At 49.5% G+C, this 57,671-nt stretch carries 56 protein-coding genes (1 of these 56 running past the window's edge); 33 read left to right on the top strand and 23 right to left on the bottom strand.

Annotated elements, in window-relative coordinates:
• From leuS to CWB98_RS22680, 17 genes are all read left to right on the top strand, one after another.
• Positions 1 to 1,056, top strand: partial view of a leucine--tRNA ligase gene (gene leuS, locus CWB98_RS22760; protein WP_138546880.1) — the end only. 1,533 nt of this gene lie to the left of the window's left edge; the window shows 1,056 of its 2,589 coding nt (coding positions 1,534–2,589); its start codon lies beyond the left edge, outside the window; the stop codon is at positions 1,054 to 1,056.
• Positions 1,057 to 1,088: 32 nt separating this feature from the next.
• Positions 1,089 to 1,589, top strand: coding sequence for an LPS assembly lipoprotein LptE (lptE, locus tag CWB98_RS22755; RefSeq protein WP_138546892.1), 501 nt, complete (start codon positions 1,089 to 1,091; stop codon positions 1,587 to 1,589).
• Positions 1,589 to 2,626: a DNA polymerase III subunit delta gene (gene holA / locus CWB98_RS22750; protein WP_138546879.1), complete on the top strand. Its 1,038-nt coding sequence runs from the start codon at positions 1,589 to 1,591 to the stop codon at positions 2,624 to 2,626. The genes lptE and holA overlap by 1 nt, the downstream gene beginning before the upstream one ends.
• Positions 2,623 to 3,267 (top strand): nicotinate-nucleotide adenylyltransferase, encoded by a 645-nt coding sequence (nadD, locus tag CWB98_RS22745; protein WP_138546878.1) that lies wholly within the window; start codon positions 2,623 to 2,625, stop codon positions 3,265 to 3,267. Before holA ends, nadD begins: the two co-directional genes overlap by 4 nt.
• A gap of 87 nt (positions 3,268 to 3,354) precedes the next feature.
• Positions 3,355 to 3,672, top strand: coding sequence for a ribosome silencing factor (gene rsfS / locus CWB98_RS22740; protein WP_046004194.1), 318 nt, complete (start codon positions 3,355 to 3,357; stop codon positions 3,670 to 3,672).
• 1 nt (position 3,673) lies between these two features.
• Entirely contained in the window at positions 3,674 to 4,144 is a 471-nt protein-coding gene (gene rlmH / locus CWB98_RS22735; RefSeq protein ID WP_046004195.1) for a 23S rRNA (pseudouridine(1915)-N(3))-methyltransferase RlmH, read from the top strand.
• 8 nt (positions 4,145 to 4,152) lie between these two features.
• The gene (gene mrdA, locus CWB98_RS22730) at positions 4,153 to 6,024 is read left to right on the top strand and encodes a penicillin-binding protein 2 (RefSeq protein ID WP_138546877.1); all 1,872 of its coding nucleotides are present in this window, start codon (positions 4,153 to 4,155) and stop codon (positions 6,022 to 6,024) included.
• Entirely contained in the window at positions 6,021 to 7,127 is a 1,107-nt protein-coding gene (gene rodA / locus CWB98_RS22725; RefSeq protein ID WP_054014213.1) for a rod shape-determining protein RodA, read from the top strand. Before mrdA ends, rodA begins: the two co-directional genes overlap by 4 nt.
• Positions 7,127 to 7,888: a septal ring lytic transglycosylase RlpA family protein gene (locus CWB98_RS22720; RefSeq protein WP_432765899.1), complete on the top strand. Its 762-nt coding sequence runs from the start codon at positions 7,127 to 7,129 to the stop codon at positions 7,886 to 7,888. Before rodA ends, CWB98_RS22720 begins: the two co-directional genes overlap by 1 nt.
• A gap of 54 nt (positions 7,889 to 7,942) precedes the next feature.
• On the top strand, positions 7,943 to 9,106 hold the full coding sequence (locus tag CWB98_RS22715) for a serine hydrolase (protein WP_138546875.1): 1,164 nt from the start codon (positions 7,943 to 7,945) through the stop codon (positions 9,104 to 9,106).
• 140 nt (positions 9,107 to 9,246) lie between these two features.
• A complete protein-coding gene (gene ybeD, locus CWB98_RS22710; RefSeq protein WP_040644649.1) occupies positions 9,247 to 9,525 on the top strand; it encodes a DUF493 family protein YbeD in 279 nt (92 codons plus the stop codon).
• Positions 9,526 to 9,539: 14 nt separating this feature from the next.
• A complete protein-coding gene (lipB, locus tag CWB98_RS22705) occupies positions 9,540 to 10,193 on the top strand; it encodes a lipoyl(octanoyl) transferase LipB (protein WP_138546874.1) in 654 nt (217 codons plus the stop codon).
• Positions 10,190 to 11,155 (top strand): lipoyl synthase, encoded by a 966-nt coding sequence (gene lipA / locus CWB98_RS22700; RefSeq protein ID WP_046004199.1) that lies wholly within the window; start codon positions 10,190 to 10,192, stop codon positions 11,153 to 11,155. The genes lipB and lipA overlap by 4 nt, the downstream gene beginning before the upstream one ends.
• A 339-nt stretch (positions 11,156 to 11,494) precedes the next feature.
• Positions 11,495 to 12,343: a hypothetical protein gene (locus CWB98_RS22695; RefSeq protein ID WP_138546873.1), complete on the top strand. Its 849-nt coding sequence runs from the start codon at positions 11,495 to 11,497 to the stop codon at positions 12,341 to 12,343.
• Between the two features lie 62 nt (positions 12,344 to 12,405).
• Positions 12,406 to 12,753: a hypothetical protein gene (locus CWB98_RS22690; protein ID WP_138546872.1), complete on the top strand. Its 348-nt coding sequence runs from the start codon at positions 12,406 to 12,408 to the stop codon at positions 12,751 to 12,753.
• Positions 12,754 to 13,069: 316 nt separating this feature from the next.
• Positions 13,070 to 16,189: a LodA/GoxA family CTQ-dependent oxidase gene (locus CWB98_RS22685; RefSeq protein ID WP_138546871.1), complete on the top strand. Its 3,120-nt coding sequence runs from the start codon at positions 13,070 to 13,072 to the stop codon at positions 16,187 to 16,189.
• A gap of 11 nt (positions 16,190 to 16,200) precedes the next feature.
• Positions 16,201 to 17,346 carry a tryptophan 7-halogenase gene (locus CWB98_RS22680; RefSeq protein ID WP_138546870.1) on the top strand — a complete coding sequence of 382 codons (1,146 nt, stop codon included), beginning with the start codon at positions 16,201 to 16,203 and terminating at the stop codon, positions 17,344 to 17,346.
• Between the two features lie 67 nt (positions 17,347 to 17,413).
• On the opposite strand, the gene CWB98_RS22675 is transcribed toward CWB98_RS22680, so the two are convergent.
• Both CWB98_RS22675 and CWB98_RS22670 read right to left on the bottom strand, forming a co-directional pair.
• Entirely contained in the window at positions 17,414 to 18,196 is a 783-nt protein-coding gene (locus CWB98_RS22675; RefSeq protein WP_138546869.1) for a hypothetical protein, read from the bottom strand.
• A gap of 432 nt (positions 18,197 to 18,628) precedes the next feature.
• Positions 18,629 to 18,853: a hypothetical protein gene (locus CWB98_RS22670; protein ID WP_138546868.1), complete on the bottom strand. Its 225-nt coding sequence runs from the start codon at positions 18,851 to 18,853 to the stop codon at positions 18,629 to 18,631.
• A 56-nt stretch (positions 18,854 to 18,909) separates the two neighbouring features.
• Between CWB98_RS22670 and CWB98_RS22665 the strand changes: the two genes are divergently transcribed.
• Together CWB98_RS22665 and CWB98_RS22660 are read left to right on the top strand one after the other, a co-directional pair.
• On the top strand, positions 18,910 to 20,085 hold the full coding sequence (locus CWB98_RS22665; protein ID WP_138546867.1) for a type III PLP-dependent enzyme: 1,176 nt from the start codon (positions 18,910 to 18,912) through the stop codon (positions 20,083 to 20,085).
• A 429-nt stretch (positions 20,086 to 20,514) separates the two neighbouring features.
• The gene (locus CWB98_RS22660; protein WP_138546866.1) at positions 20,515 to 21,654 is read left to right on the top strand and encodes a S8 family serine peptidase; all 1,140 of its coding nucleotides are present in this window, start codon (positions 20,515 to 20,517) and stop codon (positions 21,652 to 21,654) included.
• 74 nt (positions 21,655 to 21,728) lie between these two features.
• Here CWB98_RS22660 and CWB98_RS22655 read toward each other — a convergent pair whose 3' ends face one another.
• Positions 21,729 to 22,079, bottom strand: coding sequence for a helix-turn-helix domain-containing protein (locus CWB98_RS22655; RefSeq protein WP_249364748.1), 351 nt, complete (start codon positions 22,077 to 22,079; stop codon positions 21,729 to 21,731).
• A 278-nt stretch (positions 22,080 to 22,357) separates the two neighbouring features.
• On the opposite strand from CWB98_RS22655, the gene CWB98_RS22650 reads away from it, so the two are divergent.
• A complete protein-coding gene (locus tag CWB98_RS22650; protein ID WP_138546865.1) occupies positions 22,358 to 23,062 on the top strand; it encodes an XRE family transcriptional regulator in 705 nt (234 codons plus the stop codon).
• 66 nt (positions 23,063 to 23,128) lie between these two features.
• On the opposite strand, the gene CWB98_RS24675 is transcribed toward CWB98_RS22650, so the two are convergent.
• From CWB98_RS24675 to CWB98_RS22635, 4 genes are all read right to left on the bottom strand, one after another.
• Positions 23,129 to 23,785, bottom strand: coding sequence for a calcium-binding protein (locus tag CWB98_RS24675; RefSeq protein ID WP_138546864.1), 657 nt, complete (start codon positions 23,783 to 23,785; stop codon positions 23,129 to 23,131).
• A gap of 168 nt (positions 23,786 to 23,953) precedes the next feature.
• The gene (locus tag CWB98_RS22640) at positions 23,954 to 24,847 is read right to left on the bottom strand and encodes a CHAD domain-containing protein (protein WP_171045728.1); all 894 of its coding nucleotides are present in this window, start codon (positions 24,845 to 24,847) and stop codon (positions 23,954 to 23,956) included.
• Positions 24,848 to 25,012: 165 nt separating this feature from the next.
• Entirely contained in the window at positions 25,013 to 25,174 is a 162-nt protein-coding gene (locus tag CWB98_RS24055; protein WP_171045412.1) for a hypothetical protein, read from the bottom strand.
• A gap of 99 nt (positions 25,175 to 25,273) precedes the next feature.
• On the bottom strand, positions 25,274 to 25,741 hold the full coding sequence (locus tag CWB98_RS22635) for a VOC family protein (protein WP_138546862.1): 468 nt from the start codon (positions 25,739 to 25,741) through the stop codon (positions 25,274 to 25,276).
• A 233-nt stretch (positions 25,742 to 25,974) separates the two neighbouring features.
• On the opposite strand from CWB98_RS22635, the gene CWB98_RS22630 reads away from it, so the two are divergent.
• Complete coding sequence (locus CWB98_RS22630; RefSeq protein WP_138546890.1) at positions 25,975 to 26,730, top strand: Nif3-like dinuclear metal center hexameric protein; 756 nt, start codon at positions 25,975 to 25,977, stop codon at positions 26,728 to 26,730.
• A gap of 7 nt (positions 26,731 to 26,737) precedes the next feature.
• Positions 26,738 to 27,556 carry a methyltransferase domain-containing protein gene (locus tag CWB98_RS22625; RefSeq protein ID WP_138546861.1) on the top strand — a complete coding sequence of 273 codons (819 nt, stop codon included), beginning with the start codon at positions 26,738 to 26,740 and terminating at the stop codon, positions 27,554 to 27,556.
• Between the two features lie 207 nt (positions 27,557 to 27,763).
• On the opposite strand, the gene CWB98_RS22620 is transcribed toward CWB98_RS22625, so the two are convergent.
• The 3 genes from CWB98_RS22620 to CWB98_RS22610 form a co-directional block, all read right to left on the bottom strand.
• Positions 27,764 to 28,672 (bottom strand): winged helix-turn-helix domain-containing protein, encoded by a 909-nt coding sequence (locus CWB98_RS22620; RefSeq protein WP_138546860.1) that lies wholly within the window; start codon positions 28,670 to 28,672, stop codon positions 27,764 to 27,766.
• A gap of 162 nt (positions 28,673 to 28,834) precedes the next feature.
• Positions 28,835 to 29,524 carry a DUF4336 domain-containing protein gene (locus CWB98_RS22615; protein WP_138546859.1) on the bottom strand — a complete coding sequence of 230 codons (690 nt, stop codon included), beginning with the start codon at positions 29,522 to 29,524 and terminating at the stop codon, positions 28,835 to 28,837.
• 141 nt (positions 29,525 to 29,665) lie between these two features.
• Positions 29,666 to 30,247, bottom strand: coding sequence for a TetR/AcrR family transcriptional regulator (locus CWB98_RS22610; RefSeq protein ID WP_138546889.1), 582 nt, complete (start codon positions 30,245 to 30,247; stop codon positions 29,666 to 29,668).
• A gap of 127 nt (positions 30,248 to 30,374) precedes the next feature.
• Between CWB98_RS22610 and CWB98_RS22605 the strand changes: the two genes are divergently transcribed.
• Complete coding sequence (locus CWB98_RS22605) at positions 30,375 to 31,418, top strand: alkene reductase (protein WP_138546858.1); 1,044 nt, start codon at positions 30,375 to 30,377, stop codon at positions 31,416 to 31,418.
• 55 nt (positions 31,419 to 31,473) lie between these two features.
• Here CWB98_RS22605 and CWB98_RS22600 read toward each other — a convergent pair whose 3' ends face one another.
• The gene (locus CWB98_RS22600) at positions 31,474 to 31,869 is read right to left on the bottom strand and encodes a rhodanese-like domain-containing protein (protein ID WP_138546857.1); all 396 of its coding nucleotides are present in this window, start codon (positions 31,867 to 31,869) and stop codon (positions 31,474 to 31,476) included.
• A gap of 598 nt (positions 31,870 to 32,467) precedes the next feature.
• Here CWB98_RS22600 and CWB98_RS22595 point away from each other — a divergent pair.
• The 3 genes from CWB98_RS22595 (at position 32,468) to phaC (ending at position 35,550) form a co-directional block, all read left to right on the top strand.
• Positions 32,468 to 33,217 (top strand): SDR family oxidoreductase, encoded by a 750-nt coding sequence (locus tag CWB98_RS22595; protein ID WP_138546856.1) that lies wholly within the window; start codon positions 32,468 to 32,470, stop codon positions 33,215 to 33,217.
• A gap of 90 nt (positions 33,218 to 33,307) precedes the next feature.
• Entirely contained in the window at positions 33,308 to 33,655 is a 348-nt protein-coding gene (locus tag CWB98_RS22590; protein WP_046006440.1) for a phasin family protein, read from the top strand.
• A 125-nt stretch (positions 33,656 to 33,780) separates the two neighbouring features.
• Positions 33,781 to 35,550, top strand: coding sequence for a class I poly(R)-hydroxyalkanoic acid synthase (gene phaC, locus CWB98_RS22585; RefSeq protein ID WP_138546855.1), 1,770 nt, complete (start codon positions 33,781 to 33,783; stop codon positions 35,548 to 35,550).
• 76 nt (positions 35,551 to 35,626) lie between these two features.
• Here the strand turns inward: phaC and CWB98_RS22580 are convergent, their stop codons facing one another.
• On the bottom strand, positions 35,627 to 36,493 hold the full coding sequence (locus CWB98_RS22580; protein ID WP_138546854.1) for a M1 family metallopeptidase: 867 nt from the start codon (positions 36,491 to 36,493) through the stop codon (positions 35,627 to 35,629).
• Positions 36,494 to 36,620: 127 nt separating this feature from the next.
• On the opposite strand from CWB98_RS22580, the gene CWB98_RS22575 reads away from it, so the two are divergent.
• The 4 genes from CWB98_RS22575 to CWB98_RS22560 all read left to right on the top strand — a co-directional run bounded on the left by CWB98_RS22575 (position 36,621) and on the right by CWB98_RS22560 (position 43,675).
• Complete coding sequence (locus tag CWB98_RS22575; protein ID WP_138546853.1) at positions 36,621 to 37,943, top strand: hypothetical protein; 1,323 nt, start codon at positions 36,621 to 36,623, stop codon at positions 37,941 to 37,943.
• 160 nt (positions 37,944 to 38,103) lie between these two features.
• Positions 38,104 to 40,017 carry a biosynthetic arginine decarboxylase gene (speA, locus tag CWB98_RS22570; RefSeq protein ID WP_138546852.1) on the top strand — a complete coding sequence of 638 codons (1,914 nt, stop codon included), beginning with the start codon at positions 38,104 to 38,106 and terminating at the stop codon, positions 40,015 to 40,017.
• Entirely contained in the window at positions 40,018 to 40,938 is a 921-nt protein-coding gene (gene speB / locus CWB98_RS22565; RefSeq protein WP_125716149.1) for an agmatinase, read from the top strand.
• 340 nt (positions 40,939 to 41,278) lie between these two features.
• Entirely contained in the window at positions 41,279 to 43,675 is a 2,397-nt protein-coding gene (locus CWB98_RS22560) for a hypothetical protein (RefSeq protein ID WP_138546851.1), read from the top strand.
• A 388-nt stretch (positions 43,676 to 44,063) separates the two neighbouring features.
• Here CWB98_RS22560 and CWB98_RS22555 read toward each other — a convergent pair whose 3' ends face one another.
• The 3 genes from CWB98_RS22555 to cysS form a co-directional block, all read right to left on the bottom strand.
• Positions 44,064 to 44,837 (bottom strand): hypothetical protein, encoded by a 774-nt coding sequence (locus tag CWB98_RS22555; RefSeq protein WP_138546850.1) that lies wholly within the window; start codon positions 44,835 to 44,837, stop codon positions 44,064 to 44,066.
• A gap of 20 nt (positions 44,838 to 44,857) precedes the next feature.
• Entirely contained in the window at positions 44,858 to 45,292 is a 435-nt protein-coding gene (locus CWB98_RS22550) for a flagellar protein FlhE (RefSeq protein ID WP_138546849.1), read from the bottom strand.
• Positions 45,293 to 45,961: 669 nt separating this feature from the next.
• Positions 45,962 to 47,341 (bottom strand): cysteine--tRNA ligase, encoded by a 1,380-nt coding sequence (cysS, locus tag CWB98_RS22545; protein ID WP_138546848.1) that lies wholly within the window; start codon positions 47,339 to 47,341, stop codon positions 45,962 to 45,964.
• A 206-nt stretch (positions 47,342 to 47,547) separates the two neighbouring features.
• Here cysS and CWB98_RS22540 point away from each other — a divergent pair, with 206 nt between their 5' ends.
• Together CWB98_RS22540 and CWB98_RS22535 are read left to right on the top strand one after the other, a co-directional pair.
• On the top strand, positions 47,548 to 48,042 hold the full coding sequence (locus CWB98_RS22540) for a peptidylprolyl isomerase (protein WP_054016531.1): 495 nt from the start codon (positions 47,548 to 47,550) through the stop codon (positions 48,040 to 48,042).
• 98 nt (positions 48,043 to 48,140) lie between these two features.
• Positions 48,141 to 48,863, top strand: coding sequence for a UDP-2,3-diacylglucosamine diphosphatase (locus tag CWB98_RS22535; protein ID WP_138546847.1), 723 nt, complete (start codon positions 48,141 to 48,143; stop codon positions 48,861 to 48,863).
• Between the two features lie 10 nt (positions 48,864 to 48,873).
• On the opposite strand, the gene miaE is transcribed toward CWB98_RS22535, so the two are convergent.
• Complete coding sequence (gene miaE, locus CWB98_RS22530; protein ID WP_138546846.1) at positions 48,874 to 49,665, bottom strand: tRNA isopentenyl-2-thiomethyl-A-37 hydroxylase MiaE; 792 nt, start codon at positions 49,663 to 49,665, stop codon at positions 48,874 to 48,876.
• Between the two features lie 342 nt (positions 49,666 to 50,007).
• On the opposite strand from miaE, the gene CWB98_RS22525 reads away from it, so the two are divergent.
• Positions 50,008 to 50,607 (top strand): Yip1 family protein, encoded by a 600-nt coding sequence (locus tag CWB98_RS22525; RefSeq protein ID WP_054016528.1) that lies wholly within the window; start codon positions 50,008 to 50,010, stop codon positions 50,605 to 50,607.
• A 120-nt stretch (positions 50,608 to 50,727) separates the two neighbouring features.
• Here the strand turns inward: CWB98_RS22525 and purF are convergent, their stop codons facing one another.
• From purF to CWB98_RS22490, 7 genes are all read right to left on the bottom strand, one after another.
• The gene (purF, locus tag CWB98_RS22520) at positions 50,728 to 52,254 is read right to left on the bottom strand and encodes an amidophosphoribosyltransferase (protein ID WP_054016527.1); all 1,527 of its coding nucleotides are present in this window, start codon (positions 52,252 to 52,254) and stop codon (positions 50,728 to 50,730) included.
• A gap of 18 nt (positions 52,255 to 52,272) precedes the next feature.
• Positions 52,273 to 52,767 carry a CvpA family protein gene (locus CWB98_RS22515; protein WP_054016526.1) on the bottom strand — a complete coding sequence of 165 codons (495 nt, stop codon included), beginning with the start codon at positions 52,765 to 52,767 and terminating at the stop codon, positions 52,273 to 52,275.
• 61 nt (positions 52,768 to 52,828) lie between these two features.
• Positions 52,829 to 53,521, bottom strand: a complete 693-nt coding sequence (locus CWB98_RS22510) for an SPOR domain-containing protein (RefSeq protein ID WP_138546845.1) — start codon at positions 53,519 to 53,521, stop codon at positions 52,829 to 52,831.
• A gap of 12 nt (positions 53,522 to 53,533) precedes the next feature.
• Positions 53,534 to 54,796: a bifunctional tetrahydrofolate synthase/dihydrofolate synthase gene (folC, locus tag CWB98_RS22505; RefSeq protein ID WP_138546844.1), complete on the bottom strand. Its 1,263-nt coding sequence runs from the start codon at positions 54,794 to 54,796 to the stop codon at positions 53,534 to 53,536.
• Between the two features lie 22 nt (positions 54,797 to 54,818).
• Positions 54,819 to 55,694 carry an acetyl-CoA carboxylase, carboxyltransferase subunit beta gene (gene accD, locus CWB98_RS22500; protein ID WP_054016523.1) on the bottom strand — a complete coding sequence of 292 codons (876 nt, stop codon included), beginning with the start codon at positions 55,692 to 55,694 and terminating at the stop codon, positions 54,819 to 54,821.
• A gap of 165 nt (positions 55,695 to 55,859) precedes the next feature.
• Positions 55,860 to 56,657, bottom strand: a complete 798-nt coding sequence (gene truA, locus CWB98_RS22495; RefSeq protein WP_138546843.1) for a tRNA pseudouridine(38-40) synthase TruA — start codon at positions 56,655 to 56,657, stop codon at positions 55,860 to 55,862.
• 87 nt (positions 56,658 to 56,744) lie between these two features.
• Positions 56,745 to 57,512 (bottom strand): FimV/HubP family polar landmark protein, encoded by a 768-nt coding sequence (locus tag CWB98_RS22490; RefSeq protein ID WP_249364749.1) that lies wholly within the window; start codon positions 57,510 to 57,512, stop codon positions 56,745 to 56,747.
• Positions 57,513 to 57,671: the final 159 nt, after the last annotated feature.

Here is a 57,671-nt window from a genome sequence, read left to right as displayed (position 1 = left end):
GAAGGCATGTTAGAGCCGGGCGCAGCAAACTACTGGCTACCGGTTAACCAGTACATTGGTGGTATTGAGCACGCCATCCTGCACCTGTTGTATGCGCGTTTCTTCCACAAACTGCTGCGCGATTTTGGCCTGGTTAATTCCAGCGAGCCATTCGAGCGCCTGCTGTGTCAGGGCATGGTACTGGCAGAGACTTACTACCGCAAAGATGAAAAAGGCGGTGATATCTGGATCTCACCTACCGACGTAGAAACCGAGACCGACGACAAAGGTCGCATCACTAAGGCGTGGCACAAAGACGACGGTGAGCCGGTGTTCTCTGCGGGCATGAGCAAGATGTCTAAGTCAAAGAACAACGGTATCGACCCACAAGTTGTTATTAAGCAATACGGTGCTGACACCGTGCGCTTGTTTATGATGTTTACTGCGCCACCAGAGCAGACGCTGGAATGGTCTGACTCAGGCGTTGAAGGCGCGCACCGTTTCTTACGTCGGGTCTGGAAATTTGCTGTCGATGTAAAAGCCGCCGGTACTGCCGAGCTGGATCTGAACGCACTGAGCAGCGCACAGAAGACATTGCGCCGTGAGATCCACAAGACCATCGCGAAAGTAACCGATGATGTTGAGCGTCGTCAGACCTTCAACACCGCCATTGCGGCTATCATGGAGCTGTCGAACAAGCTGGCCAAAGCACCGCTGAAAGACACGCAGGACATCGCACTGGCCAACGAAGCGCTGGAAGCCATGATCATCATGCTGGCGCCAATCACCCCGCACCTGTCTCATGAGCTGTGGGAGCAACTTGGCAAGCAAGGCGATATCTTAGATGCACGCTGGCCACAGGTTGACGCGGGCGCTTTGGTTGAAGACGAGAAACTGATCGTGGTTCAGGTCAATGGTAAGCTGCGCACGAAACTAACCGTAGCAGCCGATGCAACCCAGGAGCAGATTGAAGCACTGGCGTTTGCCGACGAGAACGTACTTAAGTTTACCGACGGTAAAACCATACGTAAGAAAATCTACGTACCAGGTAAACTGTTCAATGTGGTAGCCAACTAATGGCTACCCTGCTGAATACACCTTTATTCAGTATGACAAGACGCTGGCATGTTATTATGCTGGCGTTGTTTGCCTGTGTGGCGCTGTCAGGCTGTGGGTTTCAGTTAAAGAAGGCCTCTTATTTACCTGAAGATCTGAGGAGCTTGTACCTAAGCGGCAATGATTCCAAGTCGGCTTTGTACAACAGCCTGAAACAAGAACTCAGACGTGCTCAGGTCAAATTACTGCCGTCACCAAAACTGAGCAATGGTCAGGATGCGGTTGAACTTCACCTATACCGGGACTCGCTCGAACGTCAGACTCTCAGCCTGTTTAAAAATGGACAGGTGGCACAATATGAGCTGGCTTATAGCGTCCGTTACCGCCTCACTCGTCCGGGCCTGGAGCCTGTCGAGCAGGAGTTCGAGCTATACCGCAATTATCAGGATGATCCGGACAATGCGCTGGGCAAGTCTCAGGAGCGGGAGATTATTCTCAGTGAACTGCGCCAGCTGGCCAGCCGTCGTATTATTCGCGAATTGTCTCAACTCTAATGCGTTGTTATGCAAATCAATTAGCAGGCCAGCTAAAACAGGGCCTGCACCCGTTTTATCTGATCTTTGGTGAAGAGCCTTTTCAGGAAGCCCAGTGCGTCACCTCAGTGCGTCAGGTTGCCAAAAATCAGGGATTCGATGAAGTCATCAAATTCAGTCTGTTACCCGGATTTGACTGGCAAGAGCTGGTGAATCAATACAACAGCATGTCACTGTTCAGTGCGAAAACACTCATCGAATTTGATCTCAACCAGCAAAAGCCGACGACACAGGGTGTCAACATTCTTAAAGAGTTGGCTGCACACCCAAATCCAGACGTGATTTTAATTCTCAAAGGCGCTAAAGCCGCACAGGAGATTCAGCGCAGTGCCTGGTTTAAGGCGCTGGATAAGCAAGGCCTGTTTGTTCCCTGCTATGCACTAACAGGTTATCACTTGCAGCGCTGGCTGGATGATGAGTGTAAACGGCTCAAGCTGAATTTACATAATGATGCCAAACGTAGCCTGTTGCAGGCAACCGAGGGGAACTTACTGGCAACGCATCAGGAGCTGGAAAAGCTATCGCTGCTGTATAAGAACGCCCCCATCGATCAGGAAAAGCTACTCAGCGGCCTGCTTAATCAGGCGAAATTCGACATCTTTGACCTCAATGATGGATTACTGCGCGGTAACCCTCGCACGCTGATCAAGGTACTGAACAAACTAGCACACGATAACGTAGAGCCGGCAAGTATTGCCTGGACACTACACAATCAAGCCCAGTTGCTGTTAAACCTTAAACACCTGATTCAGGCAGGTACGCCAACGCCCGATGCGTTTAAAAAGTACAATGTCTGGAAAAATCAACAGCAAAACACCCAACAGGCACTCGACAGACTCAATACCGCTCAGCTGGAGCAGCTGCTTATACTGCTGGCTGAATTCGACTCTGCCTACAAGCGTAATATTTTAGTTGCGCCCTATCAGGCACTGGCGCACATCGCACTGAGTTTTTGTCAGTCGTTGCCGTTCTCTTTGCCCTATCAGGAGCAGCTATGATAGCGCTGTTCGGTGGCACTTTCGATCCGGTCCATCTGGGCCACATCAATATGGCCACAGAGTGTGCCAATACACTGGGCTTATCTGAGTTACGTTTTCTGCCCAACGCTCTGCCTGTGCATAAACAAGGCCCGGCGGTCAGTACAGACGACAGACTGGCTATGTTGCAGCTGGCCACAGCCAGCGACCCAAGATTTACCATAGATCGCCGAGAACTCGAACGTGACACGCCTTCATACTCTTTGCTCACTCTGCAGGAGGTAAAAGCCGAGCATCCGCAGTGCACAATCATGTTTTTAATGGGAATGGACTCTTTCAATAGCCTGGACAAATGGTATCGCTGGCAGGAAATTATCACGCTGTGTCATATCGTGGTGTACCAAAGACCGGGGGATGCCTTTGCGCCGTCGGAAGCATTACAGGATTATCTGACACACGCGCGTTGTACAGAGCCCGCCCAACTTGCCACTGAACCCGGCGGTCTGTGCTATTTTTTACCGGGCCAGCCATTTGAGGCTGCGTCCAGTACCATCAGAAACGCGATAAAGCGCCGCCAAGTGGTTGAACCTTGGCTGAATAAGACAGTCCTAGACTATATTCAGGCACACCAATTGTACCTAAGCAGTAGCGACAACCCGTAACCCAACGCGCGGTGGATACACAGACTTGAGTTTCCCCCTGCTAACCGTGTTACAATTGCCGCTTATTTGTAGCAAAGAGACAGAGATTTGGATTCAAAACAACTACTAGATTTTGCATTAGACAAAGTCGATGATATGAAAGCCCGCGATATTGTTCACCTTGATGTAAGAAATACCTCTTCCGTCACCGATTATATGGTTATCTGCTCTGGTAATTCCAAGCGTCATGTGCAATCCATTGCCGATCATGTCGCCAAAGAAGCCCGTCATGCAGGTGAAACACCATTAGGGCATGAAGGTCAGGATACGGGTGAATGGGTGTTGGTAGATTTGGGTGATGTGGTGGTGCATGTCATGCAGGATCAGACCCGCGATTTCTACGACCTAGAAAAACTCTGGGGTTAATGTGAAGATCCAGCTCATTGCAGTCGGCACCAAAATGCCTGGCTGGGTTGAAACCGGCTTCCAGGAATATCAGCGGCGTTTCCCTAAAGATATGCCGCTGGAGCTGATTGAGATCTCCGCCGGCAAGCGGGGCAAAAACGCCGATATCAAACGCATTTTGCAGCAAGAAGGGGAAAAAACCCTGGCCGCTATTCCTAAAGGCAATCGCATTGTCACGCTGGAAGTCACGGGCAAACCCTGGGACACCCACCAGCTGGCCAGTAATATGGAAAAGTGGCAACTGGATGGCCGTGATGTCAGCTTGCTGATAGGCGGACCTGAAGGCCTGGCACCGGAATGTATCGCCGCTTCTGAGCAAAAATGGTCATTGTCTAATCTGACACTCCCCCACCCGCTGGTGCGCATTGTGGTGGCAGAAAGCCTGTATCGTGGCTGGAGTTTAAATAACAACCATCCTTATCACAGGGAATAGTCACCATTATGCTCAATCACAGGCCGACGATCCGCGACCACAGCGCAGAAGCAAACCTGTTTGCGCGTCGCGCCTTTATTGGCTTTGTCTTCGTGGTGACCCTGATAGGTATTTTGTTGCACAATGTCTACAAGTTACAAGTCACTGAGCACGAGACCTATCAGACCCGCTCTAACGATAACCGGATTAAAGTCATTCCGGTCGCCCCTAACCGCGGGTTAATCTATGACCGCAATGGCATTATCCTGGCCGAAAACCGTCCGGTTTATAACCTGGAAGTGATCCCTGAGGACGTAGATGACCTGGAAACCGCACTGACCCAGGTGCGCACCCTCATCGACATCAGCGACCAGCAGGTCGAAGAGTTTCGCAAAGACATTCGTCACAATCGTCGCTTTAAAAGCCAGATCCTCAAAGGCCGGTTGAACGAACAAGAGGTGGCCACCTTTTCGGTCAACCAGCATAAATTCCCGGGCTTCAGTATTGAGGCACGGCTGGCTCGTTATTACCCCTATGGCGATACCCTTACCCATGCGCTGGGTTATGTTGCCAAGCTTAATAAAAAAGAGCTCGCCGAGCTGGAGTCTGAGGGTAATGCCAGCAACTATCGCGCAACCCGGGATATCGGCAAACTTGGCATAGAAAAGTTTTATGAGTCACGCCTGCACGGCGTGGTCGGCTCACAGCGCGTTGAGGTCAACAACCGTGGCCGGATCATTCGCACCCTGAGCGTTGAGCCACCGCAGCCCGGTGAAGATCTGGTCCTGACCATGGATATTGGCTTACAGCAAATAGCCCAAAAAGAGCTCGAAGGTGTCCGTGGTGCCATTGTGGTGCTCGACCCCAAAGACGGCGGGGTGCTGGCCATGTACTCCAACCCCAGCTACGACCCAAATCTGTTTGTCCACGGGATCAGCAGCAAGGACTACCGTGAATTACTCAACCCCGACAGGCCGCTGATCAACCGCGTCACCCAGGGCCGCTATGCGCCGGCCTCCACGGTTAAGCCCCATCTGGCTATTCTGGCACTGGAAGAAGAGCTGGTCACAGAGCAAACCAAACTTTGGGACCCGGGATTTTTTCAGATCCCCAACGTCGATCACCGCTGGCGTGACTGGAAGCGCTGGGGACATGGCCACGTGGATGTGTACAAAGCCATTGAAGAGTCCTGCGATACCTATTTTTACCATACCGCTTATCAGCTTGGTATCACCAAGATCAGTAACTTTATGAGCCAGTTTGGTTTTGGTGACCTCTCAGGCATCGATATCCATGAAGAAACCTCTGCCATCATGCCCACCACAGACTGGAAGCGCCAGCGCTTCAGAGAAAACTGGTGGCCCGGCGACACCATTTCCGTCGGCATTGGGCAGGGTTACTGGACCGCCACCCCAATTCAGATTGCCAATGCGGTGTCTATTTTGGTTAACAAAGGCGCCCACCGGCCACCACATCTGGCTCAGGTTGCTCGCCATGACAATGAAGTCACGCAAATGTATACCGATGAAAAGCCGCCCGTGGTACTAAAAAACCCGGATCACTGGCGTATAGCTCTGGAGGCCATGCACAACACGGTATATAAAACCACCGGCACGGCCCACAAAGCATTCAAAGGGGCAACCTATGATCCGGCCGGTAAAACCGGTACCGCACAAATCGTCAGTATTGCCCAGGGCGAAGAATACGACGCTGAAAAATTGCAGGAGCGGCACAGAGATAACGCCATTTACACCGGGTTCGCACCGTATAACGACCCGCGTATTGTGGTTGCCATTGTGGTTGAAAACCAAGGCGGTGGCTCAGCTATCGCTGCGCCCATCGCACGGCGCCTGATGGACTATTATTTTGCCACTTACCCCAGTGACACGGAGGGACAATGAGTCCGTTGAATCAACAACGCACCATCTGGCAACGACTACATATCGACCTGCCACTGCTGCTTGCCATGCTGGCGATGATGGTTGGCAGTATCACCATAGTCTACAGTGCCAGTGGTCAGGATATGGACATGGTGGTGCGCCACAGCAAACGTATGTTTGCCGCCTTTGCGGCTATGCTGTTGGTGGCCCAACTGTCGCCCAATACCTTAAAAAGGCTGGTGTTTCCTATGTACACCGTTGGCCTGCTAATGCTGATTGCCGTGTTGTTTGTCGGGGTCAGCAGTAAAGGCGCGCAGCGCTGGCTGGATCTGGGCATTACCCGTTTTCAGCCATCCGAGATCATGAAAGTTGCCGTGCCTATGATGGTTGCCTGGTACATTGGTCGCCACCATATGCCGCCGCGTTTTATCCACATTATTGTTGGCTTTGCGATTGTGCTGGTGCCAACTTTGCTCATCAAGGAGCAACCCGACCTGGGTACCTCTATCCTCATCGCCAGCTCAGGGATATTTGTGCTGTTTCTTGGCGGGTTGAGCTGGAAACTGATTGGCTCTGGTATGCTACTTGCTGTGCCCGGTGGCTTTGCGCTGTGGCACTTTGGTATGCACGCTTATCAAAAACAACGGGTACTGACCTTTTTAGACCCGGAAAGTGACCCGCTCGGCTCTGGCTATCACATCATACAATCAAAAATTGCCATCGGCTCCGGCGGCATTGAGGGTAAGGGCTGGCTGCAGGGCACCCAGTCGCAACTGGAATTTTTGCCCGAGCGTCATACTGACTTCATTTTTTCCGTGTTAAGTGAAGAATTCGGACTCACCGGTGTGGTGATTTTACTGAGCCTGTATTTGTTTATTATTGGCCGGGGACTCTATGTTGCCGTAAACGCGCAGGATGCCTTCAGTAAACTGCTGGCCGGCGCACTGACACTGACCTTTTTCGTATATATTTTTGTTAATATCGGCATGGTCTCGGGCCTGCTCCCTGTCGTTGGGGTGCCACTGCCGTTGATCAGCTATGGCGGCACCTCCATGGTGACCCTGATGGCCGGATTTGGCATTATCATGTCGATAGCCACAGATAAGAGGATGTTATTGAAGTGATCAAGAGGACGTTTAAACAAGCTGCACTCCTGGGCTTTGTTGTCGTATTAAGCGCCTGTAGCAGTCGCTATCATGTGAAGCAGGACAAAGCCCCGTTGCGCGCGCCCACTGCACTGGAAATGCAGGACGCCTTGGTGACCAGCGAAGCCAAAAGTGTCAGCGCGGGTCGTCCGTACGAGGTGTTGGGTAAACGGTATACGCCCATGTTGGATGAAAAAGGCTATCAGGCACAAGGGACCGCGTCCTGGTATGGACATAAATTCCATGGCTACTACACCTCTAATGGCGAGGTGTTTAACATGTTTGACATGACCGCCGCACACAAGACACTGCCGTTACCGAGCTTTGTGCGCGTCACCAATGTCGAAAATGGCAAAAGCGCCATTGTCAGGGTCAATGACCGTGGGCCGTTTCATGATGACCGGCTGATTGACTTATCTTATGCCGCCGCCTATAAACTGGGCTTTCATCGCCAGGGTACAGCACAGGTTAAGATAGAAGCCCTTACCATAGCGCGCGATACGCCCAGGCTAACTTATGTGCAGGTTGCCGCCGCCAGTAACATCGAAAATGTACAGGCGCTGGCCAGTACTTTGTCACAGCAATTTCAGCTAGGCACACCCATTGCCTTTGAGGACAATTTATACAAGCTAAGACTTGGCCCGATCACCGACGATAATACCGCGCAGAAACTCTTAGAAACCTTGCGCCAGGGAGAATTTAATCGCGCCTTCTTGCTTTACACAGAACATGAACTTTAAAATATTCAGTAATGACATTTAAACATGCCGATCAACAACCAAAAAGCGAGCATAATGACAGTTTTCAAACCTAAATTTATTAAACACTTAGTGGGCGCCGTGTGTTCGTTCACCCTGTTTTCGGCCAGTGCGCAGATCTTGCCTTCACCACCTCAGATTGGTGCCAAGGGCTATTTCCTGGTGGATTTTACAACCGGTAAAGTCATTGCCGAGGGTAACCCGGACACCAAACTGGCTCCGGCGAGCTTAACCAAAATGATGACCAGCTATGTGATTGGTACCGAGCTGCTGGCTGGGAACATTTCTAACGACGACATGGTGACCATCAGTGAAAAGGCCTGGGCGAAGAACTTCCCGGAATCTTCCAAGATGTTTATCGAAGTGGGTAAACAGGTCAGTGTTAAAGACCTCAACTACGGTGTGATTATCCAGTCGGGCAACGACGCCTGTGTCGCCATGGCAGAGCATATCGCGGGCAGCGAAAGCGCCTTTACCGATCTGATGAATGCCCATGCCGAAAAACTGGGCATGAGCAACTCGCATTTTGCTAACAGTCACGGTCTGGACAGTACAGAGCAGTACACCACGCCAAGAGACATGGCGACTCTGGGCGCTGCGCTTATTCGTGATGTGCCGGAAGAATACGCCATCTACAAAGAGAAGTCGTTCACCTTTAATGGCATTAAGCAGTACAACCGTAATTCTCTGCTGTGGGATGCCAGCCTGGACGTCGACGGGATTAAAACCGGTCACACCTCAGAAGCCGGCTACAGCCTAGTAACCTCAGCCACTAAAGGCGATATGCGCCTGATCGCTGTGGTCATGGGCACAGCCAGCGAGCGCGCCCGTAAGGTAGAGAGTAAAAAGCTCCTGAACTATGGTTTCCGCTTCTTCGAAACCATTACCCCTTATAAAGCAGGCGACAGCTTTGCCGACCAACGGATCTGGATGGGTAACAAAGAAACGGTATCACTGGGGATTGCCGAAGATACACCGATCACCATTCCGCGTGGTCAGCGTAAAAACCTCAAAGCCCATTTCGAGCTGGATAAGACCCTCGAAGCGCCACTGGCGAAAGGCAGCAAGGTAGGTACTTTATTCTTGCAACTGGAAGGCGAGGACATCGCTCAGTATCCATTAGTCACACTTGAAGAAATCGAAGAAGGTAGCTTCTTCAGCAAGATTTACGACTACTTACGTTTACAGATCATGCAATAACCCCGTTTTTAGTGGGCTTATAATCAGAAACGCCTCTCACCGGAGGCGTTTTTTTTTGCCGCAAAAATGCTAGAATGCCCGCCAAGATATGTAGTGTGCCAGGGTCTGTTCAGGCCCAGCCAAGTAGTGAGGATACCGTTGTGGTAACACCTGTAAAAAATACTAAGTTTGACGAGTACTTAGAGTTCCCTTGCCCATTTACCTTCAAGATCATGGGTCTGGCGAACGTCAACCTGACCGATCAGGTTGTGGCAAAGATGCAAACTTTGGCACCTGGTGACTATGCACCTAAAACTAAGCCAAGCAGCAAAGGCAACTATGAATCCGTCACCCTGGTTGCCACTGTGACGTCTAAAGAGCACATCGAGCAGATCTACACTGAGATAGGTTCACTTCCAGACGTCCGTTACGTGCTTTAAGGCGTAAGACTGATATGAGCAACCGCAGTATCATAGTTCGTCAGCTGGGCCGTCAGGCCTATGAGCCAATCTGGCAAAAAATGCAGTCGTTTACCGACACCCGTGATGATAACAGCCCGGATGAGATCTGGTTGGTTGAACACGAGCCGGTCTTTACTCAGGGTCAGGCTGGCAAAGCCGAGCATCTGTTGGCACCTGGTGATATTCCGGTCGTTAAGGTCGATAGAGGTGGCCAGGTCACCTACCATGGCCCGGGCCAGCAGATGATGTATGTGCTGTTTAACCTGCGTCGCCTGAAAATTGGGGTGCGCGAGCTGGTTACCTGGCTCGAAGAAACCATCATTGACATGCTTAAAGACCATGGCATTGAAGCTTATGCCAAACCAGATGCACCGGGTGTTTATGTCAATGGTGCCAAAATCGCCTCTTTGGGGCTGCGGGTCCGCCGGGGTTGCTCATTTCATGGTCTGGCGCTGAACGTCAACATGGATATGAGTCCATTTTTACGCATCAACCCGTGTGGCTATGCCGGCATGGAAATGGTGCAAACCAGTCAACTTAATGGCCCTGCTACGCTTACTGAGGCGGGCAATGGCCTGGTAGAACATATGCTCAAGCGCCTCGCGGCCGAGCAGGTTATACACACCCAGGGGTTTGAAAACGAATGAGTAAACCAGTGAAAATTGAGCCAGGGGTAAAGCTCCGAGACGCAGAAAAAATGGCGTTGATCCCGGTTAAAGTAATGCCAACCGAGCGCGATGAAATGCTGCGTAAACCGGACTGGCTGAAGATCCGTCTGCCAAAATCCAGCGAGCGTATTGATGGCATCAAACAGGCAATGCGCAAGCATGGTCTGCACTCCGTCTGTGAAGAAGCCTCATGCCCTAACCTGTCAGAGTGTTTTAACCACGGTACGGCCACCTTTATGATTTTGGGTGCCATCTGTACCCGTCGTTGCCCATTCTGTGACGTGGCACACGGTCGCCCACTCAAGCCAGATGCAGCAGAGCCAGAAAAACTGGCACTCACCATCAAAGACATGAAACTAAAATACGTGGTGATCACGTCGGTTGACCGTGATGATCTGCGTGACGGTGGTGCCCAGCATTTTGCCGACTGTATTCGCGAGATTCGCAAACACAACCCGGGGATTACCATTGAGATCCTGGTACCAGATTTCCGTGGCCGGATGGACCGCGCACTGGAGATCTTAACCGAGACACCACCAGATGTGTTTAACCACAACCTGGAAACCGCACCACGCCTTTACAAAATGGCGCGCCCGGGTGCCGACTACAAATGGTCACTAGAGCTGTTACGCCGCTTTAAAGAAGCGCATCCGGAGGTGAAAACCAAGTCTGGCCTGATGGTCGGTCTGGGTGAAGAAATGTCAGAAATCGAAGAAGTACTGCGCGACCTGCGTGAGCATAACGTCGACATGCTAACCGTCGGTCAATATCTGGCACCATCTAAGCATCACCTGCCAGTAAAACGCTACGTGCCACCCGCGGAATTCGATGCACTGAAAGAGTACGCCGACGAAATTGGCTTCAGCCACGCCGCCTGCGGCCCGTTCGTACGTTCCAGCTATCACGCTGATCAGCAAGCTGCGGGTAAAGAAGTGAAGTAATACTGACACAGCATAAGAAAAACGCGACCTGAGTGTCGCGTTTTTTATTCATGTAGGCAACCCATCCCTGCCAGTTTCAAAGCACATACCGCTATACACATAAAAACCAACTTTGAATCAGCAATAAGCATACTTTTCAACCCCTTGAAAATACATTTCTTTATTTTATATACGTGTTTCCTTACCTACTCTGACTCTGTCAAAACCAGAAGCAGTCTGCTGTCAGCGCTAAATCAATAAAAAATCAGTGCAAAGTCAGGCATCACAAACCAAACACGTTACTGTGAGACGGCTTCATCTTACTCAGACCACATAGCATCAGAAAAACAAGGAACAACCATGCACGCTGTCTATCGTATATTTCCTCTGTTACTCGTCGGGTTAACAACCAGCTACAGCAGTAACGCACACAGTCAGGCACCTGCTTTCAAAGGGCCATATCTAGGTCAACTCTCTCCCGGGCTAACACCGCGTGCCTTTGCGCCAGGCGTGATTGCAACAGACACCCACCTCGAAACAGAAGTGTTGTTTTTACCAGATATGACCGAACTCACATTTACTCGCTCTGGGGGAGAATACGGACAAAGCACCCTGCTTGCCATGCAATACAGAAATGATGCCTGGCACTGGAAGTCAATTCCTGCAGGAAAGACAAAAGCCTACCAATCGCGCTTTAGCCCGCCAGTCTCTGAAATCAAGAAAATCGCGCCATTCAAAGGTATTCCTGTCATTGGTTACACTCGGTCTGCCACCGATACTATTTATTTCTATGTGTTGAACTTTGATGACGGTAGCGGACATTTGAGCTACTCACGCAAAATCAATGGCAGGTATGAAACACCGGTAAAAATGAGCAACGCCGTTAATCAAGGTAAGTACATTGCCCACCCTTTTATTGCCCCTGATGAATCCTACCTCATGTGGGATGCTGAAAAAGACGGCGAAAACACGCCCGATATCTTCATAAGCTTCCGCCAACCAGATGGCAGCTGGGGAGAAGCCATCAATATGGGCGACAAAATAAATACCCCACTGTACGAGCAGCGCCCGAAGGTGACGCCGGATGGTAAGTACCTGTTCTTCTGGCGCGGTGATGTAAAAACAAAACAAGACGGCAGCCGCTATGTTGTGGGAAGTCCCTACTGGGTGGATGCGCACGTCATTGAGCAGTTAAGACCAAAGCTATAAAACGGCATAGCTCTGATACCAAGCCGCTAAATGCCAGAGGCAGCCTGAAAGAAATCTCAGTGATGGCCAAAGTGAAGGAGTTCACTAAAGCCTCAGTCAAAACCGTTGAAGACATTGACGCTGAGTTATTGGTCAGTAACTCACAGTACGAAATCAATAACTTCCGCGTATCGGCCACCGCGGGGGTCACCGCAGGTATGACGCTGGATATTCACTTTGTGAAGAATCAGGGTGCCAAAGAAATCGCCCAGCATGCCTCTCGATTCCTGATTGTTCATAACCCGGATACAGGCAGCAAAATTCAGGTACCCAGAAGTGCACTGGTGAACAAAGAAATTGCCAAAATCAAAGATCCAAAAACAGAAGCCATTTTAACCATCAACGCCAAAACAGGTGCAATTCTGGGGTAATTCAACCCCCTTACATCTCGTGTCATTCCCAGCCAAACAGCCAGGTAATGACACTTCCTGCTTACCGCTGCTGTCACACGATACCTGCTCTCTCTTTATTCAGCACTCATCCACTCTTTCCTCCGCGCGTAACACCCTGTAATAGTCACCGTGCAGCTTTGCATCTAGAGTTTATGCGGGCCTTGATCGGCGCAGCTATACTCAGACAGGGCAAGCACAAAATCCCCCTGCCCGGTCGGGACAGGTAAACGACGGATGATCAACGCATACGTCATTGCAGTTACCTGACAAGGAAACACTTTAAGCGGAAACCGTTATGAGCGATAAGAAAAAACGTAATAAGCAACAACAAGGCGAACTGGTAAACCCTAAGTATTTGAAAAAGAATATGAAGAATGCACCGACGGCCAATAATGTAAAATGTTGGACAGGTGGTGATGACTTCCAACCCATTGAGCTGGCAACCCAACGCCTGAAAGAAATGTTTGTGGAAATGGGCCAGAAAACCCGTATTGAACGCGGTCAGCAGCCCGCAGAGCGCGCTGTATTTCGTAAGCAGCACGGCATAGCCTATGGTAAATTCGAGATCCACAGCAAACTCGATAAAGCGCTGCAGGCCGGCGTATTTGCCAACCCCGCCAGTTACGACTGTGTGGTGCGCTTTTCCAGCGATACCACGCCGAATAGTCCAGATCTGCATACCACTTTAGGGGTCGGGATCAAATTGTTCGGTGTGAAAGGCAAAAAGTTGCTGGGTGACAGCGACAATGTCGACTTTATTATGCAGAACATCGACCGCTTCTTTGTTCGCGACGCCTCACAAATGTGTGCCTTTACCACTGCCGGCGTCATCGACCGCGACTACCCGGCTTACCTTAGCGAAAATAAAGAAACAGCCGACATACTGGACGAGATGACCAAACCCGAGGCCAGTTGCCTGAGTACTCACTACTGGGCAATACTGCCATTTAAACTTGGCGAGCAGAATGTCGTTAAATACCGTATTCGTCCGGTTGATACCTATCGGGGCTCACCTGCACAAGGGAATGACTATCTGGCGGAGGACTTGCAAATTCGCTTGCGTCAGGGAGAAGCCAAGTTTGTGTTTGAAATCCAACGTCGCCCACCCAATGCGTCCGAGGAAGACTTCCCCATCGACAACGCCATGGTGGTGTGGCCAGAACAGGATGCACCGTTCGAACCAGTTGCAACCCTGACACTGCCGCAGCAAGATATCTGTGCCATCGGCCAGGCCGAGTTTGGTCGCAATCTGGCTTTCAATATCTGGCGAACCCTGGCCGAAAACGAGCCACTGGGATCTATTGCTCAGGCCCGAAAAGTCGTTTATCAGGCCAGCGCCAATACCCGCCACCAGGCCAATGGCCAGCAGATGAACGAGCCCAATGCTATCGACCCAAAGTTTACCCCTAACAGCGATGAAGACAGCAATTGTATTGTCCGTGCCGGTATCTACCCGCCCATTGGCGTAATGCGAGTAGGCAGCAGTAAAGAGTACTTTATTGGCCCACAAGTACCTAACCCCAAGCCGCGACTTGAAGAAGATGCCTATCGCGATGACCAGGGTCTGCTTAAGCGTCAGGCGGCTGAGTTTCGTATATACGGCTTTAACGCGGCTGGCAAACCGGTTAAAGAGCTGACTATGGATAACGCTAGGATTCACTGGCAAGTGCACCTGGCCAATCAGAAGTCGTCCTGGTATGAATTTCAGTTGGCACTGGATGTGCCGGAAGCCGCCGACGCGCCGCCCAGTCTGCTGCGCAACAATAATGTTGCTGATCGCAACCGTTTGCTAATTGATGGTGGTACGCACAAGCTGAATAAAGCCAAAGTGGAAGATGGCCCGCAATTCCACGGCGAATTTATGGGCGAGGAAGTCTACCTGGGTGAGCTTAAGTCAGATAAACAGGGCCGCCTGATTGTACTTGGCGGCAATGGCGTATCACGTAATATTAATGGTGACATTGCCATTACCTTTGCCAATAACCAGGGCTGGCACGACGACATTTCTGATGGTCCTGTTACCGCCGAAGTTGAGTACGAAGGCGTTAAATTGCAGGTTGACCCGGCCTGGGTAGTGTGTGCACCACCTGATTATGCACCAATGCAAAAATCCGTACGTACCATGTGGGACCTTATGCGCTCTGTTGCCGTTAATGCTGGTATGTTGACCCGTCCGGCACGTCCGTCTTTTAAGCACGATATCTTGCCCATTTTCGAGCGAATGACCGACTTGCAATGGGTCAACGCAGGTTTTGCTGCCGGATTTGGATTTAAAGCGCCTTTTAACTACACCAGCGAAGACTGGAAAGCCAAACTGGGTAATCCGTCTCCCGCCTATAAAGAGCTGCGTCGTACCCTGTCGAACAACTTTCGCCGTTATGGTCAGCCAGGTGCACAGGCCGCACAGCTTTGGCCCTGGCTGTATGGCGATGCGCTGTCTATTCCATCAACGGGTTCGGAGCGTCAGCACTCGACGCTGTCAGCACTGCAGTTGTCCTTCCTGGACCAATGGGTTGAGGGCGACTTTACCGCCGATTATATCGACCCTGCAATTTGCCCACATGCCGCTGAGCCAGACGACATAGATAAAGTGCCAGTGGCGGAGCAACCGGATATGCTGACTCGCGGTGCATTAGATTTCTGTCTGGCCGACGCTTTCCACCCTGGCTGTGAAATGACCTGGCCAATGCGTACTGCCGGCATGTATATGGCGCCGTTTAGGATCAAACATGCCGATAAAGGGATCTGTAAAGACACCACCTATTATGGCGCCCAGATCAACGGTGATACCATTACTCTGGCGCAGGGTCCGATCCTCGGAGGTCAGGTGGCCGGTGGTATTACACGCTGGATGGCAATCCCCTGGCAAACCGACACAGCCAGCTGTCGCGATGGCTACACGCCTGAATACGACCCGTATCTGCCTACCTTCTGGCCAGCACGAGTGCCGAACAACATCTTGAATGTGGCACGGTATGAAGAAGCCATCAACCCGGCACTGGACCCACAAACCCGCGTTGAGGCATTCAATTACCGTACCGACTGGCTAGATGCCCTGCCCTTGTATGGCCAACCAGCCACCTATACCGCACAGATCAACAGCATGATCACCAACTTCGATAAGCTGGCTGTGGTACAAGGCCGACCGGGCGCAGCAGACGATGCAGATCTGCCGGATACCATGCAAGTTGGGATCACAGCTGAAGACCACCGTAAAGGCCTGGCCAGTGAGACCGAAACCACAGCGCAGGGCAAGCTGCAAACCATTGCTGAGCTGGCAGCCAATCTGGTACCCAGCCCGGATGGCCGAGATGCGGAACGACCAGTGATGGCAACGTCGCGCTCGCGGGTCGACCTCGGGGTCATAGAAAAGGTCAGCCGCTTTGCCGTAAATTTCCCTAAGGACTTTAAATAAGGTCATACGCAATGACACAGGTAAAACACTGTCAGATTGCGATTATTGGCGCCGGGGTGGCAGGCTGTATTGCCGCCCTGGCGCTGAGTCGCCACTTTCAGGTATTGTTGATTGACAAGCAATCTGCCTGCCCCGACAAAGTAGGTGAATGCCTGCCGCCGGCTGCGGCGCGGATCTTGCGAAATTTAAACCTGCTCAGGGAATTTGAGCAGCGCCAGGATTTGCATATTCCAAATTATGGTATTCAAAGTCGCTGGGGGGCTGAGCAAAGCGTCGTCAACGACAACCTCAGTAATCCCGATGGCCTGGGCTGGCAACTGAACCGAGCCGGATTTGAAAACTGGTTGCGCGAGCAGGTCGTCGCACAAGGCATTGAGACACTCTGGCCCGCCAAATTACTGGATGCACAGCCAGGCAGCGACGGCTGGCTGCTGTATCTGGCAACACATACACAGAACAACCAACAAAGCATCGCAGTCCCCTGTCACTTCGTCATTGACGCAACCGGACGCCACAGCGCGTTTGCCACTAAACTTGGACTTAAACGCAAAGTGTTGGATAAACAAATAGCGCTGTGGGCAAGTATGACATGCCATGAAGCTAATCAACTCGCACACATAGAATCCAGCCCAGATGGTTGGTGGTATAGCGCCAAGTTGCCTGTACAACGCCGCGTCTTAGCGCTGCAAACCGACAGCGACCTGCTCAACAAAGGCCTGCAACATGACCTGACTCAGTTTTGCCACCAGGCCCGTGCACAGCCCGGACTGCGGGCGCTACTTCCACAAGGTATTGAACAATCGGGCACTATACAGCTGCATGGGGTGGTCTCCGCCAACAGTACTTGCCTGACTCAGGTTGCCGGACACCGCTGGGCCGCGCTGGGTGATGCTGCCTGCAGCTTTGACCCTTTATCGTCACAAGGTATGTTCAATGCCATGGCAACCGCCATGCAGCTGGCCAACAGTCTCACCGAGTACGGTCTGACCGATGCCAGCGCTGCCATTGAAATTACACGCCTTCATCAGGCACAGATTAAATCAATCTGGCAACACTATCTGACGCATCGTACCCACTACTATGCGCAAGAACAACGCTGGCCCGATTCCCCCTATTGGCAACGGCGCCAAATACACGAAAACGCCGAGTTCAGTTGAGCCCGGCGTGAGGTTCGCAATTCAAGTTCGTTTTATGGTTGCGCACTTGGTGTGAGCAACCCAGTCTTTACTTGACGATCAGCTGATCTTCATAGGTATAGATGCTGTTTGGATCCGTCAGATTAAAGACCTTCACCGCCATAGTTTTACCCACTGCGTTTTCACATTCCAGGATTTGATACAGCACTGGATGCTTCGCCTTGTTGTCAATGACGGTATCCAGAGTAAACACGTCTGAATGGAATGGACCCTTGCGGTCTTCACCATGGAACAAGCCCAGAGAAACACCGCGATCTGCAAGGACGCTGCAGCGTGCATCATTATTCTGGTTGTCCACAGTCAATCGGCTGCTGATGCGATACGCCGTATGATAACCATATGAATAAGGTTGATAAACAAAGTCACCTGCTGGTGTCAGTTCAACCTGCCAGTCGACAACTGGTGCACCCGGCACGTTAACCAGTACCTTGTACCAGTCACCCGCCGCATCATAACAGCTGACATGCAGAACCTTCTTTTCGGTCAGTGTCGCTTCAGGGATCGCAACACCCATTTCAACTGTATTGCGATCCGCAATCGTCTTCACACCCAGGTTAACAATATGACGACCATCATTTGCAGAATACAGGTTTGCAGAGTCACAGTAAGCACCTTCACCACGCAGTACAAGTTGCGCTTCAAAGTTGTGCGCAAACTCACCTGTCAGCAAAGCCGAGCTAACCGGACCTGATGTGTAGTTAGTCAGGCGCTCGTAGCCGTCTGTATCAAATACATTCTGATACGCGGTAGCCTGGCTACCAAAAGCACTGAATAATGCAGCGGCTGCTAGTGATAAAGATAAGGTTTTCATGTTTATGTCCTTTTAGAAAGTAACGAGTAAAAATAGTGATGTTTAAACTTCGCAGTGCAGAGCCGATATTCACGTGAATGCCGAACACTTGCTTGCTAACTGAGGTCACCATAGCAAGAGAAATTCACGTCCGACAAATTTCAAAAACAAGTAGGCTTACTTGTTTAATTCATAAAAATATCCAATTAATTCATTACCATAAAAAGACTTATGACTAGCATCCTAAGCATTGCACAGTTTTGCTTAGTGTTTCAAAACTCGTCCCTAATAGACCCTGTTTTATTCTGTTCAAAAAATAATGAAACTTCATCATGGGAGGGTTTTTCTCTCTTTCATAAGCGGGCAAAGCTTGATCTACGACAAATAAATTTGTCACTCAAAAGCAAAATTTCTCGTCGAAATGTGGCTTGCACAACAGCACCAAGCGCCCTACTATTTGCGTGTTTTCTGAAGATAGCCAATCCGAGTACATCGCGGTGGTGTGTTTAGCATGACGGTCAATGAGCCGGTCATGATGTGGTCACCCCGTGGCAAGGCGATAGAGCAACTATCCAGGATCTGTAACTGGTTCGGGTAAAGGTAATACGCTGATGCGTCGTCAATACCTGAGTCGCTTTGCTCAAGACCTGAAGGGGTGATCCCGTGCACCACAAACAAGCATGGATCACACAGAGCCTGCAGGTCGTAATTCGCTGATACTATTTGGAGTCGCTATGCCTATTCAGCCTCAAGTACAAAATTTTGATATCGACGCTACCCTTGTAACCGATTTGGTTGCGCAGTACGGTTCACCCCTGTTGATGCTCGACTGCGAGCAAGTACGCAACCAATACCTGGCACTTGCCGAAGCGTTGCCTGGCGTACGTTTACACTATGCGTTAAAACCTTTGCCTCATCCGGCAGTAGTACGCACTTTGCTGCAACTGGGTGCCTGTTTTGACCTGGCAACCAGCGGTGAAGTCGACCTGGTCCGTGAGCAAGGGGTTCCGGCTGAGTGCACGATTCATACGCACCCAATCAAGCGCCGCAGTGACATTGCTGATGCACTGAAGTATGGCTGCCAGGTGTTTGTGGTCGACAACCATAATGAACTGGCTAAGTTTCGCGAATTTGCCGAGCAGGCCGAAGTGCTGATCCGACTGAGCTTTCGTAACAGCGAGGCCTATGCTGACCTGTCGAAAAAGTTCGGTTGCAGCACATTAGATGCAATGAACCTGATCCGTCAGGCGCAACAATGGGGTATTCGGGTTAAGGGTCTGTCATTTCATGTTGGCTCACAAACCGCCAATGCCGACAAATATGTCGCGGCTATTCAGGCGTGCAAGCAGCTGATGGACGACGTAGTAGCTGAAGGGTTGCCTGCGCTAAGCTGTCTGGATATCGGCGGAGGTTTCCCGGTATCGTATGCCAGCAACCAGGTGGATATTCGTGCTTTTTGTGCGCCAATCAACGCAGCACTGGCCGAGCTACCTGAAACGGTGCAGCGTATTGCTGAACCCGGTCGGTTTATTGTTGCCGGTGCGATGACCTGCATTGCGTCGGTGATGGGCCAGGCACAGCGTGAAGGCCGTACCTGGTATTACCTGGACGACGGAATTTATGGCTCTTTCAGTGGCCTGATGTTCGACATGGCATGTTACCCGCTACGTACGCTGAAAACCGCTGAGGTGGTTTACCCAAGCGTACTGGCAGGACCAACCTGCGACAGCATAGATGTGATCTGTGACGCCGTTGAACTGCCGAAACTGGAAGATGGCGACCTGGTTATCACCCGCATGATGGGTGCCTACACCAGTGCAACAGCCACCGACTTCAATTTCTTCAAACGTGCTACAACTGTGGTACTCAATGAAGTGATCCAACTTCACCAGGCCGAATTCGGCAGCTAATCGCCCACCATACAGAGGTCCACTCGGGCCTCTGCTCCTCATTTGTTCACGAATTTACGCAACAAAGCGTCGCGCTGAAATCGAGAAAACGTGCCTGATAGCTTGTCCGATAGACACTGACACTAAACGCGCAATAACTTACGCAGGTTTATTCATAATTGGGTTATAAACCGACGTATCATCCACGGCAGCTACCTCCACCCTGTGTCAATGTTTAAAAATCGAAGCTAAATTAGGGACTGTAAAAGAAAGCATAATCACCTCCATAAACACTAATACTTAGAATGATATATACCACATATCAGACCAGATGAGATTTTTTATTCAATCCGTTTGACTTTTGTTCATTTAAACCTAACTTTTAAAACAACTCGACACACAGAGTTAACCAAATAAAAACAATTACCTTTATGACAACAGGAAAAACGAATGAAACATTCTTTAATTTGCATATCGATTGTAAGTGCCCTATCTAGTGCCGCTGTATCGGCGTCTGAACCCGATTATCAGGGAGCAGCCGCTCAGCTGGCTATCAACAATACCTGTATCGTCAGATTCGACGATAAAACAGAAAAGCTGGACGTTGAGGGTAAGGCCAGAGGATTGCTGGCCCGTGCAAACGCTCAGGCGAAACACATTTATAAACATGCAATGAAAGGCATGGCGGTCAATATGAGCTGCGAGCAGGCACGTGCAACATTTGCCGCTGAGTCTGCCACAATGCGCTTTACCCCAGACGGCGCCGTGTATGCCAGCCCGGCAAAAAAACTCGGAAAGCCAGGTGGTGGTTCGCAAGGCCAAACCATTCCATGGAGTGTGAGCCGAGTGGGTGGCCCTATCGATGGCAGTAACTATACAGCCTGGGTCATAGACACAGGTATTGATGTTGACCATGACGACCTCAATGTGGACAGCAGTCGGGGGTTCAGCGCATTTAGTAAAGGCAAGAATGCCGGCGTTGACGATGGTAATGGTCACGGCACCCACGTTGCTGGCACCATTGCAGCGCTAGACAATGGGATTGATGTTGTCGGGGTCGCAGCAGGCGCTACCGTCGTACCAGTCAAGGTGCTCGACTCCCGGGGTTCTGGCAGTTGGTCCGGTGTCTTAGCCGGTATCGATCATGTCGCAGCCAACGCATCACCCGGCGACTGTGTCAATATGAGCCTTGGTGGCGGCTTCAATCAGGAACTGAACGATGCTGTTGAAAGTGCAGCCCAGCAATCAGGCGCTTTCTTTGTGATTGCGGCGGGCAACGAAAGCCAGCATGCCAGCAATGTCTCACCTGCCAGTGCATCACACCCGCGTGTTTATACTATCTCAGCCATAGATGCCAATGATCGCTTCGCGAGCTTTTCAAACTACGGTAACCCACCAGTGGATTACGCCGCACCGGGTGTCAGCATTTTATCAACGCGTAGTGGCGGAGGCACAACCACGATGTCAGGTACCTCGATGGCATCACCCGCTGCGTGTGCCGTGCTCATGATGAGCAATGGCAACCCCAGAACAGATGGCCGCGCATCCGGTGATCCGGATGGCAATGCCGACAGCATAGTACACTTATAAGTGACTGGCAGTGGTTCGGTCTCTGCACTGATCTGCTGCCAACACCCTGTGGGCAGCATCAATCATTAACCGTGTTAAACCATTCTTCCCTGCGCTTGCATCGACCGCACACCCGCAATCGCCTGCATGATATCCATAAAGTAGACATCCTCCAGCAAGGAAATGACGTCATTCCACCTTGGGTTAAACTCATTGTTCTCCCAGCGCCTTAAGGTGCGCTCCTCGATACCATAACTCGCAGCTGATTCGGCCTGAGTATAACCCCTTAATTTGCGGGCATACTTTAATAGCTGGGCACCGCGCGGCGCTCTTAAAAGATCAAACTGCTCGGCATTGTCTGCGTGCTGCGACGGCATGGACCCTCCCATGGCAAACGGGTTGATCACTGTTTCTGTTGGGATCTTGCAGGTTGCTGTACTGGTCATATCCACTTCCTTACTTTTTTACGCAATCTTGTCATGTGCCCAGTGCAAATCAATGCAACTGGGTCATTATCTACTATCAGCAAAGGCCGTTAACGCGGACTGAATCCTTAGAACACCGCCAATGCGTAATTTATGAAAGATGATAGTGCAATTAATTACGCAGATCAATGCGTAAAATTCAAAAATTTGCGTAAAAATTTGAATTGCCTTTTACCAGACAAGTTCCTATAATGCCGTATTGCTTAAAAATGGGACATCCAAAGGCGTGGTATCAAACAATGGAAAAACAACCTAATACCGAAGCTGACATCTCAGCATTTGCAGAACGCGTTGAATATGCAATTAAGCCTCATAGCATTCGCGCCTTCGCGTCAAAAATTGATATTTCTGAAGGAACTTTACGACGCATATTGAAAGGAGAGGATCCCAAGCTCAGTATTGTTGCACGCATTGCTCAGGTTGCGAATGTCGATCTGATGTGGCTTATTCAGGGTGAAACAACCACAGATTGCCCGCAATCACCCATCATCACTCAGCCTCTGGTTAAACTGGATGAATTTAACGAAGCCTTTGTGTTAGTACCTGGCTATCATGTATCCGTCAGTACCGGCCACGGCGCCTTCAATGACAACGCTCAGGTTGCCCGCCACCTCGCATTCAGAAAGAAGTGGATAGACTATAAAAACCTCGATAAGAGTGAGCTGGCAGTGGTTTTTGCAAAAGGTGACTCGATGGAGCCCACCATTCACAACAACAACACCATTTTGGTTGACTTGAGTGACAAGAAACTCAGCGAAGGCCTGATCTATGTAGTCAGGCTCGGTGAAGAGTTATATGCAAAGCGGCTACAACAGTATCTGGATGGCTCAGTCAGATTGATCAGTGACAATAAAGAATACGTCGAACAGGTGGTGCGCGCTGATGAGCTGGAACAGTTAGAAATCATTGGCAAAGTGGTGTGGATTGGCAAAGATCTGGCTTAAAAGCGGATTTTTTAACAGCCCATATATTCACAGGCAGCGTTACTAGGCTTGTTAAGGTACGGGCGCTCAGTACTGGGCCCCCTGCTCTTTTGCACTGGTTACTATGTCTCCCTGAAAGAGCTGATTGCGCCCGCTGCCACCATTGAGTATGTCATAACCCGTACCACCGGCCAGAATATCGTCCCCATCTCTGCCTTCAAGCACATCTTTATCATCACCACCGATCAGAACATCATTACCGATACCACCAACGAGCTTATCACGACCTGAAAAGCCTCTCAGTTCATCGTTCCCGGGGCCACCAAAGAGCCTGTCTTTACCTCGACCTCCCATTACCTCATCATCACCCTCACCCGCCCACACATGCAGTTCGTTCGTCATGGTACGACCATCGAAGCTATCGTCCCCCGCTTTCAGGTATACGTGAATTTGCTCAACCTGACTGGCATAAATAAACGCACAGCTGGCATTATCAGAGGTTGCCCGCATGATTTTGATGCGCCGCCCATCCGCTGTGAGGCGATAAGTTTCAGCCGCTTCAGTACCAATGATATTTAACACGACGATATGATTTGCAGATTTAGCGGTGCGCAGTGACATACGTTTTAACTCAACCACGGCGCCGCCGCTCAGACCGGTACACACACCGTCTGATGCAGCCGCGTTGCTTACAAAACCAAAGCTTAACGCTGCCAAGCACATTGTTACAAATCGCTCAATCATATCCCTATCTCCTAGCAGGCTTCACTTCTGATGCAGCTAAACACCAAACTCGTTCAATCACTACTTTCACTGTAGCCAGACAGTGTGTACGAAATATGCAGATTACTGGCTAAACCTAGTTTTACACCATGCCTGTTGCCGACCACCTGAAATATAAGGAGCGACTCATCACCGATAAGTCAGCTTCTGTGCAGACAAGCTTGTTAACGTCCGCTCATAATGACCTGCCCATTGTTGTATTAACGCACCGACGCCAAGTGCGCAGAGTGAATAGTTGGCCGTTGTCTTGTGTTTTCGGGTTAAATAGCTCTGCAGTAGCTGGCTATGGGTTTCAAGATCGTGCAACTTACCTAGACTTTTTTGGCTTTTACGTAGTGGCTTAAGTTTGATGCGCCTGAGCCAGGGACGATAAAGAGAAACCACATATCGCAGCACTTTCACTCGGATACGGACACGATGTTGGTGTATCAGGTCAAGCTCAGGTAAATGCTTAATCCGTTTCTTAAGTTTATTCAATTGTCTGACAGCGATCTGGTGCAATGTGCTGCGATACGTCTTGCGTTTTATCGAGAAGTGGACTTCCTTGATTTGTGTCTGGGCTGCAGCAAACTGATGTTGATAGTCGCGGCTATGCCAGTATCGGCGCAGTCGCACACATTGCGAATAACGCAGCCGATTTACCTCGCGGCTCACTTCATTCAAGGCGGATGCCAAAGTAGGACAAAAACGCTCAGTCACAGGCATACGGGCTATCTGTTCACCCAGAACCTGAAAGTCTCTGGGATTATCCGTCGGTCTCGCCAATTGCTTTATACAAAGAGTGAGCTGGTGACGAACGGGTTTAGTCAGCCAGTCACTATGCACTTTGATAAGCGACCGGGCTTGTCGTAAGGCAATACGATACTGGTGCACCGCTTCAGGGTCATGACTACATAAAAACACACGCCGGTTTTGCTCAGCAATTGCAAGGCACCCTAACAATGCGTCAGTAAAAACATGCAGGGGCTTTCCCTTGTCTGGGTTGAACCTAAGTGAACTTGCCGGCACGGGTGATAAATTCATATCGCTTATCCAAATAACAGAGGCTGGCTTGCAGTATTCAGGCAGCCAACTCATACGCAGGATAGGATAAGTATAGCGTATTCAGTAGAGTATGTTTGTGAGTTGGTAGGGTCGGTAAGAGCCTGACATTGCAGGCTCAGAGTTAAGTGCACTATACAGCTGACGTTAGCACATGCACTCCCAGAAACGGTTGCCAGTTTCTGATTCAGCAGGGCGACAACGATAGGTATAAGGTGCACCGCCTGCTACATTAGGGGTCTGTTGATTAGCAAGCTGCTGTGACTCTGCCAGACGTTTTAATGACGTTTTCTTGATTTGAAGTTTCATTTTCTTTTCCTTGAGTTGAATTTTTTATGATAGTTGAATAAATCAACAAGAATAACCTGCCATTCCAAAAACAATAAATCAACAATTATTTTACTTTGATTAAGAATCGTCCGTCATCCATTCCGACATTCTCGTCATAATTTCATCCTCGCTTAAGTCTTCAAGGTGCGTACCAATTGTCCAGACATGACCAAACGGGTCTTGCAGTGTCCCGGCTCTGTCACCATAAAACTGGTCAACGACAGGGCGAAGCTCGGTTGCCCCCGCGGCAATAGCCTGAGCAAATGTGCTATCAACATCGGGCACATACAGCATCAGACTGACTGGTGTCCCGCCCAACTGCTGCGGACTCTTAAAGTGCATACCGGGGCACATATCAGATAACATCAAGTGAGAATCGCCAATTTTCAGCTCTGCATGTGCCACACCACCGTCTGGCATGGGCAGCTGCATAACCAGCTCGGCCGAAAAAGCCTTGCGATAGAACTCAATTGCTTGTGCGGCATTTTCGGTGATTAGATAAGGCGTCAGGGCATGGTAGCCATCGGGTATCGCTGATACTGTCATGGTGATTTCCTCACAGATTGCAGGCAGCGCCAACCTTAACAACGGCATAGATACATGCCCTCCCTTAAAGTGGTACTGCCCGTCAGGCATTTGCATCCCTTAAAGCTAGTTCAGTTCGGTCAAATGTCGAGTGCCAGGCACCAAAGCGATGCCAGCGAATTTTGGTTAGCGCTTTTTCGTCACTGTAAAAAACGCTAAACTAAGTCTTTTTGATGTCCGACAGTGAGAGCATGATGCAACGTAAAAAGCTGGTAAATCACCTCAATGAATATCTAAAGCCTTTTCAAATCAAAGACTATTGCCCAAACGGCTTACAAGTCGAGGGCAAAACTGAGATCCGCAAGGTGATCACAGGTGTCACAGCCAGTCAGGCGCTTATTGACGCAGCGATTGACAGGCAAGCCGATGCCATACTGGTGCACCATGGCTACTTCTGGAAAGGCGAAGACCAGACCGTAACCGGTATGAAAAAGCGCCGCCTGCAAAGCTTACTGGCACACGACATAAACCTGTTGGCCTACCATCTGCCGCTGGATGTCCACCCTGAAGTGGGCAACAATGCACAACTGGGTAAACTGCTAGGCCTGACTGTTGAACGTCCATTGGAGCCCTGGAACAACAACAGCGTGGCAGTAAAAGGCAAGTTAAGCGAGCCCATGGCTGCGACAGATTTTGCTGCTTTGATTGAACAAAAACTGGGCCGTAAGCCGCTACTCAATCAGGCAGGTGACCACCTGATCAAGACCATTGCCTGGTGCACAGGGGGTGGGCAGAGCTTTATTGATCTGGCGGCAAGTCAGGGGATCGATGCGTATCTGACAGGAGAGGCGTCGGAACAAACCATCCACTCTTCAAATGAGCAACAGATCCACTTCTTCGCTGCAGGACACCATGCTACCGAACGCTACGGTGCCAAAGCTTTGGGGGAATATCTGGCAGCACAGTTCGATCTGGACGTCGAATTTGTCGATATCGACAACCCGGTATGACAGCAGCATGGCCAAACACATACAACGTACCCTCAATAGAAATGAAGACCGTAATTTCAGTGAGTTAACGGGTAAATTTAAAAACAACATCTATGGCACATCAAAGGGAAAATTGAGAGAGGCTGTACTCCAAAGAGACCTCACCCAACATGTGTCCTGGCTGGGTGCCGACTGCGAAAAAACAGTGCTTGATGTTGGTGGCGGTCAGGGCCAGCTGTCAATGTTTTTGGCACAACAGGGCCACCACGTCACACTGATAGATATCTCAAAGGAGATGCTGGCTCAAGCGCGAACACAAGCCGACGCCCTGGAGGTCAGTGACCGCATTACCCTGATCCATGCACCACTACAGGGACTGCCGGATCTGAACCTGGGTCAGTTTGATTTGGTACTGTGCCATGCAGTGCTGGAATGGCTAACTGAACAACAACAGGCGTTAAAGCTGTTGTCAGACAGGTTAACCACTGAGGGCTATCTGTCATTAATGTATTACAATCGAGCAGCTCAGCGCATGGCCAACATGGTGTATGGCAATTTTGATTATGTGCTTAACGGTTTGCAGGTCAAGCAGAAAGTTGGCTTAAGCCCTAATCGACCACTGGAGCCGGACGATGTAAACAGTTGGCTCAGTGCTTTACCCCTGAAAAAATTGAGTCAGTCGGGCGTACGTTGCTTTCATGATTATTTGCGGGAACCAGAAAAAGCCAAAAATGAGTTTGACGCACTACTGGCACTGGAACTCAAATACAATCAGCAAGAGCCATATGCCTCACTTGGCAGGTATACACACTTAATGATGCAACACCGCCAAACAACTTCAAGGTAAAAAGAGCCATAAAAAAGACCCTGGCACCTATAATCCAGTGCCAGGGCCGAGACATGTGTTCAGGTCTTTAATCCTGCTGTCATACAGCCACATTGCTCAGCGGATGTATGTCAATGCCAAAGGTCGGGAGAGCAACGATTTAACCGTGGCACAGCACAGCGGAAAAGTCATCCCCTGTCCTTTGAATCATTTTGAAAAGCATTATTTTCAATCACTTAAATCTATATTTTTTGTAGCAAAGTGAGACAATATTTTACCATATAGCTGTGGCCGCTTAGTCGCAACCCCCTGCCCGCCACTGCTTTCGATCACCTCCAGCATCTCCTGGCTGTCAATCAGCGTGTAGAAATAATACGGTGTTTGATTGCCAGTCGCTCTGAGCTGTTGTAACAATTTCAACCCTGCCAAAGGCTCCTGCGCCCTGCCCATATCAGAAATAATCAAGTTGTACTCATACATTTGTAACAGCAACAAGGCTTCGTCAGTGGTTTTCACGGGATAGACACCAATATGGTGACGCTCAAAGTAGCGCTTTTCCTGCAGATTATTCTGAGGGTTGTCGTCCACCCAGAGTATTCGCCCGATAGCATCCTCAGGCTCACCATGGCGCAAGGTCGGCGCCTGTTCAGTGCTATGCGTCATCAGGCCAACGAAGCACAGACAGGCGATCATCAGTACCGGTAACCAGTATCGGGCTGGCAAGGTGTTATTCTCCCGCACAGACATTATTTGCATTGGCTGAGGCGTCATCGAGGAGGTGACAGGGCTGCCCGCCGCACCCACTAAGGAGCCGGCAGCCTGATACTCTGTGACCTCAATGGCAGGTGCAAAACGATAACCCTGACCACGCACGGTAACGATGCAGTTTTGTTGCAGCCCAGCTCGGTTTAACTGGCTGCGCAGATCGGAAACCAGTTTAGGCAGTGACCAATCTGAGACCACCGTATTTGGCCACAGTAATTTGACCAACTCGGCATGCGAACACACCTGAGGCCGACGCTGTAACAGATAGTTGAGAAGCAAAAAGGCGCGGTCATCCAGCTGGGTTGACCGCTCATTGATGATGACGCACTGCGACGCAATATTCAAACGCGCGTTGGCGAATTGAAATTCCATAATTCTGACAATATTCTTGTTATTATCGCACCAGCGTAGCGGATTTTTTATTCACATACCAGATACAAACACTTGAATACTTATCAACTTTGGTCTTACTGGCGCAATGCTTTGTTTCGAATTTTTAATTTATAAATAATAAAATCAAATAATTAAGTTTATTCATTCATCCAACCAGTCAAATGCACGCTGCAAAAAGGCGACCGCGTCTTCCTCGATGATGAGGCCATGTGCCATCACCAACCGCTTCGGTGCCCAGCTTAACATCTTGTGCAAATGCACCCGAGCTGTGTCGTGATGGAAAATAAAGCTCAGTCGCCAGTCCAGCGGTGTCTGGCCTTCAGGTGCGACCACACCCGCGCCTTTTGCCACAAAGCGCTGGAAGGTGTTCAGGCTCTGGGGATCAAAGTTTTCAATCAAGTCGGTGACCAGTAAAGTGCCACTTTGTGGATGATAGAACACCGCTTCTTCCATCGCCGGAGAGCCCGTAAAAAGCAGCGTTTTCAGAGTTTTATCCCAGGGATAATGTTGGTCATTGTCAAGAATCTCATCAAAGTTGAGTGCCTCACACTTGTCTTTGACCTCCTGCGTACCAAAGGTTTGCGCTTCCGGGTAAGCCTCCTGCCACGGCGCCATAAATAGATGGTGGAGGTGATTGGGTGCAATCAGATAGGTCACGGGCCCAAGCGAATCAACCTGCTCACGCAGCTCTGGTGTCAGGCGGATTGGACTGTGTACCCACAATCCACCACAAGGTAAACGTACTATCGTCATTCGGGTAGTGAAAGGCATGGTGAAAAAAGACACAGCTTCACCATCGAAGATCCAAATATTGTCGTCCAGCTGTCTCATGTTCATCTCCCTGGGGGTCTAACTTCCCCTTAGCTAATTCCTTAATAGTAAGAAAAAGTAATGAGATTTGAGACTAACATACTTGCTGATAATTTATCCAATTCGCCACAAAGCCAACCAAGCTGGTACGTACACTTTAGTTTACTGGCAAACGTCTTTAAGTATCTGTGCTCCCAGATCACGCATAATCTGAGGCTCAGGGTGGGTATGAGCGAAAGTGCGTAATCCGTAAATACTGACAATCAGGCTCCGTGCTCTGTCCAAAGGCGTGCGTGCGCCTGTCAGTTCACCTTGATCAGCAATACGCTCAAACACTGCACACAGAGCATTACGCCACATAGCACACTGCTCACTGAGAATAGCCTGAGCCTCCGTATCCTGCTCAGCCAGCTCGTTCAGCGCTTTTTGCGTCAGGCACAGCTTTTGAGGATCACAGCTCACACATTCATCCACGACATGAGTCAGGTAGGCTGCCAGCCCTGCTCTGGCAGATGAGAATTGTGAAAACAGCGCCTGTAATTCATCACCACGATCCCGGTTGTACTGCTCCAGAGCCGCCAGCAACAGACCACGCTTATTCTGAAACGCGCAGTAAATAGATCCAGGATGCAAGCCCGTTGCAGCTTTGAGATCTTGCATACTGGTTTTCGCATACCCTTTTTCCATAAATGCCGTCATCGCGGCCCTGAGCACCTGCTCTCTGTCAAATTCTGCACTGCGCATTTCATTATTCTCCTGTTCAGGCATAGTGCATTTTACTCATTTTTGAATAAATGTTCAAAATATACTTGAACGCTTGTTCAAATGATCATATCTTGAATAAGCATTCAAAAACTAACCGGGTCCTACTATGACGAGCAAACTGTTTGAAACTTATGCATTAAATGAGCAAATTTCGCTGAAAAACCGCATTCTAATGGCACCACTCACCCGCTGTATGGCTGATGATCAGTTGGTGCCGACCGACGCCATGGCGCAATATTATGCGCGTCGCTCAGAGGCTGGTTTAATCATATCTGAAGCCACAATTATTCGACCTGACGGGCAAGGCTACCCAAATACACCGGGCCTGTTTACGCCTGAGCAAATCACTGGATGGCGCAAAGTGACGGATGCCGTTCACGCCAATGGCGGCAAAATATTTGCCCAGCTATGGCATACCGGCCGGGTTGCGCACCCGCACTTCTTTGACGGTGACAAAGTGTTGGCTCCCAGTGCAGAAAAAGTAGAAGGTACAGTGCCACGCATGCGCGATTTGAGTTATATCACTCCCACGCCAGCCACGGTTGAAGAGATCTCGGTACTCGTCGCAGATTATGCACAGGCAGCCAGCAATGCCATTGATGCTGGTTTTGATGGTATTGAGCTTCATGCCGCCAATGGTTACCTGATTGACCAATTTTTGCACCATGACAGCAATAAGCGCACCGATGAGTATGGTGAAACGCCGCAAAACATGAGTCGCTTTGCGCTGGAGGTTATCGACGCCATCAGTGAACGCATTGGTGCTGAACGAACAGCTGTAAGGCTGACACCGGGTGCCTATTTTAATATGCAGGCCGATCCACGCGATAAACCGGTCTTTGACTATTTGCTGGCACAACTGGAGCAGCGCACACTGGCCTATGTGCATATCGGTATTTTTGACGACGCTATGGAGTTCGAATTTCTGGGTGGCCGTGTCTCGGACTATGTCAGAGCAAATTACAGTAAAACCCTGGTCGGCGTAGGCGGCTTTACTCCACAAACCGGCGAGCAGGCGCTACGTGACGATCGCTTTGATTTGCTGGCGATTGGCAGGCCTTTCATTGCCAACCCGGACTATGTGGAAAAAGTCAGACAAGGTCACGCGCTGACCCCTTACTCCGACGAGATGCTGACAACCCTGGTGTAATACCCTCTAAATTCGCTGCGGGTGAAAGACACCCGCACGCTTTCTCTGGTGAGCACTACTGCCCGACAGGCTCTGTCGGTGCTATCACCGGAAGTTGCTCGGCCTGCCAGCTAAGATAATCGCCACTAAGGTGCAGCAGGCTGAACCCTTGCTCCGTCAGTGCTTGCTCAAAAATAGCTGCCCGGCGTCCCGAGCGACAATAAACCACCAGCGTCTGGGGTTTTAGTCTCTCCAGCAAAGACTGGTGCTGATTGATCTGATCAAAAGGAATGTTAATCGCGCCTTTAAGGTGCCCGGCCAGAAACTCTTTTTCGCTTCTGACATCCACAATGACATGGGGCTGAGCCGACATCTGATTGCGTAATAACGCCTGTTGACTGATGATCTCTGTGGCAGCCTGAGCGACCAGACTCACCAGACCAAACAACAAAAATAAACCTTGCTTAATCATATAACACCTTCTGTCTGTTAGACTTTCTGCTAACCGCAAGCAGAGTAAAGTAACGATACGCCCACTTCAAGAATATTTTACCCTCAAAGAGCCAATAGCACAGAATAAAACTCCCTTAAGCAAAGTGCTTCCCTATACCAGAAACGTAGCTCAACTTGTCAATTTTTCACTTTGAAAACTTACCATTTATTTTACAATTACTTATTTATTTGATCTGGCTCATTGGTCAGACAACTACGGCTATAGTCTAATACTCAGTATCAGAGTTTACATCTATTACTAGTATTTGGGTGAGAGTGTTCGCTCCGGTTATATGGAAAAAGGAACAGCAACCAAAAACTTGAGCTTTTACTCTATTTTGCTATATTTTTTATCAAGCTTGATGATGAAGAATATTGGACCTCTTGAGGGCACGCGCTAATAACGACGAATAAACAGGTGCAAATTTGTCTTGAGAATTAAATATATCGGTTATTAATTCGTCACAATGACGAATGACAATAACGCCAGTTCGTAAACCTTTCGGTTAGTGTAAAAACAACCGGAAACGTGGCTTAGAAGTGCGATAGTTGAGCCGCCTTAAGTTCGGAAGAGCAATATGGAAAGCAAAAAAATCGCAGTCGTCACTGGTGCACTGGGTGGCATCGGTTCAGCTATCGTCAAAGAGCTGGTAAATGCAAACTGTTTTGTTGTGGCTGTTGCCAGCCCGCGTCGTACCTCAGCGGATATTGATGCCTGGCTCAATGAGCATGCGATCAACCCGGCAGCTGTGCATGGCATCTTTTTGGATGTTACTGATCATCAGGCCTGCCAGCAGCAGCTCGATGATGTTATTGATCAATTTGGTCGCATCGATATTCTGGTCAACAATGCAGGCATCACACGGGATACCTCATTCAAAAAGATGACCCTGGCGCAGTGGCAGGAAGTCATCGACACTAACTTCAATTCCATGTTCAACATGACCCACCCGGTTTTTGCACACATGTGTAGTAACAAATCAGGTCGCATCATCAACATTTCGAGCGTAAACGGCCAAAAGGGTCAGTTTGGTCAGGCGAACTATTCTGCTGCTAAGGCCGGTATGATCGGATTTAGCAAAGCACTGGCTTACGAAGGCGCCCGCGCAGGCGTGACCGTAAACGTGGTTGCCCCTGGCTATACAGCAACACCTATGGTCGAAAAAATGCGTGAAGATGTGCTTGAAAGCATCAAGGCACAAGTGCCGATGCAGCGCTTAGCCACGCCACGTGAAGTGGCTCAGTCGGTCGCTTATCTGGCGTCTGATCAGGCAGGCTATATCACAGGTGAAACGCTGGCGATTAACGGCGGACTTTATATGAACTAAGCGGCGTATATCAGGATTGAGCCTACGCTCTGAAGTACCTGGGCAGTAACGCTACCTATACGGACTTTTTTGATAAACAGGAAGCACACCATGTACAACGATCTAATGAAAACTTTTACTGAGCAAAGCGAGCAGTTTTTCTCTCCGGCAATCAAGTTCAACCAACTGGTTGCTAAAAACATTGAACAACTGGCGCAAATCCAGCTTGATGCAACAGAAAACTTCACTAAAACCTCTGTTGAGCAACTGAAAACTGCCGCTGAAGTAAAAGATGTTAAGTCTTTCATCGACTTCAATGCCAGCCAGCTTACTGCAATGAACAAGCTAAGCCAGCAAATGATCGACGACGGTCAAAAGCTGACTCAACTTGGCAACGAATTCAAAGAGCACCTTGACGCTATCTCTAAAGACAGTGTTAAAGCCACTGCGAAAGCTTAATCGCTGTCGTCTGCCCCTGCCTGTTGCGGGGGCATTTTTTTAGCCTGTTTTTTGTAGTGGCTGATCCGCTATACCAAACACGACACAAGACACGTGCAATCAATTTTCCTATTAGGACACGAGTAATGGATACCGATAACACAGATCTTAATAAAACGCTGACTGCCTGGTGGCAGTACAATCAAGATCTCTACACCATATTCAGTAATAACCTGCTCAAAGAAAACCCCGTTCAACAAGCCCTGAACGAGCAAAGTGCCCGGGATTTTGGTGTCTGGTTGAACGAAATAGCGAAGCAGCCAGAAACCTTTGTTCAGCATCAGTTTGACTGGTGGCAGGAACAGCTCAAAATCATGCAACAAACCTGGGGTCAGGGATTCGACACTGAGCAACCAGATGTCATCGAAACAGAGCGTGGTGACCGCCGTTTTAAGGCTGACGAATGGCGTGATAACCCCTGGTTTAATTACATTAAACAAAGCTATCTGCTGTTTGGTCAGTCCCTGTTGTCTTCTATCCGTGAAACACCGGGACTGGATGATAAGCTCAAGGAACGGCTAGAATTTTTTGCCCGTCAGGTCGTCAACTCGATCTCCCCCAGCAACTTTATCTCCACCAACCCTGAGCTACTTAAGCTGACTTTGGACTCCAAAGGCGAAAACCTCATCAAAGGGTTGGAAATGTTTAAAAAAGATCTGGCCAAAAGTGGTGATATGTTGCGTATCAGCATGACTGATGAACACGCTTTTGAGCTAGGCAAAGACATTGCCACGACCCCCGGTAGAGTGGTATTCCAGAATCACCTGTTCGAATTGATCCAATACGAAGCAACCACTAAAGAAGTGTTTAAAACACCGTTGCTGATAGTACCGCCATATGTCAACAAGTACTATATTCTCGATCTGAAACAACAAAACTCGCTGGTAAAATGGTCTGTTGATCAGGGTCATACCGTGTTTATGATCTCATGGAAAAATCCAGATGCCAGCATGGCTGAAATCGGCTTTGAGGATTACATAGTCGATGGGGTGATTGCTGCTCTGGATGCCATTGAGAAACAAACCGGTGAAGCCTATGTCAATGCGGTAGGTTACTGTATTGCAGGCACTTTGGTAACCACAGCAATGGCTTACTTTGTTTCGAAACGCATGAAGCATCGCATTAAGAGCGCTACCTTATTGACGACGCTGCTGGATTTCTCACAGCCCGGCGAAATTGGGGTCTTCGTCAATGAACCGACCATTTCTGCACTGGAGAAATACAACCTGCAAAATGGCATCATGCATGGCCACCTGCTGGGTGTGTCTTTCAGTATGTTGCGCGAAAACAGCCTGTACTGGAATTACTACGTTAATAATTACCTCAAAGGTGAAGCACCCATGGACCTGGATCTGCTTTACTGGAATGGCGACAGCACCAACCTCACTGCAAAATGCCATAACTTTATGTTGCGCGACCTGTATCTGGAGAACCGCCTTGTGCAACCTCGCGAGGTAGAAGTCAGAGGCACAAAAATAGATCTGAGCAAAGTTAAACAACCGGTGTACATGTTATCGACCCGGGATGACCATATTGCGCTGTGGCAAGCGACCTTTCAGGGCATTCAACACACCAGTGCCAAAACCACTTTTGTACTGGGTGAATCAGGTCATATCGCTGGGGTTATCAACCCTCCAGCGGCTGAAAAGTATGGTTTCTGGTATGGTCCGGACGCAACCGGTGACGCCAATGCCTGGCTCGATAAAGCCAAACATCAGAGCGGCTCCTGGTGGCCTCACTGGGGCAAGTGGATAAGCCAGTATGTGGATGAAAAAATCCCTAAGCGGGCCACCAGCAGAAAAGACAATCCAGGTATCTATGCAGCACCTGGCGAGTACGTCAAAGTGAAGATCTAGCACCAATTCAGCGGACTGCCCTCGGGCAGTCTCTCACGGTAAAAGCCATCCGCGGCTATCCGGTGGCTTATACCAATTACTTTTGCCGGGTGAACTCACTGTGTTTGGCCGACACCATGTGTAAACCACTCAACCTGACGGCCTGTTTACTTAACCTTGGAAAGTCCTTTCTCATCTTATAGCTGTGATACAGGTTGCTGAAAATACTGCTGCGAGACAAGCTGTCTAGTTGGGCGAGAAACACTTTTGCACTGTCAGGCTGACCATCCGGGGCAGTCTCTCTGCAACAGGCCTGATAGCGCTTGAGCAGAGCGACCAGGGTCAGGCTGGGATCTTTTTGCCGCAGTGCCAGCTCTGCTTCGATAAAAAATGCCGCCCCGCTCCAATATACCCGAGCATGTGCCCTGCGCCGCCACATATCTTCACTGACTCTGGCCAGAGGACCCGGCGTATCCCAGGTACCCAGGCGGCCACGCTCCAGTCCAGCCATAATCCGCTGCACATATTCATCGGCATCAATGACTCCGGAATGCAGCATAATGACGTTTTGCAAATAAGTAGCCAGCCCTTCCGCCAGCCAGAAATCGGGGTAATCAAACAATGGATGATATAAGTGCGCCAGTTCATGATACAAAGTCCAGTCACGAATTAACTGCTGCTCTGTCGCAAATGCACTGACATGTAGCTCGATGCCATCCACATTCCCTCGGTTTACCGCTCCCCAGGGCACCGGCTCACTGCTTAAATAGACGTTTTGAAGCCTGACGGGCAGCCGGGGTTGTGCAACAGGTCCCAAAGCCTTTTCGGTGGCTTCAAGACCCCGGGTTAGCCAACTGGTCACAACGGCTTGTCGTTTTTCACTCAGTTGCTCAAGCTGCTGATAAACCAATTCTGTGGCCCACCCGGGTGAGCACAATAGTAAAGCACCTATTAATATCCGCATGACCCCTCCTGAGCATCTCTCAATCCACCATATCATATCAGGCACAGTTGTAATGCACTGTAATAGTCAACAGAGCGCGAAGCACTACACTTTCTCGCAACATAACCAACAGTGTAAGGAGCTAATTATGGGGCAAGGTGGATTCATTACGCTCGTCAATAGTACCGATTCGGACTGGACTCGTACGGGCCAACACGCTTACCAGATGAATGCCTGGGAGTTTCCCGACACCATTGCGGCCAAAACCAGTACCAGGGTCTATGTAGAATGGGATCAGGGTATTTTTCATGACCAGCAAGATGACGCAGCAGAAGTCTATTATACCATCAACGATGGCCATCACTCGTGTTTTCAGATTCAGGCCAGGGCGAAGAAGGGCTTTGAGCTTCAGGTGGTGTTCGATAATCTGGTCTCCAGTGGCAACCCCGCGGGGTCGACGCTCAGGCTGGGTTGGCAGCACAACGGCATAGTGAGCTTTATCCTTGCCGGGCGTTACGGCGACTACACGGGTTCCAACCTGCAAAGCGCAGACTGGATGAGCCAGAATCTGGCCTTGCTTGGCGATAAAAAACTGCGCGACGTGTGCATTAGCGGCTCTCATGATTCGGGGATGAGCGTGTATACCTCAGGCACTGCATTTGCCCATAGCTGCAATACACTGACGCAGAGTGCCAACCTTCAGGGCCAACTAATTCTGGGAGCTCGCTATTTTGATATACGTCCGGTGATAAGTGATGGAGACTACTACACAGGGCACTATAGTGAGATTAGCCAGATTGGTTCCTGGCAAGGCGCCAATGGTCAGTCTATTGCTTCGGTTGTCTCGGACATCAACGCGTTTGTTGCCCACAACAACGAGCTGGTGATCCTGAACCTCTCACATGCTTTAAATACAGATGTGGGTAACGCACATTATCGCCCATTCACTCAAACTGAATGGGATGGCCTGTTTGACGCCCTGTCGGGTCTGAGTCATCTCTACGTGGCAGATGCCAACAGCGACCTGACCCAACTGACACTCAATCAGTTTATTTCAGGCAGTGCTGCCGTATTACTGCTTGTAGGCGACAGTAATGTGGAACTCGGCGCACATGCAGGCAAAGGGTTCTTCCCGGCCAGCAGTTTACCTGTGTACAACAGTTATGCAGACAAAAACACCGTTGCAGCCATGACAGACAATCAACTAGACAAAATGCAGCAACATGCACCTGAGGACTATTTTTTACTATCCTGGACGCTGACTCAAGATGCCACTCAGGCCACGACTTGTGCGCTGGGGGTAACCTCCAGTATCAAGGCGCTGGCAGATGAAGCCAATCAAAATCTGGCCTACCTGCTCTATCCGGCAATCACGCCACAGGCCTACCCTAACATCATCTATACCGATAACCTGATTAACAGCGATGCCGCCGCTATGGCCATGGCTGTAAACTGGACCGTGTTGTCCTGATAGCCTGTTTTGGGGCCTCAACCAGGCCCTGCTTCCATCAGTAAAAAGCTCACTCGTTAAGAGCAAAATTTCTTGTTAGACACCACTGTCGATTGCTCGTTTAATGCGCCCCATAACCTAACCTCATTTAAATTAATTTTTTACCCGTTAAGGAACGTTAATGACAGATTTGATCTCTTCTGAGCAGGCACGTGAATGCTACAACGTGCGCCACTGGAGCCAAGGCTTCTTTGGTATCAATGATCAGGGAGAGGTAACCGCCATGCCGACAGCAGATAACCCGGGGCACGCGGTTACTTTGACACACATTGCCGCGCAGATTAAGGCGCAGGGCTATGGCTTACCCGCTTTAGTGCGGTTCCCGCAGATCCTTGAGCAGCGCGTCAATGACATCTGTCAGGCGTTTAACACAGCAATTGCTGACTACCAGTATCCCAAAGACTATCTGTTGGTTTACCCCATCAAAGTAAACCAGCAACGGGAAGTGGTTGAAGGGCTAATAGCCAGCCAGGACGGTAAAGAGAAAAAGCAACTGGGCCTTGAAGCAGGCAGCAAAGCCGAGCTGTTGACTGTGCTGGCGTTGAGCGAAAAAACCAGCGCCGTGATCGTCTGTAACGGCTACAAAGACCGCGAATACATTCGCCTGGCGCTGATCGGCGAAAAGCTCGGCCATCGGGTGTATATCGTGCTCGAAAAACGCTCCGAGCTGGATCTGGTACTGGCCGAAGCCAAAGCGCTGAATGTCACGCCAAGGCTGGGCCTGCGTGTTCGTCTGGCTTCGCAGGGCAAAGGTAAGTGGCAGGCAAGCGGCGGTGAAAAGTCTAAATTTGGTTTGTCCGCTTCTCAGGTGTTAACTGTGATCGAGCAGCTAAAACAAGCAGACATGCTGAGCGCATTGCAACTGGTGCATTTTCACCTGGGGTCGCAAATGGCCAACATCCGGGATGTACGTTTGGGCGTAAGTGAAGCGGCACGCTTTTACTGCGAGCTGCGCAGACTGGGCGCTAACCTGATCAACCTGGACGTGGGCGGTGGCCTGGCGGTTGACTATGACGGTACACGCAGCCAGTCGCATAACTCGATGAACTATAGCCTGGCTGAGTATGCCAACAATGTGGTGTACACCATAGGTGATACCTGTCAGCAGTATAACCAGCCGATGCCGACCATCATTTCGGAATCGGGCCGGGCGCTGACGGCACACCATGCAGTGTTGATCACCGATGTGGTAGGCACTGAAAGCTATCAGCCGGAGCAGCTGAGCGCGGTTGCCAGCGATGCCCCGCAGCTGCTGCGTAATATGTGGCGCTCATGGCAGGCACTGAGCGAGCAAAGCGATGACAGAGCCCTAATTGAGCTCTATCACGATACGCAGGGCGACCTGGCAGAAGTGCACGGGCAGTTTGCCATGGGCTTGTTGTCGCTGGAGCAACGCGCCTGGGCTGAGCAGGTAAATTTGCGTATTTGCTACGAATTGCAGCAAAGAATGGACAACAAAAACCGTTTTCATCGTCCGATCATCGATGAGCTAGGCACCAAACTGGCCGACAAGTTCTTTGTGAACTTCTCCTTGTTCCAGTCACTGCCCGATGCCTGGGGCATAGATCAGGTGTTTCCTGTGCTGCCGCTGAGCGGCCTGACACAGGCACCGAAAAAGCGTGCGGTGCTGCTCGACATCACCTGCGATTCTGATGGTGCGGTGGATCATTATGTCGATGGTCAGGGTATTGAAAGCACCCTTCCGGTGCCTGAATACACGGCGGATTCGCCCTACTTGCTGGGCTTCTTCCTGGTCGGTGCATATCAGGAGATCCTGGGCGACATGCACAACCTGTTTGGCGACACCCACAGTGTGGTGGTCCGGGTGGATGCGCAGGGTCAGCTGCAAATGGACGACGTCGACGCAGGCGACAGCGTGGCAGATATGATGCGTTACGTACATTTGGACGTAGCGGCATTTAAAGAGAACTTTATTGCCCAGGTGAATGCCCGACTGGAAGAGGCCGATCGGGCCATGTGCCTGACCGAACTTGCGTCGGGCCTGGAAGGCTACACCTATCTGGAGGAGTGCTAAGTGAAGCAGTTGTTCGACCATTGCGACCACTCGTTATACTCAAACGGCATGACGTTTTTACGTCAGCCCATGGTGCGAGATATCGCCCATATTGAGTCCGACGTCGTGGTATTGGGGTTGCCATTTGACTTGGCCACCTCAGGTCGTCCCGGTGCCCGTCTGGGGCCGGATGCGATCCGTCGTGCCTCGGTTCACTTAGCCTGGGAAGGTAAACGCTATCCATGGCAGTTTGCTTTGTGGGACAAAATTAGCCTGCACGATGCCGGCGACTTTACTTATCCGGTGGGGGATCCGGAATACTTTACCGCGCAGCTGGAATTGGCGGCAGAGCAGATCCTCCATCAGGGTAAAGCCTTACTCGGACTGGGCGGCGACCACTTCGTCACCCTGCCCTTGTTACGGGCGCATCAGAAGATACATGGCAAAATGGCCTTGGTGCATTTTGATGCCCATACCGATACCTACAGTCAGGGCTCACGATATGACCATGGCACGATGTTTTTTCATGCCCCCAGAGAAGGGCTGATCTGTCCGGAGCACTCCATTCAACTGGGGATCCGTACTGAGTTCGAGCAAAGTAATCATGGCTTTGCCGTGGTCGATGCGATGCAGGCCAATGATATGGATGCCCAGACCATTGCTGAGCAGATCAAGGCCAGAGTCGGTGACCTGCCAGTCTATCTGACCTTTGATATCGACTGCCTGGACCCGGCCTTTGCACCTGGCACCGGCACCCCGGTATGTGGTGGCCTGAGCAGCGACAAAGTACTGAAGATCCTGCGTGCACTACAAGGGATTAATATCGTTGGTATGGATGTGGTGGAAGTCTCGCCCTCATACGATCAGAGCGAGCTGACGTCTATCGCCGCAGCCACCATCGCCTACGAATTGCTCCATTTGTGGGCCATTCGCCACAAATAATTTAAAGCGCCTGCGGGCGCTTTTATATTTTGCCATTAGTGGATTTCGTTTATCTTTACATACAGATATGCTTTGTGACATCGAGCAAAAAGCGAAAAAACAAACACATTGCTTTATTGCTTTAAGCACAAAAACCACCCAAACCATGCCTTTTTCGTATCCTCTTTTTTTCCTATCACTGCTAACTTAATTCGGTGCTTTTGGCGAGTTCTTTCAGGGAATAGCCCTTAGCAAGGAAGCAGAATGATGTGTCGTACCCAGCAACAAACTGAATAAACAAACACACATCACTGCGAAAAAATGGATGACGTCTCTTTGGTCAATTGGAATGGTCAAGCTTATGAAAATACCTCTTTATGCAACCCTCTGTGCCGGTGCGATGGCGCTCGGTTTATCACTTCCTCTGCTGGCTGCAAGCAGCGACAACGCCAACTCAGGCGTGGGGATTAATCTCACCGGTATTAATTACTGGTCAAGTCAGTGGACCACACTGGATGTGATGAAGCATGCTTCTAACGGCAGTGGCCAGCTGTGGGCAACCAGCAATGCTCATACGTGGGAATTTAACACCGGCGATCAGGCACTACTGGACTTGGACGAGCATGGCTGGCCGCGGTCTTTGCCTGCGGATTCACCCGACTCACCTTTTCACTATGTCACCACCATTATTTATCACGATAACCCGCACCATCCGGTCGGCGAGTTTGTGATCTTGTACGAGGGTGAAGGTGAGCTCTATTACTCCGGCCCGGAACTTATCAGCGCCACGCCCGGACGCGACGTGGTACGCATGGCTGCAAACAGTTTCTTCCATTTGCAGATCCATGCCACCGACCCAAACAATACCGGCAACCATCTGCGCAATATCCGTATCATAGCCCCGGGCGGCAGTTGCAGTGACGCCGCTACTGATTATGCCGCCAGCGCGGCGGGCTGTGCCAGCCCTGAGCAGTTTGTCTCGTTCGAGCACAGCTATCAGGAACGGATATTCCATCCACTCTTTTTGGATGATATGCGCCAGTTCCGTACTTTGCGTTTTATGCAGCTGCTGAGCACCATAGACAACCCCGTTCAGCACTGGACGCAGAGGAACCAGTACTATTACGCCAGCTGGGCCCTCAATGGCGGCAGCCCCTATGAAGTGGCCATTGCCATGAGTAACAAGCTGGGTGCCGAGCCTTGGTACACGCTCCCGGTTCGGATAGATGATGATTATATCCGCCAGTTTGCGCGACTGCTGAAAACGCAAAGTGACGGGGATTCTGCAATTTACGTGGAGTTTGGTAACGAGTTGTGGAATAACGCCTGGCCGTATATTTTCGATGGCCTGTATCTGGAAGAGCAAGGTAAAGCTTTGTGGCCCGACACCAGTTACCACGATATTGAATATCGCATGAACTACTACGGACTGCGAAGCTCGCAGATGTGCGAGATCATCAAAGCAGAATTTGCAGATGAAGCAGAGCGAATACAATGCGTGATGGGCGGCCAGACCGGGGTGCCCTGGATAAGCGAGCAGGCACTGAACTGCCCGATTCACGCAGCAGGTGTCGGTCAACGCTGTGCTGATAACATGGATGTGCTGGCGGTGGGCAGTTACTTTGGCGGATACTTTGCCGATCAGAAATATCTGCCCATTTTACAGGACTGGGCCACTGAAGGGGCAGAAGGTCTCAACAAGCTGTTTGAGGAAATGGACTCGGGCGTACTGTATGGCCTGACCTATAACCCCGATGAGCCCCCCTGGTGGCAGGCGCCTGAGCATGGCGCGCTGGCACAGGCCAGAGACAATATTCAGGGCAACCTGGCACTGGCCCAGCAAGATGGCCTGATGCTGGCTGCCTATGAGGGTGGCCAGCACCTCACCTATGCCGGGGATATTCGCGATGGCCGCGATACCATCAGCGAGGCATTATTCCTGAGCGCCAATCGCGATCCGCGCATGGCTACAGCCTTTACCAGTCACCTGAATGACTGGCGAAACTCCGGTGCAGGTTTGTATGTAGTATTTGAAAGCATCGGCCGCTGGGACAGCTGGGGCGCATTTCCGCTTAAGGAATATCAGACACAGACCCGTGGGCAGGCGCATAAATACGATGCAGTGCTAAGCTTTATTGAGCAGACGCCCTGCTGGTGGACTGGGTGCGAGCAAAGCGTACAAAGTGGCGATAACACAGACAGCTTACCCGCAGGTGAGGGCTCACCTCAGGCCGCGATGTTGAACCTAAGCTCGTCAGCCTTGTTTGACAGCAATGGCGTTGGTCTGAGCTGGCAATTCAATGATGTTGCCGAGATACCGGTGAAGTTTCAGGTCTATCGCGATGCGCAACTGATCTGGCATACCACCACCAACAGTTACGAAGATCACTGGCTCCCGCTTAATCAGGCCTACCAGTATCAGGTTCGGGCTGTACACCGCGACACGGGCACAGTGATGGCAGAGGCAAATCTGAATACCAAAGCCGGTGACAGCGAGCCACCTACGACACCCGCTCAGTTCAGTGTGCAGTCGGATGGCGCTTATGGCGCAACATTGCAGTGGCAGCCCAGTGCGGATAATCAGGGCATTCGTTTTTACAAGATTATGCGTAACGGTCAGCCCTATACCCTGAGTAATGAGGCGCGTTTTGACGACCCCTGGCCACCCAAAGGGGAAGTCAGCTATCAGGTTATCGCCGTCGACCTGGCTGGCAATCAGTCAGATGCTTCCCCTGTCGGCACCCTGATTATTCAGTAATATACGCAGGCTGCCAGTATCAACTGGCAGCTTTCCAAACTAGCAAAGCCGCGTTTTTAGTGCTTTAACTACCTAAAACAGCCACACAAGACAAAACAAACCACTCAAAACAACCCCTTATTGATTGGTTTGTCATCAATCTGACATTTTTTCAAATTTTTTACTAAAGAAGTCGCACAGCCGGACGATACACTAATCATGGCAGGCAGTGACTATCTCTTCCATCGCCATGACTTTAAAAGCTTTATCAACTTATACCCCAAGATAGTGCTAATCGATACGGCTCGTTCCTGGTTTTTTGGCTTTGAACGAGCAATCCCTTTTTTCATACTAAAACAGCCCAGAAGCACTGTCTCGTTAGACGTTAACTTATGGTTTTAGTTAAATCTCATGCTTTGTCGTATAAATGGGAATCGTCCAGCAGCTGTGCCAGCAGGTTATTAATAAACTGATTATCAAGCCTGCCTAGTGAGTCATGTAACTGCGCCAGCCTCTGCTCTCTTTCACTAACCACCGGACCGGTGATCGGCTTATCTGACTCATTTAATATCTGTTGTAAAGCGCCAGCATCGGAGGCTTCGCTTTGCTGTGCTTTTATTGGATCGTATACAGCGTATATTGTACCGTTGCGTTGTTTGGCTTGCACTTGTCTCTGGTGCGCAAGGTCAAATGCCAATGAATTTAGCTCTTTTAATGACTGGGGAGTGAGATCCATGCTCATATAGGCATTGCCCAGCTCTTGCTTATCCCGCTCGTCGAGAAACGACATCATATCACCAAACGCTGCGTTGACATTGCCCTCAGGGAGAGGGTTAATTTTAAGAGATGCTGCAACATCTAAAGTCATTTCTTCCAGAGTTTTTTCATTGACCACTAATTCCGGATACTGCTGCGTCATAGCACTGTTGAGTGACTGACGCACAATATCAAGCCTTTGCTCATAAGCAATATATTTAGGTGGTACTGCCTCTTGAAGGCTCTGCACTGTGTAAGACATTAAGCCCTGAATATCATGGGCATCGGTACTGAGTGTTGAAGTGGAGGCCTGGTTAACAGCAGATCCTGAAGGGTGTGCATCTGGTACTTTTGCCTGCGCCGATTTGCCCGTTGCCGGGAGTGCCGTTGCGGGTGAGTCTTGTTTCGACGGGTTGATATTCAGCATCCTTGACCTCCGTAGTGTGATTAATAAGTGTAATCGATGGTGATTGTATTCTTTACATCATAATCCCAATAAGCATGGTAGCTGCCGCCTTCCAGCGTATAGGTCAGTACTAACTCGCCTCTGGCTTCTAAACCATCGAAGTAATCAACTGACCCGCTGTTACTGCTAGAAATATCCATGCATTTAAAATCATAGTTCGAGTACTGGCGTCGGTAACATAGCTCAACTTTCTGATTATCATAGCCATTTGTATAGTCATGATAATTCCAGGAAACTTTGGTAATTTTGGTTCCACTTCTGGGGATTTTTAGGTCTCTGTACCCCATGCTCGCATACCCTGTACTAAAGTAGATAGTGTAACCACCCCGTTCAATAACAGACTGACCGGTAGCAGCGAAAGTGGAGCCTGAAACAGCAGCCGCAGCCAGGCAAAGTGGTAAGATAGCTTTTTTCATAAATTGATCCTCCTTGGATACTTAATAGGTGCCTTAAAGCAAATAAGCTGGAGGTGATTATGAGTATTTTAATATTTAAGTTCAAGCCTTTATTATTAGGTATAACAGGAATATCAATAAAAAGGCACGAAAATGATGTGACTTAATTACCAAAGGACAATACCTGAGACAACCATATTGAGCAGATACAATAATACCAAGCAAAGTCACCGTAACAGGCACACAGGCAAGCTAGCTGCCTATATCCTTAAACACTGAAAAATCCAAAGCAGAATTTTAAAGGATAACGTGTATAGTGGGATGAACAAGACTAAGGCACATCCAAACACAGCCAACATTAAATCACCGGAGTATTCTTTTATTGGCCCATTTGGATCAACCCCAAATGCTATCGCAATTTTACTACTCAAAATAATAAAGACATAGGAGACGACACCGACATTTATTGTATGGAATAAAGTCCGAAGCCTTTTGCCCCCTTCAGTTCTGGCATCTGAGATTTTTAATGAGTTCATTTTAACTTGTTTTGCAAAGTGTTCGGTTTGTCTTTGCTAAGCGCGTTTTAAGTACGCAGAACTTGGCTTAGTGGATATAAGGCTGATAAAAACAAAAAGGCATATGCAAAATGCATATGCCTTTTTTGACTGCGCAGTTAAGCGCGAATAGAGGTTAAGCTTTACGCCAGGTGGTTTTACCGGCGCTGTCTTCCAGTACCACGCCCATGGCAGTCAGGGCGTCACGGGCAGCATCGGCTGCAGCCCAGTCTTTATTCTCACGGGCGGTCTTACGCTGCTCGATCAGGGCTTCAATTTTTGCCACTTCGTCTTCGTCCTGGTCACCGTGTAAAAAGGCTTCCGGATCTTGCTGGGCAATACCCAAGACTTCTGCCAGCTTCACAAGAATAAAGGCATGTTCGCCCGCCGCTTTAGCATCTGAGTCTTTCAGCAGGTTCACTTCTTTGGCCAGTTCAAAAATCACAGGTAGTGCTTCCGGGGTATTGAAGTCATCGTTCATAGCCGCTTCAAAACGTGCCACAAATGAGTTGCCCGCCAGTTCAGTCTCAACCAGTTCAACACCACGCAGAGCCGTGTAAATACGCTCTAGTGACGAACGTGCCTGCTCCAGGTTTTCCTGTGAGTAGTTTAGCTGACTACGGTAATGACCGTTGATCAGGAAATAACGTACGGTTTCGCGATCGTAGGCTTTAAGTACTTCGCGTACTGTAAAGAAGTTGCCCAAAGATTTAGACATCTTCTCCTTATTAACCTGTACCATACCGGTGTGGATCCAGGTGTTGACGTAACGACCATTGTTGGCACAGCATGACTGGGCAATTTCATTTTCATGGTGCGGGAACTGCAAATCAGACCCACCACCGTGAATATCAAAAAACTCACCCAAATGCTTAGAGCTCATCGCACTACATTCAATGTGCCAGCCAGGACGACCTTCACCCCAAGGTGATGTCCAGCTAGGCTCGCCGGCTTTGGCTTTTTTCCACAGCACAAAGTCGAGCGGATCATCTTTGCCTTCAGCCACTTCAACGCGCGCGCCTGCCTGAAGCATATCCAGGTCCTGCTGAGACAGTTGACCATATGCTTCAAAAGTCGACACATCAAATAATACATCGCCATTTTTTGCCACATAGGCATGGCCTTTTTCGATCAGACGTTCAATCATCACGATGATTTCGTCCATATGACCGGTTACAGTCGGCTCAATATCAGCAGGCAGGATGTTCAGTGCCTCGAAATCCTCGTGCATGGCTTTGGTCATACGTACTGTCAGCGCATCGATCTCTTCGTTATTCTCGGCAGCACGCTTAATAATTTTGTCATCTACGTCAGTAATATTACGTACATAAGTAACCTGATAGCCTAAATGGCGCAGGTAACGGTTCATCACATCGAAAGAGACATAAGTACGGGCGTGGCCTACATGGCAGAAGTCATAAATAGTAATACCACACACGTACATGTCTACTTTGCCTTCCACAAGCGGTTTAAACTCAGTCTTTTGACGTGTTAGTGTGTTGTAGATCTGCAACATGTAGCTTTATTCCTAAAATTTATCCAAATTCTTGGCAATCATATCACTTGCACCGCTTAGGCTCTATAGAAAATCCCGTCCAAATAGAATGAAAAAGTAACAGTTAGTTGACAATTTAGCCGCTCACCCCCTGAGGGACTTTGTAGTTATGAATTTGTGCTATAAAATAGGCTCCTAATATGAAATATGTAAATCAAGGACCTGTTATGGTTGTTTTACAAACAAACTTTGGCGACATCAAAATTAACCTGTTTGCTGACAAAGCGCCGGCAACGGTTGAGAACTTTTTAAAGTACGTTGAATCTGGTTTTTATAACGGCACTATCTTCCACCGTGTAATCGACGGCTTTATGGTTCAGGGCGGCGGCTTTGAGCCGGGCATGGACCAAAAAGAAGTGGGTGCGCCGGTTAAAAACGAAGCCAACAATGGCGTTGCGAATAAAACAGGCACGCTGGCGATGGCACGCACGCCAGATCCTCATTCTGCCACGGCGCAATTCTTTATCAATGTGAACGATAACGACTTTTTGAACTTCAGCAGTGAAACCGCACAAGGCTGGGGTTACTGTGTATTCGGTGAAGTGGCCGAAGGCATGGACATCGTTAACAAGATCAAAGGTGTTGCAACGGGATCTGCTGGCTTCCATCAGGACGTTCCACTGGAAGACGTTGTGATCGAAAAAGCGTTTGTTGCTGAATAAACGACCGCTTTATTGATTTTGAGGTGTGTACATTTAACGCTTGTTTGAGCTGTACATGCCTCTGTCCCTTTGCCTCGCTCTAATCTGAAGTTGTCTCCATGCGCAAAAGCTATTTTATTTCTGATCTGCATTTAACCGAACATCGCCCTGATATCACCGCCGCTTTTTATCGTTTTCTTGAGCAGCATATGCAAGATGAAGTGGATGCCTTGTATATCTTAGGCGACTTTTTCGAGGTCTGGATTGGGGACGATGAAGGTAATCCACTGGCACTTGAGATAGCCACTAAACTGCGTGCGATCTCCGAGCGTGGTATTAAACTGTTCTTTATTCATGGCAATCGAGATTTCCTGGTTGGTCAGCGCTACGCCGACCTGTGCGGTATGACGTTGTTGCCTGAGCAAGCGGTGATCGATCTGTATGGCACGCCAACCGTGATTTTACACGGCGATGAAATGTGTACCCAGGACGAGGTCTATCAGAAGTTTCGTAAGAAAAGCCGTGGCTGGTGGTGGCCAAGGCTGATGTTGTCTATGCCGCTTTGGTATCGCCGCAAGGTGGCGCGCAATGCCAGAGAGAAGAGCAAACAAAGTCAGATGGGCAAAGCGCCTGAAATTTTAGATGTAACCGAAGAAGCCGTACTGGCAATGTTCGACCGCCATCAGGTCACCAATATGATACATGGCCATACACACAGGCCTAATGTCCATCACTACAACGACAAAACACGCACCGTGTTGGGCGACTGGTATAGTCAGAGTTCTTATCTGGTGGCCACTGAGCAAGGCCAGACCCTCACTCAGCATCCTTTTTCAGACTAAGCCTGTAAGCTCACGCAGCCTGTAACGGCGCACCGCTATGAAATTTAAAGTCGCTGTCTGGCGTTAAGATCAGCTCATTTTCGATTACTTTAAACTCGGCTACGCGTGCTGCGATATCAAATCGCTGTGGATTGGTGGCGTCGGCTACCTGCTGGGCCAGCTCAAGATAGTCCTGATAATGACGCGCCTCTGAGCGCAACAGCGAGACATAAAAGCGCCCAATGTCTGGCTCCAGGTAAGGGGCCAGCTTAGCAAAGCGCTCACAGGAGCGTGCCTCGATAAAGGCACCTATGATCAACTTATCAATCAACGCGGCTGGCTCAAACGTACGCACATGCTTGATCATCCCAGACGCATAACGGGATGCATTGAGACTCTGAACCCGTAACCCCTTCTCGTTAATGATATCCAGCACCTGCTCAAAGTGATGCAGCTCTTCTTTGATCAATCGCACCATTTTATCCAGTATATCCTGGTTATAGGCGTACTCAGGTTTAGCGGTTAAGCTGCCAATGAGCTCATTCTTACTGGCACTAAACTGACCGTCGCCAATTTTACGATAGACAAAGTCTTCATAGGGTTTGATCCAGCCAAGCAGAGTTTGCGCTGAGGCATTGTCTACCGCATATTTACGGATTAAGAATGCCGCGCTCTGGGCCGCTTTGAGCTCACAGTGCATATGGTCGACCAGCAAGGCTTGCAGATGTTCTGGCTTTTTCGCTTCGTCGATCCAGCTGTCGGGGGTTTCACAACCCAGAAACTGATAAATAGGTGCCAACAGATCGGCATACTTCTCTAACATGTCTCAGATAATCATTCGTAAAAAATTGTCTCTATTCTATCACAAGCGTGCCAAGTGGCACTATGAACACCTGCCAGTTACCACAAGTTTGTGCCAGATCAAAGACGCTGGGATTTCAGAATTGTTTCTTGACAAAAATTAACCAATCTTTCATAACTTAAGTGATGTTGTATAAATTTCATACTTACAGGCGTCGCCAGTGGCCCCGTTTTTATGGTGATTACGCAGCTTAACCGCATCGCACTGTGATGTTACTGAGCTGTTATATAAGACAAGGACTGCACCCGTGATCGCCGGGTAATCTGAACGCTTCAGACAACAATCTTTTTTGAGGGGCTCGTTATGATTTTAAATCATCTGTGGGGCTTATACGCCCACCCAATCGAAGAGTGGCAAACCATAGACAATCGCCACGAAAGCGCTACGTACAGTCTATCTCACATTGCCTTGATTGCCCTGATCCCCAGTCTAATGGGCTACTATTCCTCTGTGTATCTGGGCTGGAAAATCGGCACTGGTGACGATGTGTTTCTCACCCATAACAGTGCCATGCTGATAGGCATTGCCATGTACTTTGCGCTGATCATTGGTGTGTTTGCCCTGTCTTATTTGGCGCACTGGATGGCGGTGACATTCGGCGCTAAACCCACTTATACACAAACGCTGGAACTCTCTGCCTATACTGCCACACCGGTCTTTATGTCGGCCTTTGCTGCCTTTTATCCTGAATTGTGGTTTGTGGTCTCGGTGGGGCTCGCTGCCCTTGCCTATTCGGTCTACCTGCTGTACACCGGCGTTCCTATCCTGATGCACATTCCTGAGGAGCGTGGTTTTATCTATGCCAGCTCAGTGGTCACTTGCGGCCTGGTATTATTGGTAATTATTTTGGCTGCAACAGCGATATTGTGGACGAATGGGATAATCAGTCCTACATTTACCTAGGGAGCGCGCTTATGCCCCTCAAAGGTGCGTAGGTCAGCTCGCTTCCTTTGCTTTTATCCTATAGAAATCTAACAAAAAGGGCCGCAATCGCGGCCCTTTTTTTAGGTAAATTAGGCTAGTTTACTCGCCTTCACCCGTTTCCTGATTGTGCAGCTCAAGGCTTGCCGACATCGCTTTTTCGCGTGTCGATTTTGCCGAGTCATTACGCAGTGCATCAATTCGATTCAGGTAATCCTGGTTTACATCACCGGTAATATACTGACCGTCGAACACAGACGTTTCAAAACGTGTGATCTCTGGGTTTTCTAGCGCCACAGCGTCTTTCAGATCAGAGATTGACTGATAGATAAGGCCGTCTGAGCCGATACTGGCATTGATATCATCAACATCACGGCCGTGAGCAATGAGCTCTGCAGCCGATGGCATATCGATACCGTACACATTCGGGAAGCGAACTTCGGGTGCAGCCGAGGCGAAGTATACATTCTTTGCACCGGCATCTCGTGCCATTTCGACGATTTGCGCGGATGTTGTGCCGCGGACGATTGAATCATCAACCAGTAGTACGTTTTTACCGGCAAACTCACGATCGATGGCGTTTAGCTTACGACGTACCGACTTTTTACGCTGTTCCTGACCTGGCATGATGAAGGTACGACCGATATAGCGGTTTTTAACAAACCCCTGACGATAAGGAAGTTCAAGCACCGATGCGATTTCAAGCGCGATATCGCAAGATGTCTCCGGAATTGGAATAACCACGTCAATGTCTTTGTCGGCCCATTCGCGTTTGATCTTCTCACCCAGCTTAGTACCCATATTAACACGGGTGGCATAGACCGACATATTGTCGATATTCGAATCCGGACGTGCAAAGTAAACAAACTCAAAAATACACGGCGCATGCATGGTTTTGTCGGCACAGATCTGCGAGTGGAACTGACCATCTTCAGTCACATAGATGGCTTCGCCTGGTGCTACGTCTCGAACGAATTCAAATCCGTCGATCGACAATGCCACGCTTTCAGACGCAAACATATATTCTACACCGCGTTCAGTTTCACGCTTACCGAATACTAAAGGACGAATACCATGCGGGTCACGGAACGCCAAAATGCCATGGCCAATGATCATAGCGATAGTCGCGTATCCACCCGACACTTGCTGGTTCACTTCGCTGATAGCGTTAAACATATCAGCAGGTTCCAGTTTCATTTTGTCGCTACGTCCCAGCTCATACGCCAGGATATTCAGCAACACTTCTGAGTCAGACGTCGTATTGACGTGACGGCGTGCTTTAGTGAACAGACGCTCTTTCAGCTCTTCCGCATTAGTTAAATTACCGTTGTGCGCCATAGCGATACCAAACGGAGAATTCACATAAAAAGGCTGTGCTTCCGCTGAGCTGGAAGAACCTGCTGTCGGATAACGCACATGACCGATGCCAATGTTACCCTGCAGACGCTTCATGTGACGGGTGTGAAACACGTCTTTGACCAGGCCATTGGCCTTGCGTAAGCTGAACGTATTGTTGTCAATGGTAATGATGCCGGCTGCATCTTGGCCACGGTGTTGCAAAACAGTTAAGCCGTCATAAATCGCCTGATTAACAGGAGATGTTCCGACTATCCCAACGATACCACACATTAAAAATTTCCTCGCCGATTAACGGTTTGCTGAATTCAAAAAGCTTGAGTTATGTTCTAGATAGGAAAAAAACCATTCTATTACAAAGCCAAATTCAGGGATTACTTGGGATGCCTGCCACCACGATGTATCGGGGGCTTTGGTGAAGGCATCCAGGAAAAACAACGCGGCGCTAACGACCAGCACGCCCCGCATCGCACCGAACACTATGCCAACCAGGCGATCGGTACCAGACAAGCCCGTACGCTGTACGAGTTCACCTAAGATATAATTGACAAACCCACCTAACACAAGTGTCGCAATAAAAAGTATGGCGATTGCGGCGGCATTTCTTAAAAGGGGTTCTGAAATGAAGGTCAGGAAGGTTGCAAGATATTGGTAGAATATACTGGATATGAAAAAGGCGCCGATCCAAACCACGAGTGACATGGTTTCTTTCACGAAACCTCTCATCAGGCCAAACAGTGTCGAGATACCGACAATTGCAAAGATGGCGTAATCAACCCAGATCATATAAACCAATAAGTCGTTAATTTGGGGCGCATTCTATAAGACACGCCCATCAATTACCAGATCATTTTACCACGGTAAATTGAGTAAGGCGGCCGTTTAACTTAGTTAATTTCTTTAATTCTGGGAGCTTAGCTTCCAGTTTAGCTTTATTTAAATCTGGTCCGACAAACACTTTGGTTAAGGTACCATTAGGCGTTTTTACCGGACGGGTAAACGTCTTGAATCCATTCTCAGTCAGTTTTTTAGTTAGTGCTTCAACATTTGATTTATGTGAGAAGCTACCAAGCTGAATGACATAGGCCATCTGCGTAAAGTTGGAAGACTCAGGGCGTGCCAGCGGCTCACTTTTCACCTCAGGCGCAGCGCTTGGTTTAACGGGCAAGTCAGTTGGTGACTGAGTTGGTTCAGGCTTTTCTTCGTCCTTATTGTCCGCCGCCTCGACCACTACAGTATCTGCTTGTTGCTGGCCTTGTGTGTTGCCCTGTAGCTCGTTAGTTACTAGTTCAGTACTGAGTTGGTCATCATCGGCGCTGATGTCTTCTACGACCTCTTCCATCGGCTCTGTCGCCAGTGAAGCACGTTCATCAATGCGCGTTTGTAGCTCTATGGTCGAGAACTCAGGACGTTCAGGGATAGGCTTAAACCCTTCCTTATAGTGGACTTTTTCGCCATCCAAAATATTAGGTATAAACACCACCGCCGCTATCACTACGATGCTGGTGCCGACCAGTCGGTTAATAAATCCTGAGTTCACAACTATTGCTCTCTACTTTTGCCAGTACTGCATGGCCGCGGCCACGGTCACAAACGAGCCGAATATAATCAGTGCTGTGTCTTGGTGTTGCTGAGGAAGCAGACTTTGCAGGGCCGAGTCGACACTCGGGAATACCTGACTGTGCTCACTGTGCGGTGCAGGCAACATTGTCAGCAGCTGCTCTGCTCTTTCGCCACGGGGACCTTCCAAAGATGCACAGCTCCACTTCTCAACCACATCTGACAGGGCATCAATCACGCTCGCTTTATCCTTATCAGCAAGCATAGCGACTAAGGCATGAATTTTAAAGCCCTGATTTTTCAAACGCAATAATTGCGTTCTAAGGTAACGCGCTGATTCAGGGTTATGTGCCACATCGGTGTAAATTAAAGGCTGTTGACTGAGCTGCATAAACCGCCCTTCCACTTGTAACCCGGCCAGAATTTGCTTTATCTGTTCGGCATCAGGTAATAAGTTAAGCCGAGCAAGGAGTGTTAACGCTGTTGCCACATTTTGCGCGGGGATGGCGGGCTGTGTCAATGTCAGGTCGTGCTCACCATATTGCCAGCGCAACCCATCAGGCAGAGGAGTAAAGTGGAAATCACGTTTTGACAGGATCAATTCTGCCTTAATTTCCTCACCATAATCAGTCACGGTATGCGGAATATTCAGATCACCTACGATGGCAGGTGTGTCTGTGCGGAAAATCCCCGCCTTGTCGTAGCCCACCAACTCACGGGTATCACCCAGAAACTCTTTATGATCAAGATCTATAGTGGTGATCACACTTGCATAAGGCGTCACAATATTAGTTGCATCAAAGCGGCCACCCAGACCCACTTCTAACAACACATAATCTACCGCGTGCTGCTTAAATAACCACAAGGCACCCAAAGTACCATACTCAAAAAACGTCAATTCAACGTCACCGCGACCCTGATCTAAGGCATAAAAAGCATCGACATGAGACTGATCGGGCAAGGTTTTACCATTGATCCGAACACGTTCGTTATAGTGGATAAGATGCGGAGAAGCATAAGTACCGACGCTGTAACCCTGTGCCAGCAACATGGCTTCCAGACAGCGCGCCGTGGTGCCTTTACCATTGGTGCCGCCGATCAGAATGATTTTACTGGGGCTATCAAGCAAGTGGATATTGTTTGCAGCCTTAGCTACGCGCTCCAGGCCCATCGCGATGTTGGCGGGGTGTAACTGCTCTAAATAACAAAGCCAATCATTCAGTGAGGATGATTGGCTTGGTGTAGTCTTTGACATAGTGCGCTCAAATTAGAAAATTTTACGCTACTCTATGCTCTTGTTCGGTAGAAGGCAAGTTCATGAACTTTGCCAGGATACGTGCTAAAGAGTCACGCATTTCACGACGATCGATAATCATATCAATTGCACCGTGTTCCAGCAGGAATTCACTGCGCTGGAAACCTTCTGGTAAAGTCTCACGCACTGTTTGTTCGATAACACGTGGCCCTGCAAAGCCAATCAGCGCTTTAGGCTCAGCCACGTTAATGTCGCCCAGCATAGCAAGTGATGCTGATACACCACCCATTGTCGGGTCAGTCATCACAGAGATAAACGGCAAGCCACGCTCGCTCATTTTAGCCAAGGCAGCACTCGTTTTAGCCATCTGCATCAGTGACATTAAAGCTTCTTGCATCCGCGCACCACCTGATGCCGAGAAACACACCAGCGGCATATTGTGTTCAAGACACTCATTCACGGCATCGACGAAGCGCGCACCTACCACAGAGGCCATTGAACCACCCATAAAAGAGAATTCAAACGCCACAGCCGCAACCGGGATCCCTTTCAGAGAGCCTTTCATGGCTACCAGTGCATCTTTCTCGCCACTGACTTTTTGCGCAGCCGTGATACGATCAGAGTACTTTTTGGAATCTTTGAACTTGAGTACATCCTTTGGTTCGTGCTGAGTACCTAGCTCAACACGGCCACCCTCGTCTAAAAAGTTTTCCAGACGCTTGCGTGCGCTGATCCGCATGTGATGATCACACTTAGGGCAGACATGCAGTGACTTTTCCAATTCCGCTTTGTACAGGATTGAATCACAATCCGTACATTTTGCCCAAACGCCTTCCGGGATTTCTTTTTTACCCGTTGATTTAGCCGTTTTAGGTAAGATTTTTTCTAACCAACTCATTTGCAACTCTCTTAGTGCTCATTCTGTGTCGCGATCTGCAAAAAGCAGACAGATTTTCCCAATTAAAACATGATTAAGGCATCAGTGATATAAAAAACTGGTCTTAGTTGTCTCTTACGATTAGACGCTCGCGCTCAGGTTTGCTTTAGTCATCGCTCAGCATGATTAACGAATGGTTACCTCGGGCAGAAACAAAGGACCAGCCGGTGTTGTGGGGATCTGCCAGCGCTCAGGGTAATCAACATCTACCAGGTATAAACCATTCGGCTTCGCCGTAGCGCTGGCTTGCGTGCGGTCTTTAATACTCAGCAACTCAGCCATCCACTCTGGCGGATATTTCCCCACCCCAATGTCCATTAGACACCCGGTGATATTGCGTACCATATGGTGTAAAAATGCATTGGCTTTCACGTCAATCACGATGTAATCACCGAACCGGTCAACCTGTAAGTGATGGATATTGCGACATGGAGAGTTGGACTGGCAATGTACAGCACGAAAAGAAGAGAAGTCATGCTCACCAATCATCACCGGACACGCTGCCTGCATAAGGTCTGCATCCAGCGGGTGATAATAATGGGTTACGCCACTGCGTAAAATGCCCGGGCGATTGACACTATTATAAATCACATAACGATAACGTCTGGCCGTTGCACTAAATCGTGCACTAAACTCGTCATGGACTGGCGTAGCGTAGCGCACAGCAATGTCGTCAGGCAGCTGAGAGTTGACGCCGAGTGTAAATGCTTTCATGTCCCGATCAGAGTGAGTATCAAAATGTATCACCTGACCCGTAGCATGAACGCCAGCATCAGTGCGCCCGGCACAGACCACATCGACCTTGTGATTGCAGATGCTAGACAGGGCTGTTTCCAGCTCCTCCTGAACACTATTTACGTTACACTGACGCTGCCAGCCACTGTAATTGCCGCCATTGTATTCAATACCCAAAGCTACACGCATAAACTACTCAAACTCTCATTTCGAACTTAGCCGCGCATTTTATGCGATCGCTGCGGATAATACCAATGTCTTGTTGGTATCCATGGCCTATTTGATCTGCTGTTTGAGTGCCTGCGCTTCTGCCTGTACCGACTCCGGACCATTACTCAGAATTTCTTCAACGGCATTTTCTGCCGAGTCAAAGTCTCCAATTTCAATATATGCACGAACCAAATCCAGCTTAGCCGCGTATCCGTCTTCTTCCAGATCGACATCCATAGCATTTTCACCGGCCAGTAGCTCTTCAAAATCACCTAACCCTACGTCCATATCAGGCGACTGATACGGTTCTTCCTGTGTCGGCTCATCTTCACTTTGTGAGAGGAGGTCGTCTATCTCAAGGAAATCGTCTTCACCCGCTGCGGCGTCAGTTTCAACACTTGTTTCGTCCCCTGACAGACTTTCGCCTGCTGGCTCATCAATATCTTCAATTTCAAGATCTTGTGCCAGTTCCTCGCTCAACAGCGCATCAAAGTCCAGCTCAGTGTCCTCAGACAGGTCGACTTCCGACGTATCCGGCTCAGCGGAATCATCAAGTAAAGCACTGAATTCTGTTTCGTTCAGTTCTGCCAGAAACTCGTCTTCAATGGCAGCTTCATCTATGTTGATCTCTGGTTCAGGTGTGTCGTCTTCGGCCAGGTCCGTTAATTCGTCCAAAAATGCGTCGGGTTCTAAAGCCAGCTCAGCTCCTGACAAGTCTTCTTCTTGAGCATCATTGTCGGCCAGCCCTACCAGATCATCATCAGACAACATGAGGTCAGATAAATCATCTTCCAGATCGTCCAGCTCTATTTCGACCTCAGGCTCTGCGTCCATCGCACTCAACGCATCTGCTTCGTCAAACTCCGGGAAGTCTTCGTCGGCTAACGCTTCATCGCTTAATGCCGCTTCCTCTGGGGCTTGTTCCGCTGCGGGCGCTTCGACCTCAGGCTCTGCGAGATCGGAAAGAGCCCACGCTCAGAACTCAAGACACCG

The sequence above is a fragment of the Pseudoalteromonas rubra genome (assembly GCF_005887115.1).
Lineage (GTDB): Bacteria > Pseudomonadota > Gammaproteobacteria > Enterobacterales > Alteromonadaceae > Pseudoalteromonas > Pseudoalteromonas rubra_F.
This window is presented reverse-complemented; position numbering and strand designations above follow the sequence as displayed.

Excerpts from the sequence above, each read along its gene's own strand:
- CWB98_RS22665 (WP_138546867.1), top strand. The coding sequence starts at position 18,910 with ATGCCTATTCAGCCTCAAGTACAAAATTTTGATATCGACGCTACCCTT.
- CWB98_RS22660 (WP_138546866.1), top strand. The coding sequence starts at position 20,515 with ATGAAACATTCTTTAATTTGCATATCGATTGTAAGTGCCCTATCTAGT.
- purF (WP_054016527.1), bottom strand. The coding sequence starts at position 52,254 with ATGTGTGGTATCGTTGGGATAGTCGGAACATCTCCTGTTAATCAGGCG.
- CWB98_RS22535 (WP_138546847.1), top strand. The coding sequence starts at position 48,141 with ATGCGCAAAAGCTATTTTATTTCTGATCTGCATTTAACCGAACATCGC.
- CWB98_RS22650 (WP_138546865.1), top strand. The coding sequence starts at position 22,358 with ATGGAAAAACAACCTAATACCGAAGCTGACATCTCAGCATTTGCAGAA.
- mrdA (WP_138546877.1), top strand. The coding sequence starts at position 4,153 with ATGCTCAATCACAGGCCGACGATCCGCGACCACAGCGCAGAAGCAAAC.
- CWB98_RS22695 (WP_138546873.1), top strand. The coding sequence starts at position 11,495 with ATGCACGCTGTCTATCGTATATTTCCTCTGTTACTCGTCGGGTTAACA.
- lipB (WP_138546874.1), top strand. The coding sequence starts at position 9,540 with ATGAGCAACCGCAGTATCATAGTTCGTCAGCTGGGCCGTCAGGCCTAT.
- CWB98_RS22715 (WP_138546875.1), top strand. The coding sequence starts at position 7,943 with ATGACAGTTTTCAAACCTAAATTTATTAAACACTTAGTGGGCGCCGTG.
- CWB98_RS22560 (WP_138546851.1), top strand. The coding sequence starts at position 41,279 with ATGAAAATACCTCTTTATGCAACCCTCTGTGCCGGTGCGATGGCGCTC.
- CWB98_RS22635 (WP_138546862.1), bottom strand. The coding sequence starts at position 25,741 with ATGACAGTATCAGCGATACCCGATGGCTACCATGCCCTGACGCCTTAT.
- holA (WP_138546879.1), top strand. The coding sequence starts at position 1,589 with ATGCGTTGTTATGCAAATCAATTAGCAGGCCAGCTAAAACAGGGCCTG.
- CWB98_RS22580 (WP_138546854.1), bottom strand. The coding sequence starts at position 36,493 with ATGCGGATATTAATAGGTGCTTTACTATTGTGCTCACCCGGGTGGGCC.
- lptE (WP_138546892.1), top strand. The coding sequence starts at position 1,089 with ATGACAAGACGCTGGCATGTTATTATGCTGGCGTTGTTTGCCTGTGTG.
- CWB98_RS22690 (WP_138546872.1), top strand. The coding sequence starts at position 12,406 with ATGGCCAAAGTGAAGGAGTTCACTAAAGCCTCAGTCAAAACCGTTGAA.
- CWB98_RS22605 (WP_138546858.1), top strand. The coding sequence starts at position 30,375 with ATGACGAGCAAACTGTTTGAAACTTATGCATTAAATGAGCAAATTTCG.
- nadD (WP_138546878.1), top strand. The coding sequence starts at position 2,623 with ATGATAGCGCTGTTCGGTGGCACTTTCGATCCGGTCCATCTGGGCCAC.
- CWB98_RS22680 (WP_138546870.1), top strand. The coding sequence starts at position 16,201 with ATGACACAGGTAAAACACTGTCAGATTGCGATTATTGGCGCCGGGGTG.
- CWB98_RS22630 (WP_138546890.1), top strand. The coding sequence starts at position 25,975 with ATGCAACGTAAAAAGCTGGTAAATCACCTCAATGAATATCTAAAGCCT.
- CWB98_RS22625 (WP_138546861.1), top strand. The coding sequence starts at position 26,738 with ATGGCCAAACACATACAACGTACCCTCAATAGAAATGAAGACCGTAAT.
- CWB98_RS22595 (WP_138546856.1), top strand. The coding sequence starts at position 32,468 with ATGGAAAGCAAAAAAATCGCAGTCGTCACTGGTGCACTGGGTGGCATC.
- CWB98_RS22540 (WP_054016531.1), top strand. The coding sequence starts at position 47,548 with ATGGTTGTTTTACAAACAAACTTTGGCGACATCAAAATTAACCTGTTT.
- CWB98_RS22600 (WP_138546857.1), bottom strand. The coding sequence starts at position 31,869 with ATGATTAAGCAAGGTTTATTTTTGTTGTTTGGTCTGGTGAGTCTGGTC.
- speA (WP_138546852.1), top strand. The coding sequence starts at position 38,104 with ATGACAGATTTGATCTCTTCTGAGCAGGCACGTGAATGCTACAACGTG.
- lipA (WP_046004199.1), top strand. The coding sequence starts at position 10,190 with ATGAGTAAACCAGTGAAAATTGAGCCAGGGGTAAAGCTCCGAGACGCA.
- miaE (WP_138546846.1), bottom strand. The coding sequence starts at position 49,665 with ATGTTAGAGAAGTATGCCGATCTGTTGGCACCTATTTATCAGTTTCTG.
- CWB98_RS24055 (WP_171045412.1), bottom strand. The coding sequence starts at position 25,174 with ATGAAACTTCAAATCAAGAAAACGTCATTAAAACGTCTGGCAGAGTCA.
- CWB98_RS22490 (WP_249364749.1), bottom strand. The coding sequence starts at position 57,512 with ATGGACGCAGAGCCTGAGGTCGAAATAGAGCTGGACGATCTGGAAGAT.
- CWB98_RS22525 (WP_054016528.1), top strand. The coding sequence starts at position 50,008 with ATGATTTTAAATCATCTGTGGGGCTTATACGCCCACCCAATCGAAGAG.
- CWB98_RS22675 (WP_138546869.1), bottom strand. The coding sequence starts at position 18,196 with ATGAAAACCTTATCTTTATCACTAGCAGCCGCTGCATTATTCAGTGCT.
- phaC (WP_138546855.1), top strand. The coding sequence starts at position 33,781 with ATGGATACCGATAACACAGATCTTAATAAAACGCTGACTGCCTGGTGG.
- CWB98_RS22555 (WP_138546850.1), bottom strand. The coding sequence starts at position 44,837 with ATGCTGAATATCAACCCGTCGAAACAAGACTCACCCGCAACGGCACTC.
- CWB98_RS22515 (WP_054016526.1), bottom strand. The coding sequence starts at position 52,767 with ATGATCTGGGTTGATTACGCCATCTTTGCAATTGTCGGTATCTCGACA.
- CWB98_RS22655 (WP_249364748.1), bottom strand. The coding sequence starts at position 22,079 with ATGACCAGTACAGCAACCTGCAAGATCCCAACAGAAACAGTGATCAAC.
- CWB98_RS24675 (WP_138546864.1), bottom strand. The coding sequence starts at position 23,785 with ATGATTGAGCGATTTGTAACAATGTGCTTGGCAGCGTTAAGCTTTGGT.
- CWB98_RS22575 (WP_138546853.1), top strand. The coding sequence starts at position 36,621 with ATGGGGCAAGGTGGATTCATTACGCTCGTCAATAGTACCGATTCGGAC.
- CWB98_RS22620 (WP_138546860.1), bottom strand. The coding sequence starts at position 28,672 with ATGGAATTTCAATTCGCCAACGCGCGTTTGAATATTGCGTCGCAGTGC.
- CWB98_RS22615 (WP_138546859.1), bottom strand. The coding sequence starts at position 29,524 with ATGAGACAGCTGGACGACAATATTTGGATCTTCGATGGTGAAGCTGTG.
- folC (WP_138546844.1), bottom strand. The coding sequence starts at position 54,796 with ATGTCAAAGACTACACCAAGCCAATCATCCTCACTGAATGATTGGCTT.
- accD (WP_054016523.1), bottom strand. The coding sequence starts at position 55,694 with ATGAGTTGGTTAGAAAAAATCTTACCTAAAACGGCTAAATCAACGGGT.
- CWB98_RS22685 (WP_138546871.1), top strand. The coding sequence starts at position 13,070 with ATGAGCGATAAGAAAAAACGTAATAAGCAACAACAAGGCGAACTGGTA.
- CWB98_RS22610 (WP_138546889.1), bottom strand. The coding sequence starts at position 30,247 with ATGCGCAGTGCAGAATTTGACAGAGAGCAGGTGCTCAGGGCCGCGATG.
- CWB98_RS22590 (WP_046006440.1), top strand. The coding sequence starts at position 33,308 with ATGTACAACGATCTAATGAAAACTTTTACTGAGCAAAGCGAGCAGTTT.
- cysS (WP_138546848.1), bottom strand. The coding sequence starts at position 47,341 with ATGTTGCAGATCTACAACACACTAACACGTCAAAAGACTGAGTTTAAA.
- CWB98_RS22550 (WP_138546849.1), bottom strand. The coding sequence starts at position 45,292 with ATGAAAAAAGCTATCTTACCACTTTGCCTGGCTGCGGCTGCTGTTTCA.
- CWB98_RS22640 (WP_171045728.1), bottom strand. The coding sequence starts at position 24,847 with ATGAATTTATCACCCGTGCCGGCAAGTTCACTTAGGTTCAACCCAGAC.
- rodA (WP_054014213.1), top strand. The coding sequence starts at position 6,021 with ATGAGTCCGTTGAATCAACAACGCACCATCTGGCAACGACTACATATC.
- truA (WP_138546843.1), bottom strand. The coding sequence starts at position 56,657 with ATGCGTGTAGCTTTGGGTATTGAATACAATGGCGGCAATTACAGTGGC.